Origin of the sequence: Candidatus Tisiphia endosymbiont of Temnostethus pusillus (genome assembly GCF_964264675.1) — a bacterium.
Taxonomy (GTDB): Bacteria; Pseudomonadota; Alphaproteobacteria; order Rickettsiales; family Rickettsiaceae; genus Tisiphia.
In genome coordinates this window covers 1,671,579-1,728,541 of the sequence record NZ_OZ183472.1, presented here as the reverse complement: position 1 = coordinate 1,728,541, position 56,963 = coordinate 1,671,579, and the positions used below count along the sequence as shown (strand labels likewise).

Sequence of the window (56,963 nt, the reverse complement as noted above, 5' to 3'; positions counted from 1 at the left end):
ATTTGTAAGTTGATGACTAACCGCACTTTACTCTTATTAATTATTCTCTCAATAATTAGTGGTATTACATATTTAGTTTATACTAATTACAGCCGAAATAGTGGTCAAGTAGTAATAATTTACCCTGATCCATCACCTACAAAAATTAAACCACAAGATAGTGGTGGGATAGTAATACCAAATGCAAATAATATAATTTATGAGAGTTTACAACAAAAAAAGACCAACAAACCTATAATATTACAACCTGAACCGGAAAAGCCATTAAATATTGCTAAACAAAAACTAGCAGAAAGTGATGAAGAACTTGACTCGATAGACACGATTTTATTTAGTATAGTAGAAACTGATCAAGCTAAGTATGAAAAACACAAACTAAGTAAAGATGAAGAAGGAACAGAAACAATTTTACCTAATATAGTAAGAAATGACTTGGTGCAAAAAGAGAATTTAATAGAGCAAAAATTTGTTCCAATAGTTCAACCATCTAATAATAAAGCTGGTTTAAATGTCATAAAAGTTACTGAATCACATCGCAAAATTGATGAAACACAGTTAAATAAGTCGAATCAAGGTGGTTATAAAATTCAACTAGCCTCGGTAAAATCTGAATCAGAAGCTAACCAAGAAGGAGAAAGAATCAAAAAAAAATATGCAAAAATTCTTAATAATACGGTAGTAAATATTAAGAAGATACAATCTAGTACAGGAAGTTTTTTCTATTTAGTATTAGTAGGTAATTACCAAAGTATAAGCCAAGCTAAAGCGATTTGTAAGAAACTATCTGACAATCAGCAAGGTTGTATAATTACTAACCGTTGATGGATTTTTAAGGCAGTTCCAATCAATATCATACCAAAAAAAATATTATATTTATGAACATTAAAATTAAGAAATTAGAACATTCTGTAGATCTTTTGCCCAGTTATGCTACTGAGCATAGTGCTGGTATGGATCTAGTGGCAGCAAATATTAAACCAGTCACTATAAAACCACAAGAAGTACAGTTAGTACCCACGGGAATTTGTATAGCATTACCTAGTCATTTAGAAGCTCAAATCAGACCAAGATCAGGTTTAGCACTAAAACATGGTGTTACCGTGCTGAATTCACCTGGTACAATTGATGCTGATTATCGTGGTGAGATAAAGGTAATTTTAATTAATCATCATCCTAAAGAAGATTTTGTAATTGAGCGTGGCATGAAAATTGCTCAAATGGTTATTGCTAGATATGAGCAGATATTATGGGATGAGGTTAATTCGTTAGATGAAACCTCTAGAGGTTCTGGTGGATTTGGTTCAACTGGGAAATTCTAAATTAACCTGATTCGATATAAGAATTATTAATTCTTATATCGAATTCAGGTTAAATAGATAATTTTTTACTTTAATTCTAAGAATTTGGCAAATCAAGGCAATATCCTATAGCACGGATCGTTTTTATAAATACCTCAGATTCTTTATTTTTTAGAGATGTTCTTATTCTATTTATATGTACATCAATAGTACGTAGATCAATAGCTGTATCTCTGCCCCACACTTTGTCTACAATATCTTGACGGGAAAATATTACTTTAGGTGCTTTGATAAAAAGTTGTAAAATCTTAAATTCTGTTGGTCCTAAACGAATTATCCTGCCGTTATTAGTTACTTTATAGGTAGTAAGATCCATACTTACTTCCTTATATTTTATAACTTTATCTTGTAGAATTAAATTAGATCGTCGGAGTAATGATCTTATTGAAATCATTAGCTGATCTGAAGTGAATGGTTTAGTAAGAGAAACAACAAAGTTATTATCTTCTAAAGTATAATTAGACGGTGATTCTCCGGAATGTAGCAAAAAAATTATTGGTACTTTCTCTAAACCATTAATTTCTCTTAGTTTAGTTGCTATTTCTGTAGCAACTTTATCTTGTACCATCGAATCAACAATAATTATGTCAGGGTGATTTGCAATAGAGGAAGCTATAGCTTTTTCTATTGTGTTAGCCTTAACAAGATTAAACCATGCTCTCTCTATGACATTAGATAAAGAAACGTTAATGCTTTTAGTTGATTCTATAATAAGAACTCTAGGTGGTAATTTATCAAACATTTTAAATACTAATTAAATGAAGACTTTAGGCATGACTAAATTCTTCTCTGTATACCCAAATGATTGAGGGATTGGAGCATAAAACAAGGTATAAGCATGCTAGACATACATGTAAGTAATGTGAAGTACTCAAATCCTCAAAGTTTTTGCTGAGTCAATTTTTTAAAGTAAAAAGAGCATAGTTCAGTTATGCAAGAGTCTAATGTTACATATATTGTGAATTTATTGTAATGATATTAATTTGACTTTTTAAAGTGCAATATTATCGAATTAATTAATAAATTTCTACTAAATTTATTAATATAAGTCTACTAATTTAATTATTTATTTACAATCCGTGTAAAACGGTTATATTTTTGCAATCAAAAGGTATTAGTGATTTATTAATTATGCTCTATAATAAAGATAACACTTGAATTAAATGTTTTTTATTGTTATAAATGGCTTTATTTTATAGCTGGAGATTCTTATATATGGCTTTTTACGAATCAGTTTTTATCATACGCCAAGATATTTCGTCTGCTGATGTAGATAAAATTACCGATGACTTTACTAAAATTGTTAAAGATAGTAACGGTGAAGTTATTAAAACTGAATATTGGGGTTTAAGAAGTTTAGCCTATAAGATTGGTAATAATAAAAAAGGACATTATGTTTTTATGGGGCTTAAAACTGATTTTTCGGTAATAAATGAACTGGAAAGGAAAATGAAGCTAAGTGAAAATATTATTAGGTTTGTTAATATCAATGTTGATTCAATAAGTGCTGAACCTTCGCCGATTCTAAGAAGTAAAGGTTCAGATCATGAAGAAACAGTTGATGTAACAATTAATAAAGACTAAATAGTAATAAAATTGGAAAAGATTAAAATGTTTGAGAATGATGCTGTTGACTCTCAGTCAATGACTAGAATGGTTGATAGAAGTAATAAAAGAGTGTTTTTTAGAAAACGTAAGGGATGTCCTCTTTCTATTCCAAATGCTCCAGTAATTGATTACAAGAACCCTGATTTGTTAATAAAATTTGTATCAGAAGGTGGTAGAATGTTGCCTAGTAGGATTACCAATGTATGTGCCAAAAAGCAAAGAAAACTGAAGAATGCTATAAAAATTGCTAGAATCCTAGCGTTGTTGCCTTTTGTATTTCAAATTTGAGCAGAGGAATAAGATGGAAGTTATTTTGATTAAACCTGTAAGAAAACTTGGAAAGATTGCAGAGATTCTTAAGGTAAAAAAGGGGTTTGCTCGTAATTATCTTATCCCCAAAAAATTAGCAATTAGGGCAACAGAACCTAATAAACAGTTCATAGAAGCCCAAAAACATGATCTTGAAATGAAAGAGCTAAAAATAAGATCTGAGGCAGAAGATATTAATAATGTTATAAGTGGTAAGGAATTAATATTTATTAAGCAGTCTGCTGATGATGGTCGGTTGTTTGGTTCAGTGAATAATAAAGAAATTGCTGAAAGTTTGTCTAAGGCTTCTTTGCACTTAATATCACATTTAAGTATAATTCTTGAGAACCCGATAAAATCAACAGGTGTATTCGTGGTAGAGGTTAGGTTGCACGCTGAGCTTAGTACAAATATAACGGTAATTGTTGCAAGGTCAGAATCTGAAGCACAAGATTACTCAAGGAACAATAAGCAAGATACTATTGACCTTCTTGAAAGTTCTGATCAACAAGAAACCTCTACTCCTAACGATGTGGAGCAGTTATAACATTTATCCATAGTTAAAGACGTCGATTAGTGAGGAGTCACTTTAGTGGCGACGAAACAACCCATAAAAATGATTATATTATATTGGATTGTTTCGTTGACCTATAGTCTTTTCTCGCAATGACAACGTAATGTTAATTACGTCAGTATCCGTATCCGCTGAAGCGATGTTAAAAAGCATAAGATCTCATTGGGGAATTGAATCTATGCATTGGGTACTCGATGTGGTATTTAATGAAGATGCGAGCAGCATACGTCAAGGCAATGCTCCTGCAAATATGGTCAGTATCCGAGGGTTTGTATTGAATATTTTAAATAGAATAAAGACAAAAAGAAGAGACCAAACCAAAAATGATGCTTACTATGGGTTGGTCATCAAATAACTTCAAGTGTTTTATTAATGCCTTAATAAAATTTAACTAATTGTTCATCAGGTCGCCGTGGTTATGAAGCCAGATAGAATTAAAAACACCCTCATTATACCATTATACATTATTATATTAATTATTGCAATACCTATATTAAGTGAAACCATTTATACTCCCTCACTTCCTAACTTAGCCAAGGATTTGGCAATTAGTGCTAACTTATCTGAATACACACTTACTATTTATTTGTTTGGTTTTGCTGTTGGCGTGTTAATATGGGGTAACTTATCTGATTATTACGGACGTAAGCCTTGTCTACTTGCGGGATTTTTAGTTTACGCCTTATCATGCTGCATTTGTTATTTAGCAGATAATATAAATATGTTACTGGCTGCAAGATTTATGCAAGCTTTTGGTGCTAGTGTTGGTTCAGTATTAGGGACAGCCATAGCTAGAGAGGCAATACCACCAAAAGATCGTGGTAGGGTATTCTCAACTATAACTATTGCTATGGCCTTTGCTCCTGCTATAGGTCCAGTTATAGGTAGTTTTGTAATAAAATTTTATCATTGGTCAGCCGTATTTCTTGTACTAATCGTAATAGCAATATTCATTATGGTGTTAATATCAGCTAAACTTCCAGAAACTAACCAAAATCTAATGGTTAAACGCTCAGCTATTGGATTATATAAAGAATGTTTTAATAAAATGATCAGAGATCTAAGATTTCTCGGTTTTGTATTTTTAGTTGGAGCAGTAAATGGCATTTCATTTGGCTATTTTGCTGAAGCACCTTTTTATTTTATCTCAGGACTAAATATTACCACTTCATCATTTGGTATGATAGCATTATTTCCGTGTATTCCCTTAATTTTAGGTGGGCTTATATCTAAAAAGATGCACCAAATGCAGAGAACCTCTGACTATATTATTTTTGCAGGCATTAAGCTTATGTGCTTAGGAGCTATGTTATTCTTTTTATCTAGTTATTTTAGTCTAATTAATAAAGATGATGTAACAGTATCGGTATTACAAACTTTATTATGGATGAGTATGGTTAATATTGGTAGTACGATGGTAACTCCTAACTGTTTCGGTCAGGCTTTGGAAAATTATGGTCAATTTGCTGGCACTGCTGCCTCACTCTTTGGTTTTATGTATTATGTAATTGCTGCAGGTTTTACAGTGTTAATAGGATATATGCATGACGGAACATTGGTACAATTACCATTATTTATAATGATCATTTCAATTAGTATGATGTTAGTATTTTATATTGCCATTAATAAGGAGCAAATGGTGAAGAATAATTAATAGATTACCCCCAGTTCGATATAAGAATTAATAATTCTTATATCGATACTTCAGGTGGGCAGCTGCTTCAAACCTAAAAGAAGTCTAATAGAACAAAGGGACATGTATTTGTCTGTATGTTGGCATTAAAAATATGGCACTATATGAAAAATAACTTGAAACAGGGTCGTGGAGTAACTAAGGATGGTAAATATAATGTGACCATTGAGGAAGCATTAAGAGAGTTGGAAAAATATGTTTTTTATATTACACTATCAAAGGTTGTAAAGTAGCAAGATTATCAAAATTAACGTCTCTTCAGCAACATTTATTCAATTTATTTGATCTAACAATGCCCCAAATGACAAAATTTGCAAAATGATAAAATGTAGTCAGTAAAGAAAATTTAATTTTCTATCCCATACACCGCATACTAACCTCGTTTTATGGCACAATTTTGATCCTATCTATCTCGAAGATAAGTCACGTAGGAATAATGGTTTGACTACGTTTCGTTCGCTCGTCACCCGTACGCCTAACTAACCAACTCTTAAAATTCATCAAGTATATATATTGGGAAATATTTATTTTGCTAGGCTTGGTGAATATAAAAAAATACTTAAAGAAAGAGCTGTTTTTAAAAGCTTCATAAACAATCAGTTAAAGGTAGTGACAGCGAAAGTCGAACTTAGGCAAATATTACAAAAGTAATATTTGCTATGTTAAGTCTTTAAAGGAGGTAATCCAGCCGCAGGTTCCCCTACGGCTACCTTGTTACGACTTCACCCCAGTCGCTAATTTTACCGTGGTTGGCTGCCTCTTACGTTAGCTCACCACCTTCAGGTAAAACCAACTCCCATGGCGTGACGGGCAGTGTGTACAAGGCCCGAGAACGTATTCACCGCGGCATGCTGATCCGCGATTACTAGCGATTCCAACTTCATGCTCTCGAGTTGCAGAGAGCAATCCGAACTGAGATATCTTTTAGGGATTTGCTCCACGTCACCGTCTTGCTTCCCTCTGTGGATACCATTGTAGCACGCGTGTAGCCCAACCCATAAGGGCCATGATGACTTGACATCGTCCCCACCTTCCTCCGGCTTATCACCGGCAGTTTCCTTATAGTTCCCGGCATTACCCGCTGGCAAATAAGAATGAGGGTTGCGCTCGTTGCGGGACTTAACCCAACATCTCACGACACGAGCTGACGACAGCCATGCAACACCTGTGTGTGGTCCAGCCGAACTGAAGGGATGCATCTCTGCTTCCCGCGACCACCATGTCAAGGGTTGGTAAGGTTTTTCGCGTAACATCGAATTAAACCGCATGCTCCACCGCTTGTGCGAGCCCCCGTCAATTCCTTTGAGTTTTAATCTTGCGACCGTACTCCCCAGGCGGAGTGCTTAATGCGTTAGCTACGAAACCGAAAGAAATTCTCCCGATATCTAGCACTCATCGTTTACGGCGTGGACTACCAGGGTATCTAATCCTGTTTGCTCCCCACGCTTTCGTGCATCAGCGTCAGTTGTAGCCTAGATGACCGCCTTCGCCACCGGTGTTCCTCCTAATATCTAAGAATTTCACCTCTACACTAGGAATTCCATCATCCCCTACTACACTCTAGATTAGTAGTTTTGAAAGCAGTTCCGAGGTTAAGCCTCGGGCTTTCACTTCCAACTTACTAAACCGCCTACGCACTCTTTACGCCCAGTAATTCCGAACAACGCTAGCCCCCTCCGTCTTACCGCGGCTGCTGGCACGGAGTTAGCCGGGGCTTTCTTGGTCAGGTACCGTCATTATCTTCCCTGCTGAAAAGGGCTTTACAACCCTAAGGCCTTCGTCACCCACTCGGTATTGCTGGATCAGGCTTTCGCCCATTGTCCAATATTCCCCACTGCTGCCTCCCGTAGGAGTCTGGGCCGTGTCTCAGTCCCAGTGTGGCTGATCATCCTCTCAGACCAGCTACAGATCGTTGGCTTGGTAGGCCATTACCCTACCAACTACCTAATCTGACGCGGGCTCATCCATCAGCGATAAATCTTTCCTCCGAAGAGAATATACGGTATTAGCATTTATTTCTAAGTGTTATTCCGTACTGATGGGCAGATTCCCACGTGTTACTCACCCGTTTGCTACTAACTAATTCAGAGCAAGCCCTAAATTAATCCGTTCAACTTGCATGTGTTAAGCATACCGAAAGCGTTCGTTCTGAGCCAGGATCAAACTCTCAAGTTTGATTCTGTCTACTTTTTATTCAAAAAATTGACAGGTTTAATTTATCACTTTTAGTGATAAGTACATTTTGCTGTCACTACCTATATCTGATTATTTACTTTTAAAAACAGCTTACGAGTTAAACGAGCAATCGTCTTTTCGTAGGGGTAATCATATGCAAAATCTATTATGCTGTCAACTGCTATTTTGATTTTTTTTGCATAACCTTCTAATTTTTTAGATTAAACCTTTGACCCATGGCATACTCTACTAACAAATTCTTAATAGGCTGTATATTATCAATAGCTTTAAGCCCCAAACGTCTTAGATACCACAAGGGTTTTGAATGGTTTGAGAAAATACTATTTAAGCTTTCAGTAATCATATACATATGAAAATTATCATTTTGTCTTAATTTTTGATATCGTTCTAGCATTCCTGTACTTATACCACTACTAGCCACTAATTGAGTTAAAGTTTCAATATCCTTTATTCCTTGATTCAAAGCCTGACCAGCTAGAGGATGAATTGTATGGGCACTATCTGCCACAACTGCTATTTTATTATAAAAATATTTACTAGCTATACGAGCCTTTAAAGGAAAAGAGCTAATAGTACTATCTAAAGCAATAGACCCTAAAGAATTCCCACAATTTTTACTTACTAAATACTCAAATTCTTTCTTTGGTAAGCTCATCAATAATGCAGCCTGCTCTTGCCTAGTAGTCCATATTATAGATGAGGCCTTTTGGTCTCTGAGAGGTAAAATGGCAAAAGGACCAGATGGCATAAAATGTTCAATAGCACAATTTTCGTGATCTTTCTCATGCTTAATATCAAACGTTAAGGCGATTTGGTTATAGGTTTTCTCTATTTTATTAAAAAAATAATATTGACGAACTTTAGAATTATGTCCATCACAAACAATCAATAAGTCACTATTCATAGTCTTATTGTCATCTAGATATATGGTTGAATGTTCAGGTTTACTATCAACTTTTTTATAATCACACTGATCAATTACCTTAATCAAAGGGTTTTTTCTAACATTTGCTAGTAATATTTTTTTAAATTCACTATTTTTTACTATATAACCTAATGCATCATTTCCCTTAATATTTGACATACATAGCATCTCTGGTGCTTTATTATCAACAACATAGACGTCCAACATTTTGCTAGCTATCTTCTCAATCTCAAACCATACATTAAGGCCTCTTAGAAACTGCATAGAAGCAGGGGTTAAGGCGGTCGTTCTGATATCAGTACAAAAATTATCAGAATTTATCGATTGATACTCAAGGATGGTAGTCTTAATATCCTCTTTCGCAAACGATAATGCCGTAAGCATACCACTGAAACCACAACCCAATATTATTATTTGTTTTTCCATCACATCACATTATTAGATTGATTGATAAAATACTTTAAATATGCTCCACTTGCTATAAAACTTAAGAGAAAATAAATTATAGCAATATCTAAATAACAATTATTCATTTTAAATGACCCAAGAAAACAAATGAATAAGGTTATTATACTAGTTAAACTATTTAGCACTAAGAGTTTGACAAAAATATTTACATTTTTAAGTAATAAATAGATCATTAAACCAATAAACAAAATATTGATAACTAAATAAAAATTTATCATGATACAAAATTAATTTAAACTGATTAGTTGATTATTTATCCATTCTAACATAAAATCCCGGTATCGTTAAGAGTTTGACTATTTTTTTATTTATAAAAATTTTATTTTATGCACAACACTGATATTATAATAATTGGTGCAGGTCCAGTTGGTCTATTTGCTATTTTCCAAGCTGGGATGCTTGGTATGCGTTGCCATGTTGTTGACTCGCAGGAGATAATAGGAGGGCAATGTAGCCAACTTTACCCAGAGAAACCTATATATGACATACCAGCATATCCTAAAATTATGGCAGAAGAGTTGATAGCACAATTGGCATTGCAAGCACAACCGTTTAATCCGGTCTATCATCTAAATCAGCAAGTAGTGCAGTTGGAAAAAGAAGAGGGGCAATTCCAAATTACCACTTCTAAAGACACCATAATTACTGCTAAAGTTATTATTATAGCTGCTGGATGCGGTTCTTTTGGACCTAATAGACCTCCATTACCTAATATAGAAGCATTTGAGGGAAAATCAGTATTTTATTTTATCAATAACCGCAATAGTTTTGCCAACAAAGAAATTGTAATAGCTGGTGGAGGCGATTCGGCTGTAGACTGGGCAATATCACTATCTGAAATTGCTAAAAAAATATATTTAGTGCATAGGCGTGAGAGATTTCGGGCAGCTCCTGAAACTATAAGACAACTGAAAGAATTAGCAGATAATGGCAAAATTGAGTTGGTAATTAATTATCAACTAGACCATTTAGTAGGAAAAGATGGTATCCTAGAAGCAATCGGAGTAAAGGATTTTGAAGGGAATATTCGCACCTTACCAGCAAATATATTATTGCCATTTTTTGGACTTAGCCAAGAACTTGGTCCGATAAAAAATTGGGGATTAAATCTCAAAACTAATCATATAATTGTAGAACCTTCATATTTTGGAACAAATATTTCAGGCATTTATGCAATTGGCGATATTGCTAGTTATCCGGCAAAATTAAAATTAATTCTTACTGGTTTTGCCGAAGCAGCTAGCAGCTTACATCACGCCTATGGCAGGGTATTTGAGGGTAAGGCCTTACACTTCGAATATTCAACTACCAAAGGAGTGCATAAATAGTGAATGAACGTAGTAATATAATCAATGGTAAATATGTTGCAGAACAAATATTATCTAAGTTAAGGGCAGAGATTAATTTAATCAAGGAGCAACACAAGTTAGTACCAACTCTTGCTATTATACTAGTGGGTGATAACCCAGCTAGTAGTATATATGTAAGAAATAAGATCAAAGCAGCAGGAGCAATTGGTATGAACGCTTTGCAAATAAATTTGCCCAGTGAAATTGATATTGACCATATGCTGCATGAAATCAGCATGCTCAACAATGATTCAAATATTTCTGGAATTATCGTACAACTTCCTCTACCTGAACATATCAATAAAAATTTAATCTTATCTGCCATCGATCCTAGCAAAGATGTCGATGGTTTCCATCCTATAAATGTTGGTTATCTACATAGTAACTCAGGCAATGGCTTTATACCTTGCACGGCTCTTGGTTGCATTGAATTACTTAAACACGTTGAGAAAAATTTAGCTGGAAAAAATGCTGTAGTTATAGGGCGTTCTAATATTGTAGGTAAACCATTATCAGCTTTATTACTTAGAGAAGATTGTACTGTGACGATATGCCATTCAAGAACTCAAAATTTAAGTTCTATAACTTCCCGTGCTGACATAGTAATATCAGCTACCGGATCCCCTTTGACATTAACAGAAGAATATTTTAACCCTCAATCTATAGTGATTGACGTTGGTATTAGTAAACTTCCTAATAGCGACAAGATGGTAGGAGACGTTGATTTTACCAATGTTGTTGATAAAGTGAGATATATAACCCCAGTTCCAGGTGGTGTTGGACCAATGACTGTCGCTTATTTGCTAAAGAATACACTTAAAGCAGCAAAACAAAATATAACACATATTAGGTATAAAAGATGAGCTGGCTTTGTAAAGGTATTATTGCCATTTATTGGTTTCTAACCATAGCCTATGCTGAAGTAGAGTTCTTGCATAACTCTACTTCTACTGGTAATTTGGGCGTTGGGACTAGACTCGAATCCTCACGTACACTAGAGTACGCTACGATTCTGCGTTCCGATCCTCCTACAAATTCCCTAGTAGAAGCGAATTCTGCTAGAGCTCTAATATTAGAGAATAGACCTTTTGATAACAAAGCTATTGATCAACTTAAAATATATTTACGTGAAATAAAATCCATGGCTGTGGACTTTAGCCAAGAGGATTCAGCAGGGAATAAAGCTGAAGGTAAGTTATTAATAAATAAGCCTTCTAAGTTTCGATGTAATTATTACCCACCATTCCCTTTGGTAGTTATTGGTAATACTAATTATGTTTCCGTGTATGATTATGATATGAAACATGTAAGTCGTATTAAGGCAGAGGAGAATGTATTTAATTTTTTATTAGAAGATAGTATAGATTTTGATAAATATTTCAAAATTGAGTCAGTAATAGATCAAGATAATATGTTTAAAATTACTATTTATCATACTTTATCAGAGCGGCGTAGTCAGATTACCTTTGATAAAAAAACTAAACAAATAAAAAAGCTAGAAATACTTGAAGATGAAAATGTTATTACGATAATATTTAATCATATTGCAAAAGTACAAAAATTTGATGATGATTTATTTAAGCTTAAGAATCCAGACATATTCGGAACACCAAGTAGACTGACAAAAAACGATATAGAAAAAAAATACAATTTAGCTACTTAAATAACTTGCCTCTAGATGATAAAAGAACTATTTTATCATGTGCTAGTAGTGGGCATTGGTGCTGTTCAGGTGGTCAGGTTCGAAAGGAAGCAGCCAAAATAGTCTCTAGTGGGTCATTACTAGCATACTCTTCTGTTTTCAAGAATTGGATTTGAAATCATTTGAGTAGATCATATTTTTGTGAATATACCATAGTGACAAAAACAACTGACCAATATATTAATTTTGCTAGAAAATATCGCCCTACTAATTTCTCTGAGCTATACGGACAAGAAGTTTTAACAAAAATTTTAAGCTATACTATTCTAAAAAATCGTATATCTCAAGGTTATCTTCTTACTGGTATTAGGGGTGTTGGCAAAACTACTTCAGCACGTATTATCGCTAAAACTATTAATTGTGCCAATCTGATAGTTGAAGGTGATAGTATTAAACCTTGTGAGAGTTGTCAGAATTGTAGCAGTTTTAATAAAAATAACCATCCCGATATAATTGAAATTGATGCTGCTAGCAAGACAAGTGTTGATGATATCCGTAAAATAATAGAAAGTAGTGAATATAAGCCGCTAATCGCTAGGTACAGTATCTTCATAATTGATGAAGTTCATATGCTATCTAAAGGTGCATTCAACGCTCTACTTAAAATCCTTGAAGAACCACCAGCACATGTAATATTTATATTTGCTACTACTGAACCACAAAAAATTCCATTAACCGTAATTTCTAGATGTCAGCGATATGATTTAAGGAGGCTAACATTTGATGAGATTTTTCAATTGCTTCAGTCCATCGCTAAAAAAGAACAGTTAAACGTTGAGATAGAGGCGCTTAGAATAATTGCATCTAGATCTGATGGTTCAGCTAGAGATGCAGTTTCAGTACTAGACCAAGCAACGAGCTTGGCAGCAGGAGACTTGATCACTCCTGAAATCGTTTATCAAATACTTGGTTTGGTGGATACAGCTAGTATAGTTAAGTTTTTTGAATATATTATTCAAAAAGATGCTGCTAAATCTATTGATTTAGTAAACAATCTCTATATGTCTTCAGCAAATTTAGAAACTTTTGTAGCATTAGTTGCTGATTTTACTGCCTATCTTAGTAAAATAAAGATATTACCTAATTATCAAAATCCTATATATGTATCTTTTAATGATAATGTTACAAATATTCTAACAAAAATTACTCTTCCTCAATTATCTATTATTTGGCAAATATATAGTAAAGGAATTATAGAGATGAAAACTTCACATAATCAATTGATAGAAGCTGAAATGCTGGTGATAAAATCTATTTACTCCCAGATGTTACCATCGCTAGAAGAATTAGTGGAATATAATGATGGGGAGCAACTAGAACAACCGGTATTACAACAATCAACTAAGAACTATCAAATTACCGGTTTTCTTGAGTTTTTACATTTGCATAATGAGATGGAAATTTATTACAGATTACTAAACCAAGTGGAGTTAAAATCTTTTGTTCTTCAAACTATAGAAATTGCTGGAAGCGATCTCAACACAAAAATAAAAGAACAAATTGCTAATTTATTATTTGCTTGGTCAGGAAAAACTTGGAATGTTATCATTACAAAACAGTTAAAAATAATCACTCTTAAAGAACAATTGCTAAATAAAGTAAAATCAAGTCAAGATTGGAAAATTTTAACACAACACTTTCCAAATGTTACAATTTCAGATATTTTGTTAGAAAATTAAAAGGTACATAGTATGACAAATTTTAATCAATTTTTAAAACAAGCTCAGTCAATGCAAAAAAAAATGCAAGCAATGCAAGAAAAAATGGCAAATGCTGAATATTTTGGAAAAGCAGGTGGTGGGTTAGTAAATATTACCGTTAGTGGTCGTGGAGAGGTTCAAAAGGTCTCTATTGATTCCTCTTTGCTTAAAGAAACAGAGAAGGAATTATTGGAAGATTTAATTGTTGCTGCTTTCAACGATGCTAAAAGCAAGGTCGATGAAGATTCACAAAACTCTATGTCTGATGCTTTAGGTAATATTGGTTTGCCACCTGGACTAAAGATGCCATTTTAAATCCTCCCAACTTCCGCATAGAGGATTTGTTACATGGATCATGAGTAGGTCATTCCCGCATAGGCGGGAATCTATAATATCTCATAGCCTTTGCAGGCATGTCTATAGCAACTACCGATCGCGGCTTTTAAATTGCCCTGACGACTTACTCTTTAACAGTTTTTTCTTGCTTAGATAAAAGCTGTGCTTGCTCAATACTCTTGTCTAATTCTACTTGACTACAAATTCCAAGTAAAACTGGATCACGTGGGCGAATGTTTTTCATGTTCCAGTGACTACGATCACGGATAGCTTCTATGGTTGACTTAGTAGTACCAACGAGTTTTATAATTTGATTATCTAAAATTTCTGGACAATTTTTAAGTAACCAATATATCGCGTCTGGTTTATCCTGACGTCTAGCAATAGGAGTATATCTAGATTGTTGTTTTTTCTTTGTACTTACCAAATCATAGGCACTACTCACAAAAAGTCTTAAACTACTACTTGGATCTTTCGTGCAACGCATTATTTCTTCTTGAGTTAATTGTCCTCCAGCAATAGGATCTAACCCCATAATACCTTGAGACACTTCACCATCAGCAATACCTTTAATTTCAAGCTCATGAACCCCACAAAAATCAGCTATCTGCTTAAACGTTAAAGCAGTATTATCAATCAACCAAATAGCAGTTGCTTTAGGCAGTATAGGTAATTTTTGTTGTGAACTCATAGTAAAAAACTAATAATATAATATTGATATGTCTAGAAAAGATATAGTCTCTTCTAACTAATAAGTCAACAATAGACATCTTAGACTATTTCAATTTCTCGTTTAATTAGGTCAGGCAAGCCTAAAACCTAAAACCAATACCTACTGCAATCATTAACGGATTAAACCTTACTTTAGATGATATAGGTTGTTTTACTAAACTATTTTTATAATCAACTTTGGTCTTAAGAAAATACTGCCTTACATCTAAGTTAATCAATGTATCATCCTTAGCATATAAGTCAACCCCGATCTGTAATACAGCACCGTGACCATTTTTGACTGTACATCCTTTAGATTTACTGAACATATAAGCTCCATGATAACCAACGCCAACATAAGGTCTAATAGCACCAAAGGGAGCTATATGATATTGTCCCGTAACAGTCAGGGGTATCATATAAAGATCTTTTCTCTTACCAACATCTGCTGGATTACCACCATAATTATAAGCCACATTCTTTAAACTATTATTTTTAGGACGTAATACATTAAAACCTAAAGATAACTCTGCAGCAACATTACTAGCAAAGAATATTGATGTAGAAGCATCAAAACCGTAACCATTTTCAACAAAATTACCAATCGATACTGGGCTTGCGGCGGTAGCCTTAGGAAAGCCTTTTTGCTTTGCACTAGATTTTATCCCCCCCCCTCTTATTTTAAACACAAGATTACCTTCATTTTCATAATAATCGGCATCATAGTCATTATTAGTTAAATCAGAATTAGCAAAGCTAGAGATACTTACACAACTTACCAATAGCAATATTCCAAATTTTTTTGTGACTTTTATCATAACTATAAACCTTTTCTTGCTTTAAATATATTGCTGTATTATATATATTCTTTCTTATTTGGAAATCAAATTGATAATAAGATTTTTAAATTTGTTTAACATTAGTGACACTATAACACTAAATATAGAAAACACTAATACAAAAAATATAAAAAAATAACGAATTAAGGTCTATACAATGAATAATAAATTAAACACTTATTTTGTTGGTATTGGTTGGTTTATATTAAGCTTGATAAGTAGTACAACTAATGACATAACAGCAAAATATCTTGGACTTAGGCTACATAGTTTTGAGGTGACTTGTTTTCGCTTTTTCTTTAGTGCTTTAATTCTTGTCCCTTTTATTTTATATTATGGGAAACAGACTCTGAAAACTAATCGTCCTTTTATACATATTGCAAGAGGGGTTTTATTGTTTTTTGCTATGACGTGTTGGATTTATGGTCTCAGTATTGCCCCAGTGACTACTGCTACAGTTATTAGTCTTGCTACACCTTTATTTACTCTAGTTCTAGCAGTTTTTTTCTTAAATGAGAATATTATTTGGCAAAGATGGGCAGCAACTTTATTTGGTTTTATTGGCATTGTTATTACCTTGAAACCTCATGCTAGCGATTTTAATCCACAGATATTAATTTTTGTATTAGCTGCTATAATTTTTGCAATGTTAGATATTATCAATAAGAAATTTGTAGTAAAAGAATCAATGATTAGTATGCTATTTTATTCTGCTTTAGTAACATCTTTAGTATCAATACCACCATCAATAATGTATTGGCAAACACCTACCAGTTCAGAATTTATTTTGCTATTTACCTTAGGAGCTGGGGGTAGTTTAATCTTATTTTTCTTATTAAAGGCTTTCTCTCTAGTTGATGCCACAGCTACAGCCCCTTATAGATATTTAGAGTTAATAATTTCAGCATCAGCTGGATATCTTGTGTTTAATGAAATCCCTGAAAACAGTACTTTATACGGAGCATTGATAATAATACCTGCAACATTGTTTATAATATATTCTGAGAAAGGAAATATAACACAAAATGATAAAGCTACTGCATGAAGAAGTACTAGCAATGCTTGTTTTCTTCAAACATTTTGTTGACATGATATTGATGTACAATATCATGTACTAGTTATGTGTATATACTCAAATGATTTGGAAAATTGGATTTACAAATAAGGGACAAACAGAGCGTACACGAGTCCTTGATATTTTCAAAAAACAATCCTTCAAAGCGAGTATACTTATAAGGGAGATAAATTATGAACGTACAAACAATATCGGTAGCAAGGGCTAATTTATTTAGCCTTGTACAAGAAACAAACGAAACACATAAGCCAGTATATTTAAAAGGTAAGCATTATGACGCAGTACTATTATCTAGAGAAGACTACGAATCTTTGCAAGCGACATTAGAATTATATTCTATACCTGGATTAGTTAAGGAAATACTGAAAGCTCGGCAAGAACCTTTGGATGAGTGCTTAAATGAAGATGATATGAATTAATGTCATTGTACAATTTGAAATTTACTAAAAAATCATTTAAAGATTTCCAAAAGTTAAAGTCAGAAAAGCTTGATAATAAGGCTAGAAAACTATGGACTGAATTAAAAAATAATCCAAGACCTATCAGCAGTGAGAAACTCGTAGGCAACTTAAAAGGTTGCTATTCTCTAAGAATTAATATCAAACATAGACTGATATACGAAATCTTTGAAGATGAAAAGACTGTACTAATAATCAGCTTGAGTGGGCATTATGAGTAAGCCATCATATTATGTTGCTAACAAGCATTCTAACCCTTGACACCAATGAAATAATAAAAAATATGAATAAACGTAAGTTGGTTTTTGCAAGCGGTGTAGCAAATGCATTTGAGTGGTATGATTACGCACTATTTGGTTACTTTGCTCCTATAATAGGAGCAAAGTTCTTTCCTGGATCAAGTCCTAGCTCGTCTTTATTGCATGCTTTTTTGGTATTTGCTATCGGTTATTTAATGAGACCAATAGGTGGGGTATTTTTTGGGATACTGGGAGATCGTTTTGGTAGAAAAACTGCTTTAAGTACATCTATATTTTGTATGTCTCTGCCAACGGCACTAATTGGCATATTACCAACTTATGACAATATAGGTGTTACCGCAACTATATTAATGATTCTACTTCGGATGCTGCAAGGTTTATCAATGGGCGGAGTACTTACTGGCTCAATTGCATTTGCTATTGAACATACAGGTAAGGTACATCGTGGCTTTACTGGCAGTATACCAATGTCCAGTATTTGTATTGGTATATTATTTGGATCACTCATTTCGCAGCTTATACAAAGCCTTTTATCAGGACAACAATTTAATGATTGGGGGTGGAGAATACCATTTTTATTAGGAATCTTTATTTTATTTGCTGGACTTTATATAAAAAAATATACCAGTGAAACCCCTAGTTTTCAAAGTATAAAAGAAAATGGTGGGATTTTAAAATCTCCTCTGAAAAAAGTTATCTCTGTATATTGGATTGATATGTTAATATCAATCTTCATCAATTCTACAGGTTCAGTAATATTCTATCTACAAGCTACTTATCTAATGTCATTTTTGAGGATAAATCGTGGTTTTACCGATGACCAAGTTAGCAATTTAGCTAATTATTGTTATATAATCATGGCTATTGTTACTTTATGTTCTGGCTATTTATCTGATGTAATTGGTCGAAAGAAAATTTTTGTGATTAATTTACTGGTAATTATTTTAGTTATTCCTTTTTTGATGAATGTAATTGAAACTGGAGAATTTTATTTTATAATTATATCTCAAATTGTATTATCAATTTTAGCTGCTTGTTATATTGGTCCTGAACCTGCACTGCAAGCTGAATTCTATCCAACCAATATCAGAAATACTGCTTTATCATTGTCTTATAATACAGCAACCAGTATTTTTGGTGGTACAACACCTTTAATACTAGAATATCTTGTACAAAAAACTGGTACTATTACTTCATCTATTTATTATGTAATTGCTTGTGCTATTTCAAGCCTAATAGCTCTTTGTTTTTATAAGGATCGTTCAAGAGGGTAACAACTAATACGCGAATTTGGGATAAGAATTAGTCAATTCTTATCCCAAATTCGGTAAAATTATCGAAACAATCAGATTTGAGACGGCTCTGCATCTGATTGTTAAATTAATATTTTGCTAAAAACATGATTTTAATCTTTTAAAATCATGTTTTTAGCTTTAGAAAGGTTTAAAATGCATTTGCAAAACCGCTTTAAGAATGCATTTTTCCTTATATTAAAGCCAATTAGGGATAAGAATTAACTAATTCTTATCCCTAATTGGGGTAACTAATCTAAAAATTTTTCTAGTATTTATAGCAAAATTATCTATAAACTACTTAGTGGCTTGATAAAAATAATATATACTAGCCATATTACAATTTTTGATAAACAATAAACTTTAATTTTATGACAGAAGTGATAGCTAAAGAACAATTAGAACAATATATAAATCAAATAGAAGGGCTTGAACAAGAAAAAGCTGAATTATCTGAAGCAATAAAAGATATATTTGATGCAGCCAGCTCTAGTGGCTTTGATACCAAGGCCATGAAGTCGGTGTTAAAACTAAAAAAACTTGATAGAAATAAGCTAGCTGAACAAGATGCGATCTTAGAATTGTATAGACAAGCTCTCGGTATATAAATTAAAGAATTCAATAATGCAATTATATCCATTAAGGCTTTTACCTGATAAAATCAACTTTGACTTTATCAGATTTAAAAAAGTAAGTTATACGATATCCATTATTTTATCTCTTGTAAGTATTATTTGGATAGGGATTTACAAATTTAATTTTGGTATTGATTTTGCTGGTGGGATTGTTATAGAAGTGCGGCTTGATCAAGACCCTGATTTAACCAAAATGCGTGAAGTGCTTAATAACCTTAAGATTGGTGAAATAGTATTGCAAAATTTTGGTAATCAGCATGATTTGTCAATACGAGTTGGCAGCAATAGTGAAGATACTTTAATGCAAAATATTGAGCTTATCAAATCAACTTTAAAAAACCAATTTCCTTATAAATTTGAGTATCGTAAAGTAGATTTTGTCGGTCCACAAGTTGGTACTCAACTGATAAAATCAGGAATAACAGCACTAATTCTTTCGTTTCTTGCCATAATGGTTTACACTTGGGTTAGATTTGAGTGGTATTTTGGGCTTGGTATACTTGTAGCTTTGTTACATGACACCATACTAAGCTTAGGTTTTATGAGTGTAATGAGGCTAGACTTCAATTTAAGCTCCATAGCTGCTATTCTTACCATAATAGGTTATTCTGTGAATGATTCAGTAGTTATCTATGATAGAATCAGAGAAAATTTACGCAAATCACATAAGAAAGTAATGCCACAAATTATTAATCTGAGTATTAATGAAACTCTGTCTAGGACTATTCTAACAGTTGTTACAACCTTACTCGCAAACCTAGCTTTGGTAATATTTGGTGGGGAAGCTATTTATAGTTTTAGTGTATTAGTGTTTTTTGGTATAATAGTTGGTACATATTCATCTATTTTTATATCTGCTCCTATATTGACCTACTTCAAAAACTTGAAGAATTGATAAATCAATTTTCAAGTTTTTGGATAAAAGTTGAGTAGCAGAATCGAAGTAGAGGTCTTCAATTCTGCTACAAAATAATAGACTTCCTGCATAAGTCAATCTAGTTGGTAATTTTGTCGTCGAAACTCGCCTGTGTTCCTCACGTACGCCTGTGCACGCTGTGGCGCTCGGCTTCGTTTCTCCTAAAAATTCCTCAACTATTTTTGACTTATGCAGGAAGTCTAATAATAAATATTAAAAAAATTAGTTTAAAAAATGTTTATTAAAAATTTTGATAGTAAAGGTTTTCTATATCAATGTACTGATTTAGAAAAACTAACAGAGCTAATGAAAAACAGTAAAATATCTGCTTATATTGGTTTTGATTGTACAGCACAATCTTTACATGTAGGTAGTCTGATGCAAATTATGATACTGCGTTTATTGCAACAATATGGTCATAAACCAATAGTACTCCTAGGAGGGGCAACTAGTAAAATTGGCGATCCTACCGGTAAAGATGAGGCAAGGAAATCTTTAACAAAAGAAGAAATTGCCAAAAATGCTGAAGGTATAAAAAAATCATTATCAAAATTTATTAAATTTGGTACTGGGGAAAATGATGCAATATTAGTTGATAATTCAAATTGGCTAGAATCGTTAAATTACTTAGAATTTCTTCGCAATTTTGGTATTTTTTTTTCTGTGAATCGTATGTTATCTATGGACTCTGTAAAATTACGTTTAGAGAGAGAGCAACATATGAGTTTCTTGGAATTTAATTATATGTTACTACAAGCCTACGATTTTTATCATTTAAATAAACTATATGGTTGTTCTTTACAAATAGGTGGTAGCGACCAGTGGGGTAATATAGTAATGGGTGTTGATTTTACAAGGAAACTAACAGGTAATGAAGTCTTTGGTATAACTACGCCCTTACTAACAACTGCTTCTGGCAACAAAATGGGCAAGTCTGTTGGTGGAGCTGTGTGGCTAAATGAGGATATGTTAAGCCCGTACGATTATTATCAATATTGGCGGAATTGTGAAGATCAAGATGTGGTCAAGTTCGCAGAATTATATAGTGAGTTAGGAGAAGATGCCATGCAAGAGTTTATCTTACTTAGTGCATCTGATATTAATAGTGCCAAAAAGCAATTAGCCTTTAATTTAACTAAACTTTGTCATGGTAAAGAGGCAGCTATGACAGCTTTAGAAACAGCTACCAAGCTTTTTGAACAAGGAGAAATTGATTGCAATTTACCAACTATTTATCTAGAACAGGGGAGGTTAGCTCTAGGTATTCCAGCATATGAATTACTTTATGAAGCAGGTCTTGCTAAATCAAAATCCGAAGGACGTCGGTTGATTAGAGGGGCTGGAGCAAAAATCAATAATCAACTAATCCAAGATGAAAATATGGTTGTTGATTTAACTTTTATGCAGGACAAGCAGGTTATTAAGATATCCGCAGGTAAGAAAAAACATGTATTGATCAGGTTGACATAATAGTGAACGAAAAAATATATCTCTTTGGCAAACTCGCTTATGCTGAGGGATTTGAAGGAGACGCTTCACCTCGAACCGCAGCGTACTCTAATTCCGTTACGGATTCGAGTACCAAGAGGTCTATTATTACAAACAAAAAGATTGCCCTAGATATACTTCCTTTACTTGATAGCTTGTGGCTATTTCTTGTGGAGTTCCTTCTAATAGGACTTTTCCTTCGTAAATAACATAGGCTCTGTCAACTATATTAAGAGTATCTCTAACATTGTGATCGGTAATTAGGATGCCGATATTGCGGTTACGTAAGTGAACAATTAAATTTTTAAGATCCTCAATTGCTAACGGATCAATGCCTGCAAGTGGTTCGTCAAGCATAATAAATTTGGGATCTAGTGCTATTGTTCTTGCGATTTCTAGCCTACGTCTTTCTCCGCCGGATAATCCTATTGCTGGCATGTCTTTTAGATGAAGAATAGAAAATTCTTTAAGCAAATCTAATGTTTTTTGTTCGATAATTTCTTGGTCATTTTCTAAAATCTCTAGCATTAATCTAATATTATCTCCTACAGATAGCCCACGAAAAATTGATGGTTCTTGAGGAAGATAGCTAAAGCCAAACCTAGCTCTTAAATAAATTGGTAAATGAGTAATATCATGATCATTATAAAATAATGCTCCACTATCTGGTTTGGTAAGTCCTATAATAATACTAAAACAGGTAGTTTTACCTGCACCGTTTGGACCAAAAAGACCAACTATTTCTCCTGTTTTTAATTGAAGAGATACGTCGTTTAGGATCACTCTCTTATTATAAGATTTTGAAATACTACTTACTTGTAATTTCTCTATTATTAAATGCGGCATACTTTAAAAATTTCTTACATAACTAATTTTTTGATTTGCTATAATCTATATTATTGAGTTCCGTATAATATACTAGTTTGTCAGTTTTTATAATACCATCCTTATTTTGTACTATTACATCACCAAGCAGTACTAGTTCTTTTCTTTCTACAAAATATTTTGCAGAAGTAGCAGTTAGTAACTCTTGACCATTATTCTTTTTAGCAATCAATCTTGACGGTATGGAGATGTAATCAATAGTTTTTTTATTATCAACTGTTTTATAAAAAATTTCTAAATTAGTTGTTTTTACCATCATATCATCAAACCACAAAATCACCTCTCCTGTAAAACAAGCTTGATTCTTAGTTTGATCAATTACTAAATTGTCAGAATGAATATATAATCTATCCATACTCGAATGCTTTGAGTACGGATGTTTCCCATAGGCTACGGATGAACTCATGATTAGAAAAAACAATACATAGCAAATCATGCTAAAAATCCGATACATCAATAACCGTCGATACATTACCTTTGAAATTTATAATATCATTATCATGTGTAGCACTAAAATTATTAGAAGTAATTTTACAATTTTTATAAGATAATACCACTCCTGTGTTACTATATGTTTCTTTATTTAGTAGATTCAGTTGGGCTTCTTGTGCTTTTAATGTGCTTTCTCCTAAAAAAAACTGTACATCATTTTCTAATTTTAATATGTGACTACTCTCATTCAATATACCATTTTTTGCACTGATCACTAAGTCTTTGTTGTCATTTATTTTATATGTAGCATTAATTTCTTCCAGTTTATATTGATTACCTAAAGTCCTAACTGCTTGCACAGTCTGAATTTGGTAAGGATTTAAGTTTTTATTGAACCCCTTAAAAATTGAATTTGAAATTTTTATTTCATAATCTTTATCATTTGGATTAAAAGCACTATTGCTACTATTATCCTCCGTTGATTTTGAATTATTACTGATAGGATTTAAATTTATATAAATTAAACATAAGGTTAATATTATTCCTAAACAAGATAAGATCTTTGATAGACTAATTGAACGTCTATAGGATGAAATGATAGCACTACTACTTTTATCTATGAAGGGAATCTTAACCATAATATTGCCAACATTATCATGAACATTCATCAACTAATTCCTGCCCTAAGTAAATCATGGATATGAACAATACCAATCACCATATTATTTTCAGTTACTGGTATGCTAGTAATCGATTTACTATTCATTATACCTAAAGCCTCTCCCGCTAATTTTAAAGGAGAAATTTGTTTTGGATTAGAAGTCATTACATCGCATGCATACTTCATATCTATTTTATCATTAATATGTCTACGCAAGTCTCCATCTGTTATAATACCAACCAAACTCAAATCTTTATTTACCACTATAGCACATCCAAGACTCTTTTGATTCATAACCAATATAGTATCGGTAAATGAGGTATCAGCATATACTAAAGGCAACTGATCTTTCACCCGCATTAAGCTCTCTACCTTTATAAGATTCGCTCCAATCTTTCCTCCAGGATGATACAGCCGAAAATCATCTTCAGAAAAGCCTCGTGCTTCATGTACAGAAGTGGTAAGTGCATCTCCAAGAGATAACATCATTACTGAAGAAGTTGTTGGAGCGGCAATATAAGATGCTTCATTGATTCTTGGTATTAATAATAGGAAATCACTATTGATTGCTATAGTAGAGTTGACATTCATAGTCATGGCAATTATTTTTATAGAAAATCTCTTACAATATTTCATTATATCAAATAATTCTTTGGTCTCTCCTGAATTAGACAACATAAATACTACATCATTGTCAGTTACCATACCAAGATCACCGTGGCTAGCCTCAGCTGGGTGCAGATAAAAAGCAGCCGTACCGGTAGAAGCAAAACTTGCTGCTATTTTATGAGCTATATAACCACTCTTTCCTATACCGGTTAAAATAACCCTACCTTTACAGTTAATTATATAATCTACTATATTGTTAAAATCACTAGGAATATTATTAGATAATTCAACTAATGCAGCAGATTCTTTTAATATAACCCTTTTGGCAACATCACAATGGTATGGTATTTTCATATAGTGTCCGAATTGTTCAATGATGTTGTCGTAGCTAGAGGAATGACAGAATATTAGTTGAGCATATTACACATCAAGCCTGACGCCGAGTGATACATTATGACCTTTATATGCTAATGACTTAATATGATTTTTTATTTCTTTTGTGCTACCAAAATCTTTCCAACTGTAAGCTGCTTCAACTTTTACTCCTGGGGCTAACTTTGTAGCAGCTCCAAGAGTAAGCTGGTAGACTAGGTTATTTTTTTTAGCACTAGAAACTGATACACCATTATTCTTAGTAATTTGGTTTTTTAGTTGACCAACTCCAGCACCAGCACCAACAAAAAATTCACAAATACTTATATCAACAATATCCACATAACCATTAAGCATTAAAGTAGCAATTTGAGGCTTAATTTTTGAGTCTATACCGGCAAAAGAATGCTTAGATTGATGATTAGCAATCCAAGCAAGCATGAGATCAGCTCTAACATTATCTAGAATATAATAACCCAAACCTCCGCCAAGAAACATAGCGGTATTTTGCTTTAGTTTTTTATCATTTAACTTAATATTAGCCATTTTATTCGCTCCAACCTCTGCTTTTAAATAAAATTGATTGTCAATAGCCAAAGAGGAAACAGAGAATAAAAGTGAAATAGTTATAATCGTTACTAAGAGTAAATTTTTCATAGTTCTATTTTTTAATTTACATTTTACTATAAATTAAACTAATCCGCTAGCTTATTTTCAAGATAACCCTACAAATAACAAAAGAAGAGGGTTACCAAAAACCCTCTTCTTTTGTGGAACAAAAATAATAAATCTATAAATTATTATTAAAGATCAAATCTTAAGCCAGCCATTAAATGGTGACCTCTGTAAGCACTTTCTGATTTGCTCTCTTTCCCTTTCCCATATTTTGCTGCTCCATAATCTCTCCAGCTATAGGCAAGCTCAACATTTATACCATCAGCCACATTAGCAGAAGCACCAACACTCAACTGATAAGCAAAATTATTAGAATTCTTAGACTTTGTGGATATATCGATTGATTTTCGATTAACCTCTATAGTGTTATGTGTAGCCACTATAGCTCCATTTAGAGTTGCTTTCTCTTTTATTTGAGCCATACCAACACCTGCTCCTGCAAAGAACTTAGCAAAACCTGCGTCATACAAATCAACATAACCACTGAGCAACAATGATATTACTTGTCCTTTACGTTTTGATTCTAGAGTTCCTTGGAGCTTTCCCTCGCCTTTTGCCACCGCACCAGTAACAGTAATAGAATCTTTGAATTCTATATTAGGAAGGAAATCAAGTGTCAATTCTGCTCTAACATTATCCATTGCATAATAACCAGCACCAAGACCAACAACACCAACAGCACTTCTTTTAACTTTCTGTGTCAAGGATAAGTTTTCCATTTCTTTAGGTAATTTAGCCTTTTCTTTATTCAACATAGCTGCACCACCTTCAGCTTTAAGATAAAAACCCCCTGTTTCAGCAAAAGATGTAGCAGAAGTTAAAAGAGCCGTACTTGTAGCAGCGATTAAAAACAACTTTTTCATAATATTTCTCCTTAAATTATATAGACAAGAATTCCCTTATTAGATTCTCAAATAATGCCCGTGAAACACAAATCTCTCCAAATTCCACTTAGGCTACCTAGTTCGGTATATATAGCATAATATTTTCTTTAGGACAAACTAAAAAACTATTATGAGCATTAATCAATAGTGTTATAGAGATACTTTGTGGCAATAAAAACACAATAGACTGAATCTGTAGCTAACCCGAAAATGTTTGGGGCATCGTAATGGTGATAGAATTTATACCATTGCCCTGATATTACGTGAATTCAGGATAAGAATTTGTCAATTCTTATCCCTAATTGGGTTATATTCAGGCATAACTGAAAACATCTAGCAAATTCTCTACGCTATCTGTGCTTGCAAGCTTGTTGTTTTTATATTCTCCACATTTAAGGCATTTATGAGTTAGAATTATGCCCTTTTTACTGTCGAGTTTATAGGAAACTGGCTGCATTAGTCCATTACATCTAGAGGCTCTATCCCCAGGGTTAATATCCACATGTTTGCTGTAGAAACATGCTGAACAATGGTTAGTATAGCCATTTCCTTGTACCAATTCACTACATATATCACAAATAAAATCTTCTTTATTTCTATAAAACTTTTTTGTAACCATTTTTTAACTTTTTTGGCAATATACTGCTCGTAAATGAAGAGTTGGTAGACGATATTTGAGGTTAACTAATGATAGCAACAACGGGTATATGATCAGAAGGCTTAATTTTAGTTCGTAGATTATAATGCATGTAGCAATCATTTAGATAATCTGCAACATTGCTTGATGCAAGTATCATATCAATACGCATACCTTTATTTTGTTCAAAGCAACCTGCTCTATAATCCCACCAAGAAAATTCTTGCTTAGTAGGATTTGATAATCTATATAAATCCTCAAAACTAGAATTTAAAATAATTCTCAATCGTTGTTTTTCTTCATTAGTAAAACAAGTAGTATTTTGTAACTTTTTTGCTGAGTATACGTCAATATCAAAAGGAGCAATATTAAAATCTCCTCCAACTATCACCTTAGTATCAAGAGTTCTTTTGGATTCGAAGTAATTAATTAAATTATCATAAAATTCTAATTTCATTTTAAATTTATCACTACCTACCAATGAACCGTTAGGTGCATATAATGAAGTGATACTACAAAAACCTATAGGAGTTTGTAGAGATATTTCTATAAACCGTGCTTGATTAGTACAATTAATACCCGGAAAGTCTTTTACCACTTCATCAGCTGGAAACTTTGATAAGATAGCTACACCATTATAGGATTTCTGACCATACACATAGAAATTATATGCTAGATCTGATAGTTCATCAAAAGGAAACTTATCAGTCTCACACTTGATTTCTTGTAACAAAACAATGTCTGGATCTACTTCTGTTAAAAAGTCCCTTAAATGTTGTAGTCTTATTCTTATAGAATTAATATTCCAAGTAGCTATTTTCATTTCTTATCCCAAATTCGCGTATTTTACATCGGCTGAGGTTATATACTGCTCGTAAATGAAGAGTTGGTAGACGATAGTATAGCTTCAAGAAGAGCTAGGAGTGTCAAAGTCGAGCAGCGGAGCGTACATTAGTACGTGAGCAGCGGAGATCTTTAGACACGACAACGCCAATTCTTGAAGTTCACCGAGTATAATAACATAAAATAACTAAACACTAAGTACATTAATCTCAATTCGATATAAAAATTGTTTAACAAATTATATCATTTGGAAAATCTTTCTTATTTATAAATTAATAATTTGATCTTGACAGGGTAATAGTTTTTATTAATATTACAGGTATATTCGATGCTTTTGAAGAATTGCCTTCGTAAATACTTGTGAATTCTTGATAGTAAAGTATATATAATAATCTAAATCAATAATTAAAGTAACAGTGTGCATTTTATGTTATACGAGGATATTGATAATTTACACAATATCACTGATATTATTAGTACTAAATTGCAAGAGAATTCTATAGTAGCGAAGATATCTTGCAGATTAAAAGACCCTTATTCGATCGTAAAGAAATTGGTAAGAAAAGGTATTGGTTTTTATCAATTAACTGACCTCATTGCTTTTAGAATTATAGTTGATACGCTAGAAGACTGTTATAAAGTACTAGATATTATTAATGATATATATCCTAGTAACCATGAAAAATATAAAGACTATATTGTTAATCCCAAAGATAACGGCTATAGTTCCTTGCATATTGTGACTACTATTGGTACATCTAGACGTAATATGGAAATACAAGTACGGACTAGTCAAATGCATGATATAGCAGAGTTTGGCATCGCTAATCATGGTGAATATAAAGAAGCACAAGAAGCAAGGATAAAAAAATTATTTTCTCCAGAATTACTTAATATAATTGTTCTGCACATCGGACTAAATAATTTATATAAACTTTTTGAACAATTTAATTGGACTATGTCTGAACTGGTTGCTTACGAACAAGAAATTAAAAATTTTTGGGATAATTTTCAAGATAACTTGCAAATAATACAAGAGCAATTTATAAAAGAAATAAATAATGTAGAACCGTTAGAGAGAAATTTTGTCTAACTAATACAAGGTTGGCGGTTGGCTAACCCTATAAATATTTGTGGGTAATAGTAAACTCTACTGTTTGGAATAACGTCCATAACTGTCGAAAGTTAGTAAATAAATACATCTTCTCTATACGTCTATTAGCAAGGAGGGCTGTAAGACCGACGAAGCAATCCAGTAACATCATTTATCTATAGGTTGTTTCCTAGATTGCTTCGCTTACGCTCGCTAATAGACGCTGTGGTATAGGTATTTGTAAACTTTCAACAGTTGTGGGATAACATCAGAGTTGGTCATGCCAATCATTATAAAACTTGCCTAAATCAAGTCTTATTCTTTTCGATCGCTCAGCAGTGATTATAGAATATATTGTTTCAAGAGTAGTATCAAAATCATCGTTAATAACCACGTAATCATATTGTTTGGCATAATACACTTCTTTAGTAGCTAATTTCACACGCAACTTTATTGATTCTTTACTATCTTGCCCTCTATTTTTAATTCGTTGTTGCAAAATACTAAGACTCGGTGGCAAAATAAAAATTGTAATTACATTTGGCAAGGTTTTTTTTATTAGCTTTGTACCTTGCCAATCTATATCAAACAAAACATCTAACCCTTGACTTAGTAAGTCTTCTACAACTTTTTTAGGTGTTCCATAATAATTATTGTAAATATTTGCATATTCAAGAAATGCATCTTGCTCAATTAATTTATTAAATTCCTCTTTGGTCTTGAAATAGTAACTTACTCCATCAACTTCATCTGTTCTTGGTCTTCTAGTAGTTGCAGAAATGGATAATCTAAGATTACTGTCGATTTTTAAAACTGCTTTAGCTAAGCTAGATTTACCAGTAGCCGAGGGCGAAGACAAAATAATAGCTAATCCTTTACTTCTGAGAGATAGTAGCATTCTTGGTGAAACCTTTATATAGCAATAGAATTTTATCTTTTAATATTAATTTTTGTTTCTTTAACTGCCTGACTTTAGTATTATCTTGCAAATGCAAAAATCCGGTATTTATTAGTCTTTCTAAATCATTATGTTTTTTTTGTAAACTTTGTATGTGGCTCATGAGACTCATCTGCAAACTCCATAATCAGTTAAAAGCTTGGTTTTTTGTAAACCAAGCATCATTTTAATATAAGCAAATACACTTTGAAAGGAAAAAATATAGCTATGACTAGCGATAATAAAAAAAAATTGCTTGTGGCAATCTCTGGAGCTTCTGGAGCAATATATGGTATAAGGTTACTTGAGATTCTGAGGCAGATAAATATTGAGAGTCATCTAATTATTTCAAAATCTGCTCATCTTACCATATTACATGAGACGAATTATTCCATAGAACAAGTAAAAGATCTAGCAGATTACTGTTACAATCTTTCTGATATTGGTGCTAGGGTTTCTTGCGGTGCTTTTAGGATATTTGGCATGATAATAGCTCCATGTAGCATGAGAACTCTTGCATCAATTGCTGGCAGTATTGAGAATAATTTAATCAGTAGAGCAGCAGGGGTTACACTAAAAGAACGAAGAAAACTGGTGTTGATGATAAGAGAGACTCCTTTACATCTAGGTCATTTAGAAAATATGTTAAAAGTAACGAATTATGGTGGGATAATTGCACCTCCAGTACCTGCTTTTTATAGTTTACCTAAAACCTTGGATGACATGATAAATTATTCAATTTCGCGGGTTCTTGATATTTTTGATATTAATACTGATTTAATAAAACGTTGGGATGGTATGCCTACAAAAATTTAAAATCTATTAGTGCTTGAAAAATATCTGCTATAATTGTAGTGACGTCTTGAGGGTCATATACTCAGGTAGAACTTCAAGAATTGGCGTTGTCGTGTCTAAAGATCTCCGCTGCTCACGTACTAATGTACGCTCCGCTGCTCGACTTTGCTACTGCCTAGCTCTTCTTGAAGTTATACTATCGTCTACCAACTCTTCATTTACGAGCAGTATATATGCAACAAAGTTTTGAAAAAATACTAAAAGGCTATCAGCTATTTAGAAAAAAATATGCTTATGGTAATAAATCTATTATGCAGAGTCTATCCCGTGATGGTCAACAACCAAAGATTATGGTGGTTGCTTGTTGTGATGCACGAGTAGATCCGGCATTAATACTACAATGTGATCCAGGGGATTTATTTGTTGTACGTAATGTAGCAAATATTGTTCCTCCTTACGAAAAAGATGGATCTCATCATGGCACAAGTGCTGCCTTAGAGTTTGGAATATGCTTTTTGAAAGTTGAACACTTAATTGTATTAGGACATAGCCAATGTGGAGGAATTCAAGAATTATTAAATAGTGACGATAGAGTGCAGAATGATTTTATAACCAACTGGGTTGCTCTGATAAAAACACCTAATTTTAGACATTATAATGCTGATGATTATACAAAATTAGCACTTAAACAATCACATCAAAATTGTATGACGTTTCCATGGATTAATAAACTAGTGACCAAGAAAGAGCTAACTATTCATTTATGGTTTTTTGATATAAAAACTGGGCAAATTTTTACTTATTCTGATAAGCAACAAACATATCTACCCCTTGCTTAGGTTCTTTAGCATATTCAGGTAGAACTTCAAGAATTAAGATTCCCGCGACCTAAAAATCGAATGCAGTCATGTATCCGGCTTATAGCAAAGTAAATTTTATTAATAGATATCTTTGGCAAACTCACTTATTAGAAATCTAAAATTAAAAAATTAGACTAAAAAGCAGGATTATTAGAATTAGTATTTATCTAGTATTTATTAAATTGACCATTTTTATAATTTTAGTTACTATGTATATAGTTGTATCTTTATATTAATCTTAACATTATCGGTATATATTATGACAGCATTAAAAAGTTATATAGACAGTAATGGGAGACTTGCTATCCCCGCTAAAATTAGAAGAAAACTGCATCTTAAAGCTGGTGATGAAGTGTCCATTAAATATAAAGATTCTGAATTAATAGTTTCGACTTATCATGCTAATATAGAAAAAGCTAGAAATATTTTAAGTAAATACGAGGATATTGATTTACAAAAAGAGCTAAAACTGATGAGGAACGAAGATGCAAACAAGTTCTAAATCTCTAATCAAGACTAAGAAATTTTTATTAGATACATCTGCAATCATTGCCTTATTAAAACAAGAATCAGGTTATAAAATATTAGAGGATGTTATTGCAAGTAGTGCCTTATCATCAGTTAATTTAAGTGAATTAGTTTCTGTCTTAACTAGATCTAATATAAAAGAAAATGAAATTGATACAATTATAACAGATATAGTTCCAGACATCATACCATTTTCTGAAAGTATAAGTATCAAAGCAGGCAAGTTAATAAGTTTAACAAAAGATTATGGTTTATCTTTAGGTGACAGAGCATGCATAGCAACTGGTAGTTATTATAATATGGAAATTTATACTACTGATAAAATTTGGTTAAAGTTATCTGATAAGCTTCCGGTAAAAATTACTTTAGTACATTAGACCTCCTTCGAAACTCTACTTCTGCTGGTGATTTGGACAATGATGCGGTACTCGAATCCGTAACGGAATTATAGTATACTCAGGTAGAACTTCAAGAATTGGCGTTGTCGCGAGCAAAGATCGAAGCTGCCTAGTTACTAATAGACTTACTGCATAAGTCAATCTAGTTGGTGATTTTGTCGTCGAAACTCGCCTCCGCTCCTCACGTACGTCTGTGTACGCGAAGGTAGCCGGCTTCGTTTCTCCTAAAAATCCCGAAAGCTTCTTTGATTTATGCAGCAAGTCTAATGTACGCTACGCTGCTCGACTTTGCTACTGCCTAGCTCTTCTTGAAGTTATACTATCGTCTACCAACTCTTCATTTACGAGCAGTATACGCTGCGGTTTGAGATGAAGCGTTTCCTTCAAATTCCTCAGCATAAGCGAGTTTCGAAAGAGGTCTGTTAATAAAAAGTCATACCTACAAAAAAGCAGAGGGATGACATCAAAGTACGCGAACTCTAGATAAGAATTAACTAATTCTTATCTAGAGTTGGGGTAAAGTGTTATTAGTATGAAGAAATGAGCGTTAGAAGTCCATACCGCCCATGCCACCCATACCGCCGCCCATACCACCACGTGGCATAGCAGGCTCATCTTTATCAGCTGGTTCATCGATAATAAATGCTTCAGTAGTAATAATCAAAGAAGCAACCGATGCTGCATCTTGTAAAGCAGTACGCACGACCTTAGTTGGATCGATAATACCAGCCTTAATCATATCAACATAAGTCATATCTTGAGCATTGAAGCCAAAGTTTTTCTCTTTACTATCAGTAAGTTTTCCAACTACAATAGCTCCGTCCATACCAGCGTTCTCTGCAATTTGCCTTACTGGAGCTTGTAGAGCTTTCTTAACGATGTTAATACCAGCTTGCTGATCTTCATTAGTACTTTTTAACGACTCTAAGGATCTTGCTGCATAGAAAAGAGTAACACCACCACCAGCAACAACGCCTTCTTCCACTGCTGCTCTAGTAGCATGCAATGCATCCTCGACACGATCTTTTCTTTCTTTTACTTCAACCTCAGTAGCACCACCAACTTTTAAGACAGCCACACCACCAGCAAGCTTAGCTAAACGCTCTTGCAATTTTTCTTTATCGTAATCTGAACTAGATTCATCGATTTGTTTACGAATTTGTGAGCAACGAGCTGCAATGTCTGCCTTACTACCAGCACCATCAATTATGACAGTATTTTCTTTGGAAATAGTAACTTTTTTAGCAGTACCTAGCATTTTGATATTAACATTTTCAAGTTTCATACCAAGATCTTCACTGATGAGCTGACCGCCTGTTAAAATAGAGATATCTTCCATCATGAATTTTTTTCTATCGCCAAAGCCAGGAGCTTTAACTGCAGCAACTTTTAACCCACCACGTAATTTATTTACTACCAAAGTAGCAAGTGCTTCTCCTTCTACATCTTCAGCGATTACTAGTAAAGGACGTCCTGATTGCACTACTGCTTCAAGTACTGGTAACATTTGTTGTAAATTTGATAATTTCTTTTCAAATAGTAAGATAAACGGATTTTCCAATTCTGCTACCATCTTTTCGGAATTAGTAACAAAATATGGTGATAGATAGCCTCTATCAAACATCATGCCTTCAACTACATCTACTTCAAAACTAAAATTCTTAGCTTCTTCAACGGTAATTACGCCTTCTTTACCAACTTTTTCCATCGCTACGGCAATTTTTTCGCCAATTTCTTTGTCACCATTTGATGAAATAGTACCAACTTGAGCAATTTCCTCTTGGCTGCTGATTTTTTTACTAGCTTTCTTAATTTCTTCAACTACTAGGTTAACAGCTAAATCTATACCTCGTTTTATATCCATAGGGTTAAAACCAGCTGCTACTGCTTTGTTACCTTCTCTTGCTATTGCTTGAGTTAGAACAGTTGCGGTAGTTGTTCCATCACCAGCAACATCAGATGTTTTACTTGCCACAGATTTTACCAATTGAGCTCCCAAATTCTGAGCCTTATCTTTTAGTTCAATAGCTTTTGCCACTGTTACACCATCTTTGGTTAGTCTTGGTGAACCGAATGACTGTTCAATTGCAACATTTCTACCTTTTGGACCTAATGTTACTTTTACGGTATCAGCTAAAATATCAATACCTCTTAGCATTTGTTCACGTGCATTTGAGCCGTGTCTTATTAATTTTGTTGCCATATTTATGTTCTCCTTACAATAAATAAATTATTAACCAAGTATGTCCACAACTGTTAAAAGTTTACAAATACCTATACCACAACGTCATTGCGAGCGTAAGCGAAGCAATCCAGGAAACAATCTATAGATAAATGATGTTACTGGATTGCTTCGTCGGTCTTACGGGCTTCTCGCTAATAGACGTATAAAGAAGCTGTATTTACTAACTTTCAATAGTTATGCAATTATGCCCATGACATCACTTTCTTTCATAATGACCAAATCTAAACCATCAACTTTTACTTCAGTGCCAGCCCATTTGCCATAAAGTACTTTATCTCCTACTTTAATTTCTAATGGATGGACAGTACCATTCTCACTTTTTGTTCCCTTACCTACAGCTACTACTTCACCTTGTATTGGTTTTTCCTTTGCTGTATCAGGAATAATAATTCCTCCACTTGTTTTTTCTTCTTGTTGAATTGGTTTTACCGCAATTCTATCGTGCAATGGTCTAAAAGACATTCTTACCTCCATAGATTTAATACTTAATAATGTGTATTCTATATATGCTTGATTTTGTAACAGTTCAAGGGGTAAAAAGAAAAATTTTTAAGAATAATTGCTGTGAGCAAATTGTGTATAATACCTTTTTTATCCTCGCATAAGTTTTTCTATTATTGACTTTATAGGAGTATAGTTTAAAATTAAAAATGAAGTAACTGCAAAGTTATTTTGGGGTGTAGTAACCTCTTATAGCATCGGAACACATCTGCCGAATAAAGGTGTAATCCTCGATTGTTATGATCGGGGAGATGTTAGCTATGTTCAGGGTTTAAGGTGTAAACCTTAAACCTAAAGGCTAGCGTAGCTGTTATGCTATACAGTTTACTAACTCCCCGATCGCCAAAGTAATCTATTAAGATTCTTTGGTGGTTAAAACTTGATAACTTTAAGTTTAATCATAAAGGGGATACTGCTATGACATACACAACAACTTTACCTTCTGAAGCAATCATCTTTCTTGATCCAGCTTATGACCATTCTAAGGATATAAAACTTAGAGATGATGTCACTACTACCAGCCAACAAGAAGGACTAACAGTAGTAGAAATTATCGAATCTAAAGGACCTTATGACCACAGTACTTTTGGTAAGTTAATCCGCCGAGTAATGAGCTGCAATAATAAGCCTGTCACCATCCTCATTAACGAAGATATACGGCATACAACAATTAACACTCTACTTTGGTCTGTACTTGGTACTTTGTCATCTGCCGGTCTAATTACCGTTACTACTTACGAAAGATTCTATAAAAAAGTACTCTTGAAAAAAGTAAATATAGAGGATGATTATTTTTTATACGTGGCTGCTACTTATTGTAAAAACCATTATAAATTTGCTAATGAACCATTAAATATTTAATACAAATGAGTAATATGCTAACTAACACGAGTTGCCAATTAACCACAAAGCTGAGCTTAATCATGATGATCTGCAATACCTAAAAGCTGGTTCTTCTGATCAGATTCTATTAACACATCATGCACTACTTCATTATATGAAGGTGGTATTGGAGGTGGTGGTGCAGGTTTACGAACTTTCGGGTAAGAGTACATTGGGGATGTAGTTGTAATATCTAGAGATAGGTGCGGGTATAAAGATGGGAGTACACTAGGTTGTGCAGAATCTGCTGCTGGATAGTTGTTATTAGTAACATACGTATTATTACAGTTACTTGATCCTTCAAGAAGAGTTGTTGATAGGGGTAGTGCGGGAGCACTTGCTCCACATTCAGCTTGATGTGCTTCTAGTATTATCTTATATTCTTCCTGTTTAACTGCTAAATATTCATTCAATTTTTTAAAAAAAGTATTTTCTGTTATCCATATTCTAGTTATTCCTGGTGCACCCTTCTTAATTATATCGCTCAACCCGGCAATCTTCAGTGCTTCCTTAAAATCATGTTGGTCAATACATTTAAGTAACTTTCTAGCTTGAATTATTGTGTGTATTTGGTCACTACGTTCTTCAAACTTTTTGCAATTAACTGTATTATACTTTGATAAGACAGATTGTTGACTATGCAGACCTTTTAAACTAGCTTTTAATTCCTGACTAGCTGATGATCTATCTTCCGTAGTTTTTATAAAATTACAACATTTCCCCAAATTAGCAGTCTTCAATATCTCATAAACACTACTATCAGTAGCAAACAACTTTATAGCTCGTTCTGTCTTATCAATTTTATTTTCAAGTAATTGTTTTGCGGTAGAAAGCCTTACTAATAGCGTACGATCTTTTGACATAATAAACACATAATTAAGATTATATTAATATGACATAATATAATCTTAATATATATTAATATGCAAGGTTTAGTAACAATATAGTTAAAATTAGTTATCTAAATTGTCATATTTATATCATAATCACATACTATTTTGTTTCATTTTATTTTTCTTGATGGCATAGCTAATCAGCTCATCCATAACATTGTTTCTTATGGCTACTGCAATATCTCCTTCATTTTTTTTCTGAATTTCTTGCCTTTTCGTCTTATCAATTCTTTTTGATTTTACATAAGCAAAATACGCCCTATCTTTTGACTGAAAAACTGGAGTATTGGAATCAATGTTAGCATTAAAAATTGCTGATAGTAATTCTGTTGGTAATTGCTGATTATTATGAACTTCATACCTAGAAAAAGTTGCAGCTTGGTTGGTAGTAATATCTAGAGGTTTTTTACTTTTACCAGGTTTATATTCTTTAGCAAGACTCTCTATGTTTCCTAAATTTATCTTTCTAATATATTGCTTATACCATAGTTCGTATACTTGATCCTTGACTGCCGAGAATTCTTGTAGTTTACTTGGCTGAATAGATTTAATCTCAACCAATATAAAAGCTCCTGTATCAGTTAGTTCCATTGGATATGATAATTCTCCTTCTGCAAGATCAAAAATACTGTCAGCATTTTTGCCAAGATCAACATACCATTCGCCTTTTAAGTGTTGGCGTTGTGGCACGATGGGACTTCGCGTAGGAACAACGGTTTGACTACGCCTAGTCTGCTCGCCACTTGCAGGCTTAGCCAACTCTTGAAATTCATCTTGTATATTATTAGTTAAATCCTTATAACTTACAGAATCTAAATTCTGTATTGGTAATTCATATTTTTTAGCAATTTCTGTTAAACTTGAACCAGCTGCCACATCATCTTCTAGATTTTTTGCTAACAGTAGCTTCAGCTCTTCTATTTTTTGTTGTTGCAATAATTCATTAACCTGTTTTCGTACCTCGCTAAATTTTTTATTAGCAAATTCTTCTTGGTTATCCTGATAAAACTTCAATAATTCTTCATCGCTATTATGAATTTGCTTACCTAACACTTCACTTGATATTTTTACATAAGACAAGCTACGTTTTTCTGGTATTTCAAATAACTCTTGATTCTCCTTGTATAGCTCTTCTAACTCGACCGGAGTTGCATAAGTCATAAACGCACCTTTAGGTTGGGCTTTTAAGTCAATTTGTACAAGGTCGACATCTCTTGTTTCGGCCATATAGTCTACAATATTTTTGACCATTATTTTTGGTGTTTGAAATGATTCTATAAAAATACTAATTAGAGTATTCTTTAAGGTATGTTCTTTAACATCAAATACATAGTCCTCCTCATTAATATAAGAGTTTTTTAAAAAACCTTTAAAGAGTGCTATGTCAAATAGACCTTGCTCATTCTTAAAATTAGCGGATTCTTTAATAAACTGAATCACAGTATCATCAGTTATATCTAGATTATAATAGTGTACTAAATAATTCATAATGCGATTATTGATAAGTTTTTTAATAATAAAATTATCAATATTCAACTGCTTTATATCTTCTTCACTAAGATGTGTTCCAGTTTGTTTTTGAATAACACGAATTTGTTCGGCTTTTGCTTTTAGAAAATCTTCTTCACTAATAGTTTTTGCATCAGAAAATGTAATCAAATCAAAATTATTGGTAGTCTGTAATACATCTTTAATTCCCCATCCAACAAATGCAAAGGCAATCATTCCAAGTAAAACACGCATTACAAAACTATCAGCAGCGTTTCTAATATTATTTAACATAAATTATAAATTTCTTCTTCAAGTTTTTGTAGTATACTACAATAGTTCTGTACACTAATATCTGCAAGCGATTTTTATGAAAAAACTTATTATTGCTAACTGGAAAATGCATATAAGTTTAGATGATGCATTTAAATTTTGTGCTAGACTGATAGAGCAGCAACATAACAACAAATTTATTATAGCTCCTCCTACTCCCTATCTTGCTTATTTATCTGATAAATTCAAATCTATAGAGTTTTGTGGACAAAATGTCAGTCAATTCGAAGAACAAGGAAGTTATACTGGAGAATATTCAAGCCTATTACTGAAACTAAGTGGTATTAATTACGCTATTGTTGGTCATAGTGAACGTAGAAGCTTTTTTCAAGAATCCAATAAATTAATCAGACAGAAAGCAGAGAATTGCTTAAATGCCAAGATTAGCCCTATTATTTGTATCGGAGAAGACCTAGCTACACGAAAAAATAATAATTATAAAAATTTTTTATTAAAACAATTAGTGGAATCCCTGCCAAATGATAAAATAGGGGAGGGGATAGATGTAATAATAGCCTATGAGCCGATTTGGACTATAGGAACAGGGATTATTCCTAACCAAGAAGAATTAATAGAGATATTTGATGTCCTCAATTGTTTTCTTCAGCAAAGCCAAGTTGCAAATAATGTTAGCTTAGTGTATGGTGGATCTGTAAATTTAGGTAATATAGAAAAAATATTAAGTGTACAGAATATTGATGGGGTTATGATTGGCAAATCTTCACTTGATTATCAAATTTTAGTTCAAATATTAAATTATAGGTTTTTTGAAAAATGATGAATATATTACTTTTTGTTCATATTGTAATAGCAATACTGCTAATTATCGTAATTCTGATGCAAAAGACTGGCAATGATGGGTTAAGTGGTATGAGCGGTGGTAGTGGTAATATGGGTGTTGTAACAGGCAGAACTGTAGCTAATTTCTTGACTAAAACCACGGTAGTGCTTGCCACCTTGTTTATAATTAATGCTATTATTCTTGCCAATCTGTCTTCTAAGAAAAACCTTGGGATAATTAAGAAAATTGAGCAAGTTGACGATAAACAAGAAGAGTCTAGCTTGCCAATTGCCAAGTAAAATTTAAGGACCAAGTTATGCAAAAGATAATTGATTTACATAATATCAAAATTGGTAATACCTTACCATTTGTGTTTATTGCTGGACCTTGCCAAATAGAAAGTTTAGATCATGCATTATTTATGGCTGACAAGCTTGTGACCCTTACTGCTAAACTTAACATACCCTTTATCTATAAATCGTCATTCGATAAAGCTAATAGAACTTCAATAAATGGTATCCGGGGTAGCGGTCTTGAGAAAGGGCTGGAAATTTTGTCTAAAGTAAAAACAGCCTTTAACTGCCCTATTCTTACTGACGTTCATACAGAGAATCAGTGTGCTAAAGTTGCTGAAATTGTTGATATAATCCAAATCCCTGCCTTCTTATGTAGACAAACAGATTTGCTGCATGCTGCAGCTATGACTAATAAGGTTGTTAATGTTAAAAAAGGTCAGTTTCTTGCCCCTTGGGATATGAAGAATGTGTATGCTAAACTTGAAGCGTTTGGTGCAAAGAATATCATGCTTACCGAACGGGGTGCATGTTTTGGTTACAACACACTAGTATCAGATATGCGTAGTTTGCCAATTATGGCAGAAACTAAGACCCCTGTAATTTTTGACGCAACCCATTCAGTTCAGCAACCAAGTGGCATAGGCAACAGTAGTGGTGGCGAAAGAAAATATGTTGAAATATTAGCAAGGGCAGCTGTTAGCGTCGGAGTAGCAGGTGTTTTTATGGAAGTTCACCAAGACCCAAATAATGCCCCAAGTGACGGACCTTGTATGATCAAGCTGGATGATTTAGAACCTATATTGGTTAGGTTAAAGAGCTATGATGAGCTAACTAAAGCAATATTTAAGATATAACCTAGATAACAACAAATAAGATTAGATATACTCTTCTGCCTAGAAGATAAGTAGCTACAGCAACTACTTATCTTCTAGGCAGAAATAACCTGAGATTATGCCGCAAAAGGACCTTTAGTTAAGGAATTTTCACTCTGACACAAAATGGTCAAAATTACACGGGAAAATCATTAATAACGTCGTTATATTTTTTTTGGGCATCCGATAAACTAAGGCGTGAATATATCTCCAACGAATCTCCTGACTTAAGCAAATACCTAAAATTAAAGAATTATGCTTTAATATATTTAAAATAACAAAATAATGTTGTGCCTAAATTTTAAAAACCCCAGCACTATGAGCCTTCCAAGCTTATGCCTTATTAAAAAATGCGGAAGTCGGGAGCGGAGATCTTTAGATACGACAACGCCAATTCTTGAAGTTCTACCTGAGTATATATATTTATGAGGGAGTAAATTATACTACTCATTAGAGTTTTCTTCCCCAAGATTGAAACACCCCACCTGCACTTTGTATAACCGTCTTATCCTGAATAATCTGATCCATTTCTTTTAGCATCTTTTCTATTTCTAAATTATCGATCAACTTATGCTTAATAAAATGTTCTTTTTCTTCTAAAAGAGATAATTTTAATAATAATTTTTCTTCAGCCCCATTAAAAACTGGTTGATGAAAATCAAATTTTACATCTGTTAATTGAAGAGTACACAAAGTATTAAATAGCTTTATACCATAAGAATAATCTACACTAAGTCTTTTTTCAATTTTGTGTAATAATTCTTTATATTGTTCTATTGAACGAGCATATGGATAATTAAATATAGCTGTATAATCATGCTCTTCACATGCAATAGTTCCACCCGGCTTTAATAAACTTAACATATTATTTAAGGCTTTTTGAGGATGTGTTAGATGTATGAGTACAAACCTACAATATACGAGGTCATATTGCTCATTACCCTGATAATCTTGTATATCTGCAACTTGGTATTCAACAATATCGATGTTTTTACTACTTAACTTACTTTTAGTAAGCTCTATCTGTTTTTGGCTTATATCTAGGCATAATAGTTTGCCATCTTGTCCAATTTTCTGATATATTACATCAATAGACTCCCCCGATCCACAACCAATAATTGCCACTTTCATATTTGGACGAAGTGCTAGCCTATCCAATAGAATATTAGTATATTTGCCATATATTTTATTCAAAATACTGAGCCTATAATCCGTTTCATCGCCAGTTGCCAAAATATAGCTATTCTTTTTTACCATTTGATTTAATTTTATATATCTATTTTTTAGTAAATATATTGCTGATTTGGTTTATTGATAGCAAGAGAAAATAATATAGAAAATTGAAATAATAAATTCTTGATTGTAACAATATCACTAGTTCTCAATAGAATCCGAAAATTTTATTTCACAAATTAATTACTATTTTTTTTGCTAATATGCTTAGTGATTATTAGTAAATATGCTACAATGCGGTGAATTCAAGTAATTTATTACATTTTATGTTTCAAACATTAACTCAAAATCTAACGAAAATTTTTGATCGTATCAAAAGAAGTGGTACTTTATCGGAGTCCCAAATAAACGATACTATGCGTGATATTAGGATTGCCCTTCTTGAAGCAGATGTTGCACTACCGGTAGTTAAGGATTTTATTGCTGAAGTAACATTAAAAGCTACGGGACAGGAAGTCATAAAATCAGTAGCTCCAGGGCAGATGATAGTAAAGATTGTCCATAATGAGTTAATTAATATATTATCCTCGTCTCTAGATGAAAGTAGTTTACAGCTTAAATCTGAACCGCCGGTAAATATTTTAATGGTTGGTCTGCAAGGTAGTGGAAAAACTACAGCAAGTGCCAAATTAGCACTTAGGCTAAAAAATCAAAATAAAAAGGTACTTTTAGTCTCTCTTGATATTTATCGACCAGCTGCACAGGAACAATTAACTATCCTTGGTAAATCTATAGGGGTAGATTGTTTAACTATTGTCCCCAACCATACTCCTATAGATATTGCGAAAAGAGCTTTACACGAGTCGAAATTATCTGCCTATGACGTCGTTATTTATGATACAGCAGGTAGGTTGCAAATCGATGATGAGATGATGAAAGAAGCATCAAATATAAAAAATTTAATAGACCCAAAAGAGATAATTTTGGTAGTTGACGCAATGACGGGGCAAGATTCGGTACTTATAGCTAGCAATTTTGATCAAAAATTAGGGATTACCGGCGTAATTTTATCCCGTATTGATGGCGATGCCAAAGGTGGGGCGGCTCTAAGCATTAAACATGTTACCAAGAAACCTATTAAGTTCTTAAGCACTGGCGAGAAATTGACAAATCTAGAATTGTTTGACTCAGAACGCATAGCTTCAAGAATATTAGATATGGGAGATATCATCTCCTTCGTTGAAAAAGCAGCAAGCATAATAGACCATCAAGAGGCAGAAAGAGCGGCTGCTAAACTTAAAAAAGGTAAATTTGATTTGGAAGATTATCTAATGCAAATGAGGAGTATAAAGAAACTAGGTGGATTCAGTAGTATGATGAGTATGTTGCCTGGTATTAATAAAATTATTGATAAAGTCGATCAATCGAAATTAAGTGGCAAATTAATAGACCACCAAGAAGCAATAATTTTATCTATGACCAAAAAAGAACGAAAAAACCCAGATTTGCTAAATGCCTCACGTCGAAAACGTATCGCTGAAGGCTCTGGAACATCAGTCCAAAAAGTGAATAGTCTATTGAAACAATTTAAACAAATAAGTGGTTTCATGAAAAAGGCAAGCAATATGAATCCCAAAAGCCTAATGCGTAGTGGTATAGGCAACTTATTTAAATTATGATAACCTGAATTACCTTAATTCTTATCCCAAATTCGCGTAACTGGAGATTAAATGCTTAGCAAGGTATATAACGATCTTATTTTACAGATTAAAGCCAATAAATATGATTTTTTAAGGTTTGATCTGATTAAGCAAGATGCAATAAAGGATCTCGCAGCTCAGCTTGCTTTAAAATATGATATTGTGGTAGTTATAGGTTTTGGTGCGTCTTCTTTAAATGTTAGAGCATTATTAAGTATAAAGGCAGTAGCTACTAAAAGGCTAATATATCTTGATAGTTTAGATCAGTTGGAAATTGATGAAAAACTGGCATTAGTTGATTTAAGTAAAGCAGTCTTTTTCTCATTGAGTAAGTCTGGGAACACAAATGAAACCTATTTATTAACTAAGTATGTTTTAGAAGTTTTACACGTTCCCCCTCAAAATATTTATGTAATAGTACCGTTTAGTAATAATTTATTACGTAATTTAGCAGAGTCTTTTGGTACAAATTGTCTAGAACATGATAACATTCGTAGTGGAAGATTTGGCGTAATTTCTAATGCATCTTTGCTCCCAACCGCAGTTGCAGGAGTTGATGTACATAAAGTCGTACTAGCTGCTTCAAAAAAAATATCAGATATTATTTTTGATGGATTTAATATTTGTGAGATAGCGGAGTATTACCTTAATCAATATTCTTTAAATAGACATATGTTAGTTATGTTTAATTATTGTTATCAATTAGATGGTCTATGTAGATGGCAACAACAGATTATAGCTGAGTCGCTTGGTAAGAATGGTTTTGGTATAACTCCTATAATAGCAAAAGGAACATTTGATCAACACAGTCAATTGCAGCTTTATTTAGAAGGTCCGGATGATAAATTTTATCAAGTTATTACTAACAAAGCAAGCTCAGATATTGAAATAGCTCTAACTGCTCATGCTAATAATATATATAATGCATTAGATCAAGTTAAACGACCAGTGAAGCTAGAGAATTTTGTATATATCGATGAACAGGTAATTGTAGATCAAATTATTCACGTAATGTTGAGTACTATACTAATTGCAAATCACCTAAAAATCGACCCATTCAACCAGCCATCTGTGGATGAATATAAGAAGGTATAATAGACCTATTTCGCGTCAGGGAGATCTGCAAGTGCTGAATTAAACAATACAGAAAGATTTTTCTTATCCACTTTGTCATTATCAGAAAAACTAGCAATAGTGGTGTCAATCATATCACTAGACAGTCCTACCGAGTGTGTCCATAGTACCCTACCAGTTGGTACATCAAGAATAGCTAATCTAACTCGCGAAAATTCTGATGGGTCTAAATTGATTCTACCAGTTATACATCCCTTCAAAATCTCTGTACAAAAATCCTTAGTTATTGCACCAGATGTTTTACTCTCTGCATAGAAATTCATTACAACTAGTAAATCAGCTCCGGCTTTTCCACCAAGATCAACTGCAGAAGGAATCTTTTCATCAATAGAATATGCCGCATCCTCTTTCCAAGCTCCACTAGCATAGAGTATATTTAGAGTCTCATCAAAATTATCCTTAATGTCAACGACGTATTTTGACAGTTTATTAGTACCAATTTCTGTTCTAGAGAAAAGTTTAATATTATACCCTTTGTCCTGCATTTTGGTTATGAATGTATCTACAATATTTTCTTCAAGGCGATCCTCATAACTATAAACTCTCGTTTTTTTGTTAAAAGCATCAATTTGATTTACTTCAACTATTGGTGGTAAAAGTAAAGCAATTTTGGACTTAGTTAGTGATTGCGAATAATCAGGTGCAGATCTAACAAAAGTCGTCTTAGTACAAGCCGATGTAGAAAAAAACAGTAAAATTATAAAGAAAATTCTGACCATTAACTATGTATTTTTAGTAATTTTTATATGTAGCTGGAATGAGTCTAGATCTCTTCTCAGAAAGAATAACTAGAACATCTTGCCCCTCATTTATCACAGGATTGGTTTTATCTTCTTTAGCCTGCACAATGGTGATAATACCTGTCGCACGTACAGCTGCTATAGCATTTCTTAAAAGTCTGCTACCTTCGTAATAATCGTCTTTCAAATTCGATCTATTAACCTGTACGATATATTCTGTACCTTTTGATGTTCCCAAAGCAGATTGTATTATTGCACCAGTAACACCTCCAACAATAGCACCACCAACAATTATAGCTGCGTTATTAGTTCCGCTAGCAGCAACCGCCCCACCAGCGACAGCACCAGTTAGGCCACCAATTGCATTATCACTAAGTCTTTCATCCTCCGTGATTTTGACATCCCTTTTGGCAAGAAGCTTTCCTTCCAATACAATATTTAATGTTGAATCACTAGTATATGTATTTGCCGCAAGATTCCGACCGCAACTAGAAAGAGTAGAAGCAATTATAAGAATCAAAAAAGTATATAAAAGTTTTTTAATCATAAAATTATTATTTTTATATTGCTAATAAAATTTAAGAATGAATTAAAAGTAAGATTATACTAAATGTACAAAGATACATGCAATAAATTACTATCTCCAGTTGTCAATTAAACTGAATAATTTTTGAAGAATTTTTAGGAAAAATATAGCTGAATACCGCAAGCAGTACGCAGATATATGTGAGAAACGGAAGCAAATTTTGACGACAAAATTACCACAAAGAATCCGTTCGCAACACTATCATTATTTTGATGACAAAACTACTTCTAAGTTGTACTTCTAAATTGCACGCAACAATAGACTTCTTACAGAATCCTCTTCTGCAGAATTTGTAGGAGAGCCGAAACCCCTTAACCCGCAACTTATCTTTGAGAAGGAGAAGTGCTTGAAGAGGCAGGAGAGTAAGGTTTACAAGAATTCTGCGATAAATGATATATTTTAAGAAAAAATGGTTCTATAGCCCAAAAAGTTGAGTTTGATAGGAATAACCGAGTTGAAAAACTAGTTAGCAAGGTGGAAGAACGTAATATATATGTATCAACGCATAAGAAAGCAAAGCCAAAAACTGGTTTAAATAATATTCAAAAAATTGCTGAAGAATGGCGGATAGATAAATTTATTAACCTAAAATTAGACGGCAACCAAATAGTGGTTGAAATTGATCAAGATAAGAAAAAAGAGTTATTTGCTCTTGATGGTTGTTATGCGTAAATTACTCGCTTTTATGCACTCTATTGTCAAAAATAATTCTTCTTGCAATGAAAATTTATGTTAAGTTACTATTTCTTATTGACTTCCATTACGGATGCTGGGGTAAGTTATATTGAACTCATGTTAACTTTCAGTGTTGTTCTCTTCTATAGCCTCATCTACTTTACTATCCTCTAGTTTAAACTCAAGCAAATTAATTGAACCTATATGTATACCATTATCAGAAAACTCAATATCAAATTTCACCTTTTCATAAGTTGCTAATTCATTATCATCTGTCTTAACTACTCCAGATAAAGAAGAATCAACAGCTTTCTCAATGATAGTTTTGACCATTTTTTTAGGTAATAACAAATTGTTAGGAATCAATTTATCGATGATATCATGGTAATTAGTCAATTCAAAAGATAATTTACCTTTTGGTAACTTACTATCAAAAAATTGTAAAAACCCTACCAAATCTACTTGGGCATTATCATCACAAGAAAAAACTAAACGATCGATATTTAAATTTCTGATAGAATTTGTATCTTTACCTTGGTTAGTAGCAATATTGATCAGTGTGGCTAAATCAAGCTGTGCTGTTTTGAAATTAAAAAAATCTTCCCCCGCAGAGTACAACAAACGTAATTGTAGAGCTATATTTTCACCGTCCTGAGATTTTGCCTTATTGATTAGGAAAACTAAATCAGCAATATTAAAAATTTCCTTATCTTCCTGAATGAAGGATAATAATTTATTGTTAACTTGCAGAAACTTTACGATAGATTTTAAACTATCTCCATGGGATAATTTATATATAGGTTTATTAAATTTAACTAGTGCTGTAATATATTCCTTGGACTGAACACTATACTCTACTAATTTACCATCAAAATTCTCTTGTTGTTTTATTCCTTGTTTTCCTAAAATCAATCTAGCTTTTTTAAAACTAAAATCAAACAAAAATGTCATTTCCTCAGTAGATATTTCTTTGGAATTAACATGATCGATAAATTTCATTTTTGGCTCGACTAAATGAATTTGAAAGCGAATAGGAAAGCCAGAAACTTTGATTTGGTTATAAGATATTTTAGTATTATCTGTCTCTGAATTCTTTATAGTATTTACTATATTGCTTTTGATAGTATAAGCAATGCCAAACCATATTATGGTGTAAATTAAACAAATAAAAAACAAAATTTTACGTATCACTCTATATACTCAATTATAAGTTAATATTACGGGTAGCAGATGGCAAGCGAACCCTTATGCCGTCAAGTTCTTCACTAACAATAATCTGACAACCAAGTCTTGAAGTATGGGTAAGACCAAACGCTAAGTCAAGCATATCTTCTTCTGCTTCAGAAGGATTTTTTAATTTGTGGTAAAATTCCTCATCTACAATAACATGGCAAGTGGCACATGCTAGTGAACCTTCACATGCACCTTCAAGATCAATGTCATTTTGATGAGCAATTTCCAAAATAGACAATCCGAGAGGGGCATCCACTATTTTTTCCGTACCATCTTTATCTATAATAAAAATTACTTTAGGCATTAATTATCATTACCTCTTATCTTATTTTATCAATATGCTTACCTTTCAGTAAGCTCAGAGTAGCATTATTTAATCTTTCAGAAAGAAAATGCTCTGTTATATTCTCAAAATTCTTGCTACATTCTATAATGTAATCACGATCATTTGAGTTTATTGCTTCTTCTAAAGTTTTAATTGCCATATCAATTTTTTCCATTTCATTCTTTGCAAGAAGATTTGGCATCTCCCTAATAGCATTTTTTATATTATAAATCAAAGATTTTGTATCAATAATTGTTTCCTGCAACAATTTCTTATTATGATCACTAGCCGCATTTTGATAAGCATTTTCTAAAATCTCGGTAATTTCACTTTCATTTAAACCATAACTTGGTTTTATTTCAATGTTATGTGATATATTACTATTTTTTTCTAGAGCTGATACTGACAAGATGCCATCTGCATCAATAGAAAATGTTACTTCTATCCTCACTCCACCTGCTTTCATTAGTGGCAATTTTAGTTCAAATCTTGCGAGTGACCGACAATCTTCTACCATTTCTCTTTCTCCCTGTACCACATGCAACTTCATAGAAGTTTGGTTATCTACATAATTGGTAAACTCCTTAGTAACCGATATCGGTATAGGGCTATTACGCAGAATAATTTTTTCAGTAATTCCACCATTTAGTTCGATACCAAGTGACAAGGGTACTACATCAATTAATAAGGAATTAATATTTGCCGAAGTTAGGTTCTCTGCTTGCAGAGCTGCCCCCCATACTACCGCCTTATCTGGGTTAATATCTGAAAAAATAGTAGTATTAAACATTTGTCTTAAACTCTTACTAATTAACGGTATGCGAGTTGAACCACCAACAAGGATGATACCTGAAATATTAGGATTCCCTGCATGCTCTAGCGTATCTTTAGTAATAGCTATTGTACGTTCTACTAATGGTGATATTAATCGTTCAAAATCCTCTATATTTAATTCTAATATCTTCTCTTCATATATAATACTACATTTATTTTGTACACTAAGTGTTTCTTTAGTTTTTTTTGCTAATTTTATTAATTCATTAGATTCTACTAACTTATATTTATTACAAAAATACTTCATCACTAAGTGATCAATATCATCACCACCTAAAATATTATCTCCGCCAGTGGCAATAACCTGAAGCACACCGGTTTGCATATTGAGAATTGATACATCAAAAGTCCCGCCTCCTAGGTCATACACTAAATAATATCCACTACTTTCTTTATTTAAACCATATGCATAAGCTGCTGCTGTTGGCTCTGCAATTAACCTTAGTACTTCAAAGCCAGCAATTTTTGCTGCCAGCATTACTTCTCCTCTAGCAGCATCGTTAAAATGTGCTGGCACGGTTATTACAGCTTTTTTGACTTCCGAATTCAATTTTTGAGTAGCCTGTTTCTTTAAGTACAAAAAGATTTGTCCGGCAATTTCTGGAATCGTCAGTAATTTTCCAGCAAACCTTATTCGTAAAATTTCGCTATCTAAATCAATATAATCTTTCACTAAACTAAAAAACACAGGGTTGTTGCGTATATCAGATAATTTTTTACCGAAAAGTCTTTTAATAGAACGAAAATTATCAATTATATTATCATTGCCAACAATAAAGTCTTTGCCATGGAATGCTATAACTGATGGTATAAGTTCTTGGCCATGATCATCTATGATAATTTGTATTATTTGTTTATTTGATAAAGCAATCAATGAGTTAGTTGTACCAAAATCAATACCAACTGCTATATCCTTATCATGTTCATGCTGGTTAGAAGAGCCAGCTTCGCTAATTTCTATTATTTGCATGACTTGATTTTTAGTTGAATATTATTAATTAAATTTTTAAGGTATTTAAATTTTATGGTAATATCAAGAGCGTTTTGCATATTTTGATCTTGAAATGCAGTAGTTAGAGATTCAATAAGTTTTTCTTTTTCAAGGATTTTGTTATTTAGCATATGCTCTAACTTAGTTAATTGTTGAGTAGTTTCAACAAGCTCTAATTCACTCCACACAATATTTAATTGTTCCTTTGAAATACCTTGCCTAACCGTTATTTCATCCAAGACTATATTGTTTAAAAGTAGAAGATACTCAGCTCGTGCTAAATCATCTTTAAGAATTGAATAAGCTTTATTTATATCAATAGAGAGAGCCAAATTTTCTTGCCTCGCATTGTTAGTTTTAACTCTATCTGGATGATATTTTGATTGCATAGCAAAATATTGACGATCCAATATATTTAAGTCAATATTATATTTTCTTTCTACACCTAATAACTCAAAATAACTGCTCATAATCACTTCTAGTAGATCAATTATCAAACCATGCCCCTGTGATTATATACTAGAAACCTCAGTTTTGGATTAAAATTTTTAATTTTAATCTAGAACTGGCTAGAATATCAGAAAAATGCATTCTTGAAGCGGCTGGCACGAATGCATTTTAAACCTTTCTAAAGCTAAAAACATGATTTTAAAAGATTAAAATCATGTTTTTAGCAAAATATTAATTTAACAATCAGATGCAGAGGCGTCTCAAATCTGATTGTTTCGATAATTTCACCGAATTTGGGATAAGAATTGACAAATTCTTATCCCGAATTCGCGTATATAGATAGCATAGTAAAGTATCAAATCTATTAAATCTTACGTATCCTTAAAAAGGCTGGTACAAATAACATGCTAAATAACGTAGTCAATAAAAAAAGTTGAGACCAGTCCATATAATTTGCACAAATGCCAGATAAAAAGGATAAAATAATCCGTACGAAGGAGGCAAAAGAAGATATAATTGAGTATTGTGTGGCTATCAATTCGCTACTACATAAACTAGAAAAATAAATAAGAATCGCTGTATTACCAAGCCCGCAACAAAAATTCTGTACAGTAATTGTTATAGTAAATATAAGCATATCATGGCCTACCATAGATAAAAACACAAACATTAAGGGTGACAGTAATTGTAGACTACCACATATTAGGATGCTTCGGGATATTCCTATTTTTGCAGTTAAAATACCGCTAATGACTCCTCCAGAGATCATTAGCATGAATCCATATGCTTTTGAAATAGAAGCAATTTCTTGAGAGGTAAAAGACAAGTCAATAAATACTGGCGAACTCATTGCCATAGGAATTGAGTCGCTTGCTTTATATAGAAAGACAAACAGTATAATGAACATCCAGTTTGGATGATTTCGTTTTAACAATAGTAAGCTATCACCAATAACTTGAAAATATTGTGCAGGTGAAATTAAATCAGTAGAGATGTGTTGAGTTTTTTTTGTAACAGGTTCTTGCATATATAAGGTTATTATAGGTGCAGCCATTGTTATAAGAAAGATATATAGATATACAAAGTACCAATTAAATAGGCAAGATAAATATAATGCCCCTGTACTATTAATAAGTATTCCTATGCGAAAACCAGTTGAGCTAAAAGTTGTAGCAATTGAGAGATCTTCTTTTTTTATAGTCCGTTCTATACGGTATGCATCTAAAACAACATCTTGAGTTGCTGCACAACAGGAAATAATAAAAATTAAAATTGCGGTAATAATTATGTTAACAGGGGGGTCTATAATTAAAAACCCGCTAGTAGTGACTAATAAACATGCTTGGGTAACTAATGTCCATCCACGGCGTTGACCAAATTTTTGACATATAACAGGTATAGAATATTTATCAATAAATGGTGCCCATATTGGTTTTAAGCAATATGGAATAGATGTTAGAAACATTGCACCAATAATATCAGTTGAATATCCCGCCTGTGATAATTGGTAATGAATAGTAAATGATACTAAAGAAAAATTTACCCCTGCAACTATTCCAAGCAAGAAGAAACAAATAAAATAAGAGCGTGTATGATTAGTTAGCATATTCAGGAGTGATATCCATCTTTTCAAACAATTATCTAGACATTACACTCCAATTCGGGATAATAATTAGTTAATTCTTATCCTGAATTGGCTTTAATATAAGGAAAAATGCATTCTTAAAGTGGCTAACGCGAATGCATTTTAAACCTTTCTAAAGCTAAAAACATGATTTTAAAAGATTAAAATCATGTTTTTAGCAAAATATTTATTTAGTAATACAGCTTTTTTAATAATTTCATATAGTTAATATGCTAACCTCATGTATGAACCTCCTGTAAAATGTAAGAAAAAAATAACATATATAAACGATCCTAGCCAAAATATTTGCAAAATTGACTTGCAATAATACTTAAAAACATTATACTTACGTCTGTTAGCAACGTGGCTTTGGTATGCCTAGTTTTTGCTAGACTGATCTTAAAATACCAAATAAAGGAATTATAATGCCTAAATTAAAAACAAAATCAGCGGTAAAAAAGCGCTTTAAGCTTACTGCTACTGGCAAAGTCTGTGCCACTCAAGCTGGAAAAAAGCACTTCATGCGACGTCGTACAAAATCTCAGCTTCGTAACCTTAGAGGAACAACAATTCTCTGTGATCAAGATGCAAAGAACTTGAAAAAATTCTTTCTTCCATATGGAATTTAATAATTTAAATAAGGAAATAGGTGAGATATGTCACGAGTAAAATCAGGAAAAGTTTCAAAAAATCGTCATAAAAAAATTCTCAAACTTGCTAAAGGTTATAGGGGGAGATCGAATAATTGCTTTAGGGTAGCAATTGAAAAAGTTGAAAAAGCTCTACAATATGCTTATAGAGATCGTAGAAATCGTAAGCGTGATTTTAGAGGGCTTTGGATACAAAGAATTAATGCAGCAGTACGTGAGCATGATTTAGTATATTCGCAGTTTATGGGTGGACTGAAAAAAGCTGCCATAGATATTGATCGCAAGGTGCTAGCTGAATTGGCAGTCAACAACCCACAAGGTTTTGCAGATATAGTAGTGCAGGTAAAGACTCATCTGCAATAGACTTATTATTAAACCTCTTGGATCATTCTACTTTTGCTGGTAATTTGGGTGTTGGGATTAGACTCAAATTCTCACGTACATTCGAGTACGCTGCGGTTCGAGGTGGAGCGTCTCCTTCACACCCTTGTGCATAAGCGAGTTTCGAAAGAAGTCTACTGAATGGAGTGTTATATTTTAACAATCAGGTGGGCAGCTGCTTCAAACCTGATTGTTTCTATATATAATACTGAATTCGCAGGTTATTTTAATTAATTTCAACCACTATTTGGTTGCCATCTAGAACCGATTTAACTGTAACCGCTATACTGCATGATACCATTGAGGATACTAAACTGACCAAAAGCAAGATTGCCTATATCTTTAGTGATCTAATTGCTGATCAGATAGAAAAACTAACTAGGGGTAAGTGCGACAGAAAGATTAGCTCGGCAGAAATCATGGAATTATTATAGCAGCACAAGATATATGATATCATAATGGTTAAAATATTTGACATAATTCACAATTTAGAAACTGTTAGTATAAAATCTCTAGAAAAGATTAAGAAGATAATAGAAGAAACTTTTAAAAATTTTATAAGTATTAGCATGTGTTGTGGAACAAAACAACTAGAAAATATATTAACATACTTTATGTTACAAACATTTACCAATTACTGAATCCCCCTTAGAGCTTACAACAATTATCCAACATAAATACCAGCTTCCTACTGCAACTTTTGAAAATGATACAAACCAAAAGTAAATTCTATACTTTCTTAATAATTAAGCTTGCATTAGTTCCTCCAAATCCGAATGAATTAGAAAGTACATAACTAATTTTTGTATTTCTAGCTTCTAAAGCAACTAAATCTATTTTTGCTTCTGCTATCGGTTTATGCAAATTTAGAGTTGGTGGAGCAACTTGGTCTCGCATAGCAAGAATTGAATATATTAATTCTACGCTACCAGCTGCTCCAAGCAAATGACCAATAGATGATTTGGTTGACGACATAAGAACATTCGGGTTAGCATCCAAAAATAATTTTTGAACAGCCGTTAACTCTATAGCATCACCAACTGGGGTAGAAGTGCCGTGGGCATTGATATAATCAATAAGACTTGCATCAATTTTTGCATCTTTAAGAGCATAAAACATAGCTCTATAAGCACCTCTTCCATCGGGATGAGGTGAGGTCATATGATAAGCATCGCCAGTAGAACCATATCCAATAATTTCAGCATAAATCTTAGCGTTTCTAGCACAAGCATGCTCATATTCTTCAAGTACTACAACACCTGCCCCTTCTCCCATTACAAATCCATCACGATCTTGATCCCATGGTCTTGATGCAAGTTCAGGCGTAGAATTGTATTTAGTAGATAATGCTCTTGCAGCAACGAATCCAGCCACCCCGACCGGAGTAACCGGTGCTTCGGCCCCACCAGCAACCATAACATCTACATTGCCATATTGAATCATACGCATAGCATCCCCTATAGCATGAGAGCCAGTGGAACAAGCTGTAACGACAGCTTGGTTTGGTCCGGTGAATCCGTATTTAATGGAAACATGACCTGCAAAGAGATTAATTAATGAGGAGGGGATAAAAAATGGACTAACTTTGCCATTATTTTCTTTATGAAACTTTACGGATGTTTCTTCGATCATCCCAAGTCCACCTATTCCTGAACCAAGTATTAAGCCGGTTCTATCTCCCGATAATTCATCTTTTACTTTCCACCCGCTATCCTCGATTGCCTCAGTAGCTGCTCCTATACCATATTGGATAAATAAATCCATCTTATGGACATTGCGAGGGTCAATAAATTTTTCCGGGTTAAAACCATTATCTGTTGAGTGATCCACTGTACCCGCTATTTTACAGGCAAGGTTAGAAGTGTCAAATTTTGTGATTGACTTGATGCCACTGCGGCTCTTTATAATACCTTCCCAAGAGGGCTTTACACCAACTCCTAGTGGTGTGATAAGCCCAATACCGGTTATAACAACTCTTCTAGTCGACATGATTATTTATTAATTAGTTATTTTTTTATTTATGTACTGTACAACATCAGAGACAGTTAAAATTTTACTGGCATCTTCATCTGGTATATCACATTTATACTTTGCTTCTATTGCCATCATTAATTCAACTGTATCTAAACTATCGGCTTTAAGATCCTCAACAAATCTAGACTCAAGGGTGATTGAATCTTTCTTTACTTTTAATGTATTAGCAACGATTTCAATAACATCTTGTTCGATGATATTCTGAGCAACACTTGCATCCATAATTAGAACCTCATAACTTAATTTAATTTTAGTAAAATATTCAAACTCTAGCCACTCATGATTGACTTGTATGGAATAAACATAATCTATACATAAGTAAGCTTTGAATAAGACGATACAATAATTCCAAACTTCTAGCATAAAAAAATATTTTATGCCAGTGTAAAATTTCTTTAGTTCTTAAATTAAAATATTACTAATGGTTTACAGTTTAGTATACACTCCTTTTCCTGATAATAGAAGCAATAATACCAAACAACAGAAGAGTAATAGTCATAGCCAATGCAGCGTAAGATGGAATCTCAATAAAATGTTCAGCGAATATTTTTATGCCAATAAATATTAATATTAATGCTAGCGAATATTTTATATAACTGAATTGCTCAACAATATTAGCTAAACATAAGAATAAGGCACGTAAACCTAATATGGCAAAAATATTAGAAGTATAAATTATGTAAGGATCCTTAGTGATAGCAAATATTGCTGGTATACTATCAATGGCAAAGACAATATCCATGATTTCTATAATTATTAATGATGCAAGAAGAGGCGTAATACTTAACCTATTATTAGTTTTAACAAAAAATTTATAACCGGAAATTTTAGGAGTAAGATTAAAGTATTTTTGTAGAATTCTATAAATATACGATTCCTCTACTTTAAAACTTTTTTTTGCTATATAAAAAGTTTTGATGCCTGTAACTATAAGAATAGCTGCAAAAATATATAATAACCAAGAGAATTTCGAGATAACAATGACACCTAGATATATAATTATGGCTCTAAAAACAATGACACCTAGAATTCCCAAGAATAATATCCGATGCTGATATATTAAAGGAATAGAGAAAAACTGAAAAACCATCAATATAATAAAAATATTATCCAATGACATAGCTTTCTCTATAAAAAAGCAAGTGTAGTATTCCCGGGCTTTTTCTCCTCCCATATCAAAAAAAATGAAAATACCGAAGAGGCATGCTATAATTAAATAAAAAAGGCTAAAATAAATAGTTTGGCGGAAGCTCATCACTTTATTTTCTTGGTTTGCAAAACCAAGATCGTAGATTAGTAAACCTGCAATCACTGTACAAAAAACAACCCAAGTCAAGATTCCCTCCATAAACTACTATAACAACTTGAAGAATTAATTCTCAAGTTTATGATCTGATGTTAAGCATTAGCCATTCGTGAAGTAAAGTGGGATTCTTTGATACCGAGATTGTGTAAAGCATTGTGCCACTTATTCTCTGGATGATCAGAAAAAATAAATTCTTTATCACATTTTGTTATTATCCACAAATTCTCCTTAATCTCTGTTTCAAGCTGCCCTGCCTTCCAAGCAGTGTATCCAATAATAAATAAACTATTTTTAGGACCATGACCAGAAGCAATATCATGAGGGATTTTAGGATT

The 56,963-nt window shown here is 32.9% G+C and carries 66 protein-coding genes, 1 rRNA gene, 1 other RNA gene and 1 pseudogene (1 of these 69 only partly in view); 37 read left to right on the top strand and 32 right to left on the bottom strand.

What is annotated here, in order from left to right:
• Nucleotides 1–12 precede the first annotated feature (12 nt).
• Both ACFEL2_RS07920 and dut read left to right on the top strand, forming a co-directional pair.
• Entirely contained in the window at nt 13–822 is an 810-nt protein-coding gene (locus ACFEL2_RS07920) for an SPOR domain-containing protein (RefSeq protein ID WP_341751581.1), read from the top strand.
• 53 nt (nt 823–875) lie between these two features.
• A complete protein-coding gene (gene dut, locus ACFEL2_RS07915) occupies nt 876–1,319 on the top strand; it encodes a dUTP diphosphatase (RefSeq protein WP_341751582.1) in 444 nt (147 codons plus the stop codon).
• Between the two features lie 76 nt (nt 1,320–1,395).
• Here the strand turns inward: dut and ACFEL2_RS07910 are convergent, their stop codons facing one another.
• Nucleotides 1,396–2,100: a winged helix-turn-helix domain-containing protein gene (locus ACFEL2_RS07910; protein ID WP_341751583.1), complete on the bottom strand. Its 705-nt coding sequence runs from the start codon at nt 2,098–2,100 to the stop codon at nt 1,396–1,398.
• Between the two features lie 473 nt (nt 2,101–2,573).
• Here ACFEL2_RS07910 and rpsF point away from each other — a divergent pair, with 473 nt between their 5' ends.
• The 6 genes and pseudogenes from rpsF (at nt 2,574) to ACFEL2_RS07880 (ending at nt 5,775) form a co-directional block, all read left to right on the top strand.
• The gene (gene rpsF / locus ACFEL2_RS07905; RefSeq protein ID WP_341751584.1) at nt 2,574–2,942 is read left to right on the top strand and encodes a 30S ribosomal protein S6; all 369 of its coding nucleotides are present in this window, start codon (nt 2,574–2,576) and stop codon (nt 2,940–2,942) included.
• A gap of 27 nt (nt 2,943–2,969) precedes the next feature.
• Entirely contained in the window at nt 2,970–3,254 is a 285-nt protein-coding gene (rpsR, locus tag ACFEL2_RS07900; RefSeq protein WP_341748426.1) for a 30S ribosomal protein S18, read from the top strand.
• Between the two features lie 13 nt (nt 3,255–3,267).
• Nucleotides 3,268–3,822 carry a 50S ribosomal protein L9 gene (gene rplI / locus ACFEL2_RS07895; protein WP_375331943.1) on the top strand — a complete coding sequence of 185 codons (555 nt, stop codon included), beginning with the start codon at nt 3,268–3,270 and terminating at the stop codon, nt 3,820–3,822.
• Nucleotides 3,823–3,925: 103 nt separating this feature from the next.
• Nucleotides 3,926–4,156 (top strand): annotated as a pseudogene (locus tag ACFEL2_RS07890) (ISAs1 family transposase); the annotation flags it as partial.
• Between the two features lie 111 nt (nt 4,157–4,267).
• Nucleotides 4,268–5,503 carry a multidrug effflux MFS transporter gene (locus ACFEL2_RS07885; RefSeq protein ID WP_375331942.1) on the top strand — a complete coding sequence of 412 codons (1,236 nt, stop codon included), beginning with the start codon at nt 4,268–4,270 and terminating at the stop codon, nt 5,501–5,503.
• A gap of 143 nt (nt 5,504–5,646) precedes the next feature.
• On the top strand, nt 5,647–5,775 hold the full coding sequence (locus ACFEL2_RS07880) for a hypothetical protein (RefSeq protein ID WP_375331941.1): 129 nt from the start codon (nt 5,647–5,649) through the stop codon (nt 5,773–5,775).
• 439 nt (nt 5,776–6,214) lie between these two features.
• On the opposite strand, the gene ACFEL2_RS07875 is transcribed toward ACFEL2_RS07880, so the two are convergent.
• The 3 genes from ACFEL2_RS07875 to ACFEL2_RS07865 form a co-directional block, all read right to left on the bottom strand.
• Nucleotides 6,215–7,717, bottom strand: a 16S ribosomal RNA gene (locus tag ACFEL2_RS07875).
• 208 nt (nt 7,718–7,925) lie between these two features.
• The gene (locus ACFEL2_RS07870; protein ID WP_341751588.1) at nt 7,926–9,089 is read right to left on the bottom strand and encodes an FAD-dependent monooxygenase; all 1,164 of its coding nucleotides are present in this window, start codon (nt 9,087–9,089) and stop codon (nt 7,926–7,928) included.
• The gene (locus ACFEL2_RS07865; protein ID WP_341748154.1) at nt 9,089–9,349 is read right to left on the bottom strand and encodes a monovalent cation/H+ antiporter complex subunit F; all 261 of its coding nucleotides are present in this window, start codon (nt 9,347–9,349) and stop codon (nt 9,089–9,091) included. The genes ACFEL2_RS07870 and ACFEL2_RS07865 overlap by 1 nt, the downstream gene beginning before the upstream one ends.
• Nucleotides 9,350–9,457: 108 nt before the next feature.
• Between ACFEL2_RS07865 and ACFEL2_RS07860 the strand changes: the two genes are divergently transcribed.
• From ACFEL2_RS07860 to ACFEL2_RS07830, 6 genes are all read left to right on the top strand, one after another.
• Entirely contained in the window at nt 9,458–10,459 is a 1,002-nt protein-coding gene (locus ACFEL2_RS07860) for an NAD(P)/FAD-dependent oxidoreductase (RefSeq protein WP_375331940.1), read from the top strand.
• Complete coding sequence (locus ACFEL2_RS07855; protein ID WP_341751590.1) at nt 10,459–11,343, top strand: bifunctional 5,10-methylenetetrahydrofolate dehydrogenase/5,10-methenyltetrahydrofolate cyclohydrolase; 885 nt, start codon at nt 10,459–10,461, stop codon at nt 11,341–11,343. Before ACFEL2_RS07860 ends, ACFEL2_RS07855 begins: the two co-directional genes overlap by 1 nt.
• Nucleotides 11,340–12,143, top strand: coding sequence for an outer-membrane lipoprotein carrier protein LolA (locus ACFEL2_RS07845; protein WP_410520614.1), 804 nt, complete (start codon nt 11,340–11,342; stop codon nt 12,141–12,143). Before ACFEL2_RS07855 ends, ACFEL2_RS07845 begins: the two co-directional genes overlap by 4 nt.
• Nucleotides 12,144–12,179: 36 nt before the next feature.
• An RNA gene (ffs, locus tag ACFEL2_RS07840) (signal recognition particle sRNA small type) lies at nt 12,180–12,275 on the top strand.
• Between the two features lie 59 nt (nt 12,276–12,334).
• Nucleotides 12,335–13,861: a DNA polymerase III subunit gamma/tau gene (gene dnaX, locus ACFEL2_RS07835; protein WP_375332404.1), complete on the top strand. Its 1,527-nt coding sequence runs from the start codon at nt 12,335–12,337 to the stop codon at nt 13,859–13,861.
• Between the two features lie 12 nt (nt 13,862–13,873).
• Nucleotides 13,874–14,197, top strand: a complete 324-nt coding sequence (locus ACFEL2_RS07830; protein WP_341751591.1) for a YbaB/EbfC family nucleoid-associated protein — start codon at nt 13,874–13,876, stop codon at nt 14,195–14,197.
• Between the two features lie 145 nt (nt 14,198–14,342).
• On the opposite strand, the gene ACFEL2_RS07825 is transcribed toward ACFEL2_RS07830, so the two are convergent.
• Nucleotides 14,343–14,909 (bottom strand): cell cycle transcriptional regulator TrcR, encoded by a 567-nt coding sequence (locus ACFEL2_RS07825; protein WP_341755474.1) that lies wholly within the window; start codon nt 14,907–14,909, stop codon nt 14,343–14,345.
• A 121-nt stretch (nt 14,910–15,030) separates the two neighbouring features.
• Nucleotides 15,031–15,747, bottom strand: coding sequence for an OmpW family outer membrane protein (locus ACFEL2_RS07820; protein WP_341751593.1), 717 nt, complete (start codon nt 15,745–15,747; stop codon nt 15,031–15,033).
• Nucleotides 15,748–15,925: 178 nt separating this feature from the next.
• On the opposite strand from ACFEL2_RS07820, the gene ACFEL2_RS07815 reads away from it, so the two are divergent.
• The 7 genes from ACFEL2_RS07815 (at nt 15,926) to tyrS (ending at nt 21,874) form a co-directional block, all read left to right on the top strand.
• A complete protein-coding gene (locus tag ACFEL2_RS07815) occupies nt 15,926–16,813 on the top strand; it encodes a DMT family transporter (protein ID WP_341751594.1) in 888 nt (295 codons plus the stop codon).
• 203 nt (nt 16,814–17,016) lie between these two features.
• A complete protein-coding gene (locus ACFEL2_RS07810) occupies nt 17,017–17,262 on the top strand; it encodes a type II toxin-antitoxin system prevent-host-death family antitoxin (protein WP_341751595.1) in 246 nt (81 codons plus the stop codon).
• Entirely contained in the window at nt 17,262–17,522 is a 261-nt protein-coding gene (locus ACFEL2_RS07805; RefSeq protein ID WP_341751596.1) for a Txe/YoeB family addiction module toxin, read from the top strand. The genes ACFEL2_RS07810 and ACFEL2_RS07805 overlap by 1 nt, the downstream gene beginning before the upstream one ends.
• A gap of 62 nt (nt 17,523–17,584) precedes the next feature.
• A complete protein-coding gene (locus ACFEL2_RS07800) occupies nt 17,585–18,835 on the top strand; it encodes an MFS transporter (RefSeq protein ID WP_341751597.1) in 1,251 nt (416 codons plus the stop codon).
• A 389-nt stretch (nt 18,836–19,224) separates the two neighbouring features.
• Entirely contained in the window at nt 19,225–19,461 is a 237-nt protein-coding gene (locus tag ACFEL2_RS07795) for a DUF2312 domain-containing protein (RefSeq protein ID WP_341751598.1), read from the top strand.
• Between the two features lie 16 nt (nt 19,462–19,477).
• Nucleotides 19,478–20,383 carry a protein translocase subunit SecF gene (gene secF / locus ACFEL2_RS07790; protein ID WP_341751599.1) on the top strand — a complete coding sequence of 302 codons (906 nt, stop codon included), beginning with the start codon at nt 19,478–19,480 and terminating at the stop codon, nt 20,381–20,383.
• A gap of 255 nt (nt 20,384–20,638) precedes the next feature.
• Entirely contained in the window at nt 20,639–21,874 is a 1,236-nt protein-coding gene (gene tyrS / locus ACFEL2_RS07785; protein WP_375331939.1) for a tyrosine--tRNA ligase, read from the top strand.
• Nucleotides 21,875–22,000: 126 nt separating this feature from the next.
• Here the strand turns inward: tyrS and lptB are convergent, their stop codons facing one another.
• From lptB to xth, 8 genes are all read right to left on the bottom strand, one after another.
• Nucleotides 22,001–22,738, bottom strand: a complete 738-nt coding sequence (lptB, locus tag ACFEL2_RS07780; protein WP_375331938.1) for an LPS export ABC transporter ATP-binding protein — start codon at nt 22,736–22,738, stop codon at nt 22,001–22,003.
• 22 nt (nt 22,739–22,760) lie between these two features.
• The gene (locus ACFEL2_RS07775) at nt 22,761–23,132 is read right to left on the bottom strand and encodes an LptA/OstA family protein (protein ID WP_341751601.1); all 372 of its coding nucleotides are present in this window, start codon (nt 23,130–23,132) and stop codon (nt 22,761–22,763) included.
• 82 nt (nt 23,133–23,214) lie between these two features.
• Entirely contained in the window at nt 23,215–23,877 is a 663-nt protein-coding gene (gene lptC / locus ACFEL2_RS07770; RefSeq protein ID WP_341751602.1) for an LPS export ABC transporter periplasmic protein LptC, read from the bottom strand.
• Nucleotides 23,877–24,833 (bottom strand): SIS domain-containing protein, encoded by a 957-nt coding sequence (locus ACFEL2_RS07765; RefSeq protein ID WP_375331937.1) that lies wholly within the window; start codon nt 24,831–24,833, stop codon nt 23,877–23,879. The genes lptC and ACFEL2_RS07765 overlap by 1 nt, the downstream gene beginning before the upstream one ends.
• Nucleotides 24,834–24,899: 66 nt before the next feature.
• Nucleotides 24,900–25,508: an outer membrane protein gene (locus tag ACFEL2_RS07760; RefSeq protein WP_341751604.1), complete on the bottom strand. Its 609-nt coding sequence runs from the start codon at nt 25,506–25,508 to the stop codon at nt 24,900–24,902.
• 146 nt (nt 25,509–25,654) lie between these two features.
• On the bottom strand, nt 25,655–26,389 hold the full coding sequence (locus ACFEL2_RS07755) for an outer membrane protein (protein ID WP_375331936.1): 735 nt from the start codon (nt 26,387–26,389) through the stop codon (nt 25,655–25,657).
• Nucleotides 26,390–26,723: 334 nt separating this feature from the next.
• Complete coding sequence (locus ACFEL2_RS07750; protein WP_341747924.1) at nt 26,724–27,029, bottom strand: RNHCP domain-containing protein; 306 nt, start codon at nt 27,027–27,029, stop codon at nt 26,724–26,726.
• Between the two features lie 61 nt (nt 27,030–27,090).
• The gene (gene xth, locus ACFEL2_RS07745) at nt 27,091–27,870 is read right to left on the bottom strand and encodes an exodeoxyribonuclease III (protein WP_341751607.1); all 780 of its coding nucleotides are present in this window, start codon (nt 27,868–27,870) and stop codon (nt 27,091–27,093) included.
• Nucleotides 27,871–28,317: 447 nt separating this feature from the next.
• Here xth and ACFEL2_RS07740 point away from each other — a divergent pair, with 447 nt between their 5' ends.
• Nucleotides 28,318–28,983: a bifunctional (p)ppGpp synthetase/guanosine-3',5'-bis(diphosphate) 3'-pyrophosphohydrolase gene (locus ACFEL2_RS07740; RefSeq protein ID WP_341751608.1), complete on the top strand. Its 666-nt coding sequence runs from the start codon at nt 28,318–28,320 to the stop codon at nt 28,981–28,983.
• Between the two features lie 268 nt (nt 28,984–29,251).
• Here the strand turns inward: ACFEL2_RS07740 and gmk are convergent, their stop codons facing one another.
• Complete coding sequence (gmk, locus tag ACFEL2_RS07735) at nt 29,252–29,881, bottom strand: guanylate kinase (protein WP_341751609.1); 630 nt, start codon at nt 29,879–29,881, stop codon at nt 29,252–29,254.
• Complete coding sequence (locus tag ACFEL2_RS07730) at nt 29,859–30,044, bottom strand: DUF465 domain-containing protein (RefSeq protein WP_341755487.1); 186 nt, start codon at nt 30,042–30,044, stop codon at nt 29,859–29,861. Before ACFEL2_RS07730 ends, gmk begins: the two co-directional genes overlap by 23 nt.
• Before the next feature lie 104 nt (nt 30,045–30,148).
• On the opposite strand from ACFEL2_RS07730, the gene ACFEL2_RS07725 reads away from it, so the two are divergent.
• The 4 genes from ACFEL2_RS07725 to ACFEL2_RS07710 all read left to right on the top strand — a co-directional run bounded on the left by ACFEL2_RS07725 (nt 30,149) and on the right by ACFEL2_RS07710 (nt 32,480).
• Nucleotides 30,149–30,736, top strand: coding sequence for a UbiX family flavin prenyltransferase (locus tag ACFEL2_RS07725; protein ID WP_341751610.1), 588 nt, complete (start codon nt 30,149–30,151; stop codon nt 30,734–30,736).
• A gap of 212 nt (nt 30,737–30,948) precedes the next feature.
• Nucleotides 30,949–31,554, top strand: coding sequence for a carbonic anhydrase (locus tag ACFEL2_RS07720; RefSeq protein WP_341751611.1), 606 nt, complete (start codon nt 30,949–30,951; stop codon nt 31,552–31,554).
• A 280-nt stretch (nt 31,555–31,834) separates the two neighbouring features.
• Nucleotides 31,835–32,077, top strand: a complete 243-nt coding sequence (locus tag ACFEL2_RS07715) for an AbrB/MazE/SpoVT family DNA-binding domain-containing protein (RefSeq protein WP_341751612.1) — start codon at nt 31,835–31,837, stop codon at nt 32,075–32,077.
• Entirely contained in the window at nt 32,061–32,480 is a 420-nt protein-coding gene (locus ACFEL2_RS07710; protein ID WP_341747932.1) for a type II toxin-antitoxin system VapC family toxin, read from the top strand. The genes ACFEL2_RS07715 and ACFEL2_RS07710 overlap by 17 nt, the downstream gene beginning before the upstream one ends.
• A 568-nt stretch (nt 32,481–33,048) precedes the next feature.
• On the opposite strand, the gene groL is transcribed toward ACFEL2_RS07710, so the two are convergent.
• Entirely contained in the window at nt 33,049–34,704 is a 1,656-nt protein-coding gene (gene groL, locus ACFEL2_RS07700) for a chaperonin GroEL (protein ID WP_341751613.1), read from the bottom strand.
• A gap of 216 nt (nt 34,705–34,920) precedes the next feature.
• A complete protein-coding gene (locus ACFEL2_RS07695) occupies nt 34,921–35,208 on the bottom strand; it encodes a co-chaperone GroES (RefSeq protein WP_341751614.1) in 288 nt (95 codons plus the stop codon).
• Between the two features lie 456 nt (nt 35,209–35,664).
• On the opposite strand from ACFEL2_RS07695, the gene ACFEL2_RS07690 reads away from it, so the two are divergent.
• Complete coding sequence (locus tag ACFEL2_RS07690; RefSeq protein ID WP_341751615.1) at nt 35,665–36,108, top strand: hypothetical protein; 444 nt, start codon at nt 35,665–35,667, stop codon at nt 36,106–36,108.
• A 56-nt stretch (nt 36,109–36,164) separates the two neighbouring features.
• Here ACFEL2_RS07690 and ACFEL2_RS07685 read toward each other — a convergent pair whose 3' ends face one another.
• Nucleotides 36,165–36,992, bottom strand: a complete 828-nt coding sequence (locus ACFEL2_RS07685; RefSeq protein ID WP_375331935.1) for a hypothetical protein — start codon at nt 36,990–36,992, stop codon at nt 36,165–36,167.
• Between the two features lie 123 nt (nt 36,993–37,115).
• Nucleotides 37,116–38,804, bottom strand: a complete 1,689-nt coding sequence (locus ACFEL2_RS07680; protein ID WP_375331934.1) for a peptidylprolyl isomerase — start codon at nt 38,802–38,804, stop codon at nt 37,116–37,118.
• 76 nt (nt 38,805–38,880) lie between these two features.
• Between ACFEL2_RS07680 and ACFEL2_RS07675 the strand changes: the two genes are divergently transcribed.
• The 3 genes from ACFEL2_RS07675 to kdsA are packed head-to-tail and all read left to right on the top strand — an operon-like array spanning nt 38,881 to nt 40,774.
• Complete coding sequence (locus tag ACFEL2_RS07675; RefSeq protein WP_341751618.1) at nt 38,881–39,621, top strand: triose-phosphate isomerase family protein; 741 nt, start codon at nt 38,881–38,883, stop codon at nt 39,619–39,621.
• On the top strand, nt 39,618–39,923 hold the full coding sequence (gene secG / locus ACFEL2_RS07670; protein WP_341755495.1) for a preprotein translocase subunit SecG: 306 nt from the start codon (nt 39,618–39,620) through the stop codon (nt 39,921–39,923). Before ACFEL2_RS07675 ends, secG begins: the two co-directional genes overlap by 4 nt.
• A 17-nt stretch (nt 39,924–39,940) precedes the next feature.
• The gene (gene kdsA, locus ACFEL2_RS07665; RefSeq protein WP_341751620.1) at nt 39,941–40,774 is read left to right on the top strand and encodes a 3-deoxy-8-phosphooctulonate synthase; all 834 of its coding nucleotides are present in this window, start codon (nt 39,941–39,943) and stop codon (nt 40,772–40,774) included.
• Nucleotides 40,775–41,242: 468 nt separating this feature from the next.
• On the opposite strand, the gene ACFEL2_RS07660 is transcribed toward kdsA, so the two are convergent.
• Entirely contained in the window at nt 41,243–42,049 is an 807-nt protein-coding gene (locus tag ACFEL2_RS07660; RefSeq protein WP_375331933.1) for a class I SAM-dependent methyltransferase, read from the bottom strand.
• Between the two features lie 242 nt (nt 42,050–42,291).
• Between ACFEL2_RS07660 and ffh the strand changes: the two genes are divergently transcribed.
• Nucleotides 42,292–43,644, top strand: coding sequence for a signal recognition particle protein (ffh, locus tag ACFEL2_RS07655; RefSeq protein WP_341751622.1), 1,353 nt, complete (start codon nt 42,292–42,294; stop codon nt 43,642–43,644).
• Between the two features lie 51 nt (nt 43,645–43,695).
• Complete coding sequence (locus ACFEL2_RS07650) at nt 43,696–44,760, top strand: hypothetical protein (protein WP_341751623.1); 1,065 nt, start codon at nt 43,696–43,698, stop codon at nt 44,758–44,760.
• A 5-nt stretch (nt 44,761–44,765) separates the two neighbouring features.
• Here the strand turns inward: ACFEL2_RS07650 and ACFEL2_RS07645 are convergent, their stop codons facing one another.
• Nucleotides 44,766–45,518 (bottom strand): hypothetical protein, encoded by a 753-nt coding sequence (locus tag ACFEL2_RS07645; RefSeq protein WP_375331932.1) that lies wholly within the window; start codon nt 45,516–45,518, stop codon nt 44,766–44,768.
• A gap of 13 nt (nt 45,519–45,531) precedes the next feature.
• Nucleotides 45,532–46,086 (bottom strand): hypothetical protein, encoded by a 555-nt coding sequence (locus ACFEL2_RS07640; protein ID WP_341751625.1) that lies wholly within the window; start codon nt 46,084–46,086, stop codon nt 45,532–45,534.
• Nucleotides 46,087–46,599: 513 nt separating this feature from the next.
• Between ACFEL2_RS07640 and ACFEL2_RS07635 the strand changes: the two genes are divergently transcribed.
• On the top strand, nt 46,600–46,797 hold the full coding sequence (locus tag ACFEL2_RS07635; RefSeq protein WP_375331931.1) for a hypothetical protein: 198 nt from the start codon (nt 46,600–46,602) through the stop codon (nt 46,795–46,797).
• A 123-nt stretch (nt 46,798–46,920) separates the two neighbouring features.
• Here ACFEL2_RS07635 and ACFEL2_RS07630 read toward each other — a convergent pair whose 3' ends face one another.
• The 5 genes from ACFEL2_RS07630 to ACFEL2_RS07610 all read right to left on the bottom strand — a co-directional run bounded on the left by ACFEL2_RS07630 (nt 46,921) and on the right by ACFEL2_RS07610 (nt 52,239).
• Nucleotides 46,921–47,991 (bottom strand): hypothetical protein, encoded by a 1,071-nt coding sequence (locus tag ACFEL2_RS07630; RefSeq protein ID WP_341751627.1) that lies wholly within the window; start codon nt 47,989–47,991, stop codon nt 46,921–46,923.
• Between the two features lie 13 nt (nt 47,992–48,004).
• Nucleotides 48,005–48,337, bottom strand: a complete 333-nt coding sequence (locus tag ACFEL2_RS07625) for a ferredoxin family 2Fe-2S iron-sulfur cluster binding protein (protein ID WP_341751628.1) — start codon at nt 48,335–48,337, stop codon at nt 48,005–48,007.
• Between the two features lie 16 nt (nt 48,338–48,353).
• Complete coding sequence (gene hscA, locus ACFEL2_RS07620; protein ID WP_375331930.1) at nt 48,354–50,162, bottom strand: Fe-S protein assembly chaperone HscA; 1,809 nt, start codon at nt 50,160–50,162, stop codon at nt 48,354–48,356.
• Nucleotides 50,153–50,653, bottom strand: a complete 501-nt coding sequence (gene hscB, locus ACFEL2_RS07615) for a Fe-S protein assembly co-chaperone HscB (protein ID WP_341751630.1) — start codon at nt 50,651–50,653, stop codon at nt 50,153–50,155. Before hscB ends, hscA begins: the two co-directional genes overlap by 10 nt.
• Before the next feature lie 344 nt (nt 50,654–50,997).
• Nucleotides 50,998–52,239, bottom strand: coding sequence for an MFS transporter (locus ACFEL2_RS07610; protein WP_341752342.1), 1,242 nt, complete (start codon nt 52,237–52,239; stop codon nt 50,998–51,000).
• Nucleotides 52,240–52,682: 443 nt separating this feature from the next.
• Here ACFEL2_RS07610 and rpmI point away from each other — a divergent pair, with 443 nt between their 5' ends.
• The 4 genes from rpmI to ACFEL2_RS07585 all read left to right on the top strand — a co-directional run bounded on the left by rpmI (nt 52,683) and on the right by ACFEL2_RS07585 (nt 53,929).
• Nucleotides 52,683–52,886: a 50S ribosomal protein L35 gene (gene rpmI / locus ACFEL2_RS07605; RefSeq protein WP_341747956.1), complete on the top strand. Its 204-nt coding sequence runs from the start codon at nt 52,683–52,685 to the stop codon at nt 52,884–52,886.
• A gap of 27 nt (nt 52,887–52,913) precedes the next feature.
• Entirely contained in the window at nt 52,914–53,270 is a 357-nt protein-coding gene (rplT, locus tag ACFEL2_RS07600) for a 50S ribosomal protein L20 (protein WP_341747957.1), read from the top strand.
• 269 nt (nt 53,271–53,539) lie between these two features.
• A complete protein-coding gene (locus ACFEL2_RS07590; protein ID WP_341751631.1) occupies nt 53,540–53,722 on the top strand; it encodes a hypothetical protein in 183 nt (60 codons plus the stop codon).
• A 24-nt stretch (nt 53,723–53,746) separates the two neighbouring features.
• Nucleotides 53,747–53,929, top strand: a complete 183-nt coding sequence (locus ACFEL2_RS07585; RefSeq protein ID WP_375331928.1) for a hypothetical protein — start codon at nt 53,747–53,749, stop codon at nt 53,927–53,929.
• Nucleotides 53,930–54,017: 88 nt separating this feature from the next.
• Here the strand turns inward: ACFEL2_RS07585 and fabF are convergent, their stop codons facing one another.
• From fabF to ACFEL2_RS07565, 4 genes are all read right to left on the bottom strand, one after another.
• Nucleotides 54,018–55,277, bottom strand: a complete 1,260-nt coding sequence (fabF, locus tag ACFEL2_RS07580) for a beta-ketoacyl-ACP synthase II (RefSeq protein WP_341751633.1) — start codon at nt 55,275–55,277, stop codon at nt 54,018–54,020.
• A gap of 9 nt (nt 55,278–55,286) precedes the next feature.
• Nucleotides 55,287–55,544 carry an acyl carrier protein gene (gene acpP / locus ACFEL2_RS07575; RefSeq protein WP_341747960.1) on the bottom strand — a complete coding sequence of 86 codons (258 nt, stop codon included), beginning with the start codon at nt 55,542–55,544 and terminating at the stop codon, nt 55,287–55,289.
• Between the two features lie 211 nt (nt 55,545–55,755).
• The gene (locus ACFEL2_RS07570; RefSeq protein WP_341751634.1) at nt 55,756–56,658 is read right to left on the bottom strand and encodes a TerC/Alx family metal homeostasis membrane protein; all 903 of its coding nucleotides are present in this window, start codon (nt 56,656–56,658) and stop codon (nt 55,756–55,758) included.
• 62 nt (nt 56,659–56,720) lie between these two features.
• On the bottom strand, nt 56,721–56,963 hold the final stretch of the coding sequence (locus ACFEL2_RS07565; protein WP_341751635.1) for a YqgE/AlgH family protein. The gene runs 330 nt beyond the window's last position; the window shows 243 of its 573 coding nt (coding positions 331–573); the start codon falls outside the window, past its right edge; it ends in the stop codon at nt 56,721–56,723.

Coding starts and splice junctions, on each gene's coding strand:
- ACFEL2_RS07645 (WP_375331932.1), bottom strand. CDS start 45,518: ATGGTCAGAATTTTCTTTATAATTTTACTGTTTTTTTCTACATCGGCT.
- ACFEL2_RS07715 (WP_341751612.1), top strand. CDS start 31,835: ATGACAGCATTAAAAAGTTATATAGACAGTAATGGGAGACTTGCTATC.
- fabF (WP_341751633.1), bottom strand. CDS start 55,277: ATGTCGACTAGAAGAGTTGTTATAACCGGTATTGGGCTTATCACACCA.
- ACFEL2_RS07730 (WP_341755487.1), bottom strand. CDS start 30,044: ATGAGCCACATACAAAGTTTACAAAAAAAACATAATGATTTAGAAAGA.
- groL (WP_341751613.1), bottom strand. CDS start 34,704: ATGGCAACAAAATTAATAAGACACGGCTCAAATGCACGTGAACAAATG.
- ACFEL2_RS07810 (WP_341751595.1), top strand. CDS start 17,017: ATGAACGTACAAACAATATCGGTAGCAAGGGCTAATTTATTTAGCCTT.
- ACFEL2_RS07880 (WP_375331941.1), top strand. CDS start 5,647: ATGAAAAATAACTTGAAACAGGGTCGTGGAGTAACTAAGGATGGTAAA.
- ACFEL2_RS07710 (WP_341747932.1), top strand. CDS start 32,061: ATGCAAACAAGTTCTAAATCTCTAATCAAGACTAAGAAATTTTTATTA.
- ACFEL2_RS07690 (WP_341751615.1), top strand. CDS start 35,665: ATGACATACACAACAACTTTACCTTCTGAAGCAATCATCTTTCTTGAT.
- ACFEL2_RS07865 (WP_341748154.1), bottom strand. CDS start 9,349: ATGATAAATTTTTATTTAGTTATCAATATTTTGTTTATTGGTTTAATG.
- ACFEL2_RS07685 (WP_375331935.1), bottom strand. CDS start 36,992: ATGTCAAAAGATCGTACGCTATTAGTAAGGCTTTCTACCGCAAAACAA.
- ACFEL2_RS07920 (WP_341751581.1), top strand. CDS start 13: ATGACTAACCGCACTTTACTCTTATTAATTATTCTCTCAATAATTAGT.
- hscB (WP_341751630.1), bottom strand. CDS start 50,653: ATGAGCAGTTATTTTGAGTTATTAGGTGTAGAAAGAAAATATAATATT.
- xth (WP_341751607.1), bottom strand. CDS start 27,870: ATGAAAATAGCTACTTGGAATATTAATTCTATAAGAATAAGACTACAA.
- ACFEL2_RS07830 (WP_341751591.1), top strand. CDS start 13,874: ATGACAAATTTTAATCAATTTTTAAAACAAGCTCAGTCAATGCAAAAA.
- dut (WP_341751582.1), top strand. CDS start 876: ATGAACATTAAAATTAAGAAATTAGAACATTCTGTAGATCTTTTGCCC.
- ACFEL2_RS07585 (WP_375331928.1), top strand. CDS start 53,747: ATGGTTAAAATATTTGACATAATTCACAATTTAGAAACTGTTAGTATA.
- ACFEL2_RS07725 (WP_341751610.1), top strand. CDS start 30,149: ATGACTAGCGATAATAAAAAAAAATTGCTTGTGGCAATCTCTGGAGCT.
- ACFEL2_RS07755 (WP_375331936.1), bottom strand. CDS start 26,389: ATGAAAAAGTTGTTTTTAATCGCTGCTACAAGTACGGCTCTTTTAACT.
- ACFEL2_RS07795 (WP_341751598.1), top strand. CDS start 19,225: ATGACAGAAGTGATAGCTAAAGAACAATTAGAACAATATATAAATCAA.
- ACFEL2_RS07720 (WP_341751611.1), top strand. CDS start 30,949: ATGCAACAAAGTTTTGAAAAAATACTAAAAGGCTATCAGCTATTTAGA.
- ffh (WP_341751622.1), top strand. CDS start 42,292: ATGTTTCAAACATTAACTCAAAATCTAACGAAAATTTTTGATCGTATC.
- ACFEL2_RS07750 (WP_341747924.1), bottom strand. CDS start 27,029: ATGGTTACAAAAAAGTTTTATAGAAATAAAGAAGATTTTATTTGTGAT.
- ACFEL2_RS07675 (WP_341751618.1), top strand. CDS start 38,881: ATGAAAAAACTTATTATTGCTAACTGGAAAATGCATATAAGTTTAGAT.
- ACFEL2_RS07885 (WP_375331942.1), top strand. CDS start 4,268: ATGAAGCCAGATAGAATTAAAAACACCCTCATTATACCATTATACATT.
- ACFEL2_RS07820 (WP_341751593.1), bottom strand. CDS start 15,747: ATGATAAAAGTCACAAAAAAATTTGGAATATTGCTATTGGTAAGTTGT.
- kdsA (WP_341751620.1), top strand. CDS start 39,941: ATGCAAAAGATAATTGATTTACATAATATCAAAATTGGTAATACCTTA.
- lptC (WP_341751602.1), bottom strand. CDS start 23,877: ATGAATGTTCATGATAATGTTGGCAATATTATGGTTAAGATTCCCTTC.
- ACFEL2_RS07625 (WP_341751628.1), bottom strand. CDS start 48,337: ATGCCTAAAGTAATTTTTATTATAGATAAAGATGGTACGGAAAAAATA.
- ACFEL2_RS07805 (WP_341751596.1), top strand. CDS start 17,262: ATGTCATTGTACAATTTGAAATTTACTAAAAAATCATTTAAAGATTTC.
- ACFEL2_RS07910 (WP_341751583.1), bottom strand. CDS start 2,100: ATGTTTGATAAATTACCACCTAGAGTTCTTATTATAGAATCAACTAAA.
- ACFEL2_RS07765 (WP_375331937.1), bottom strand. CDS start 24,833: ATGAAAATACCATACCATTGTGATGTTGCCAAAAGGGTTATATTAAAA.
- ACFEL2_RS07775 (WP_341751601.1), bottom strand. CDS start 23,132: ATGGATAGATTATATATTCATTCTGACAATTTAGTAATTGATCAAACT.
- rpsR (WP_341748426.1), top strand. CDS start 2,970: ATGTTTGAGAATGATGCTGTTGACTCTCAGTCAATGACTAGAATGGTT.
- ACFEL2_RS07825 (WP_341755474.1), bottom strand. CDS start 14,909: ATGAGTTCACAACAAAAATTACCTATACTGCCTAAAGCAACTGCTATT.
- ACFEL2_RS07610 (WP_341752342.1), bottom strand. CDS start 52,239: ATGCTAACTAATCATACACGCTCTTATTTTATTTGTTTCTTCTTGCTT.
- rpmI (WP_341747956.1), top strand. CDS start 52,683: ATGCCTAAATTAAAAACAAAATCAGCGGTAAAAAAGCGCTTTAAGCTT.
- lptB (WP_375331938.1), bottom strand. CDS start 22,738: ATGCCGCATTTAATAATAGAGAAATTACAAGTAAGTAGTATTTCAAAA.
- secG (WP_341755495.1), top strand. CDS start 39,618: ATGATGAATATATTACTTTTTGTTCATATTGTAATAGCAATACTGCTA.
- ACFEL2_RS07680 (WP_375331934.1), bottom strand. CDS start 38,804: ATGTTAAATAATATTAGAAACGCTGCTGATAGTTTTGTAATGCGTGTT.
- rpsF (WP_341751584.1), top strand. CDS start 2,574: ATGGCTTTTTACGAATCAGTTTTTATCATACGCCAAGATATTTCGTCT.
- ACFEL2_RS07800 (WP_341751597.1), top strand. CDS start 17,585: ATGAATAAACGTAAGTTGGTTTTTGCAAGCGGTGTAGCAAATGCATTT.
- ACFEL2_RS07760 (WP_341751604.1), bottom strand. CDS start 25,508: ATGAAAAATTTACTCTTAGTAACGATTATAACTATTTCACTTTTATTC.
- ACFEL2_RS07845 (WP_410520614.1), top strand. CDS start 11,340: ATGAGCTGGCTTTGTAAAGGTATTATTGCCATTTATTGGTTTCTAACC.
- ACFEL2_RS07640 (WP_341751625.1), bottom strand. CDS start 46,086: ATGATTAAAAAACTTTTATATACTTTTTTGATTCTTATAATTGCTTCT.
- ACFEL2_RS07815 (WP_341751594.1), top strand. CDS start 15,926: ATGAATAATAAATTAAACACTTATTTTGTTGGTATTGGTTGGTTTATA.
- rplI (WP_375331943.1), top strand. CDS start 3,268: ATGGAAGTTATTTTGATTAAACCTGTAAGAAAACTTGGAAAGATTGCA.
- ACFEL2_RS07695 (WP_341751614.1), bottom strand. CDS start 35,208: ATGTCTTTTAGACCATTGCACGATAGAATTGCGGTAAAACCAATTCAA.
- ACFEL2_RS07860 (WP_375331940.1), top strand. CDS start 9,458: ATGCACAACACTGATATTATAATAATTGGTGCAGGTCCAGTTGGTCTA.
- ACFEL2_RS07740 (WP_341751608.1), top strand. CDS start 28,318: ATGTTATACGAGGATATTGATAATTTACACAATATCACTGATATTATT.
- tyrS (WP_375331939.1), top strand. CDS start 20,639: ATGTTTATTAAAAATTTTGATAGTAAAGGTTTTCTATATCAATGTACT.
- ACFEL2_RS07870 (WP_341751588.1), bottom strand. CDS start 9,089: ATGGAAAAACAAATAATAATATTGGGTTGTGGTTTCAGTGGTATGCTT.
- rplT (WP_341747957.1), top strand. CDS start 52,914: ATGTCACGAGTAAAATCAGGAAAAGTTTCAAAAAATCGTCATAAAAAA.
- acpP (WP_341747960.1), bottom strand. CDS start 55,544: ATGGATGCAAGTGTTGCTCAGAATATCATCGAACAAGATGTTATTGAA.
- secF (WP_341751599.1), top strand. CDS start 19,478: ATGCAATTATATCCATTAAGGCTTTTACCTGATAAAATCAACTTTGAC.
- gmk (WP_341751609.1), bottom strand. CDS start 29,881: ATGCTACTATCTCTCAGAAGTAAAGGATTAGCTATTATTTTGTCTTCG.
- hscA (WP_375331930.1), bottom strand. CDS start 50,162: ATGCAAATAATAGAAATTAGCGAAGCTGGCTCTTCTAACCAGCATGAA.
- ACFEL2_RS07650 (WP_341751623.1), top strand. CDS start 43,696: ATGCTTAGCAAGGTATATAACGATCTTATTTTACAGATTAAAGCCAAT.
- ACFEL2_RS07660 (WP_375331933.1), bottom strand. CDS start 42,049: ATGGTAAAAAAGAATAGCTATATTTTGGCAACTGGCGATGAAACGGAT.